Origin of the sequence: Caldimonas taiwanensis NBRC 104434 (assembly GCF_001592165.1) — a bacterium.
Taxonomy (GTDB): Bacteria; Pseudomonadota; Gammaproteobacteria; order Burkholderiales; family Burkholderiaceae_C; genus Caldimonas; species Caldimonas manganoxidans.
On record NZ_BCWK01000001.1, the window covers coordinates 1 to 54,906 of the forward strand.

The 54,906-nt window shown below is 64.9% G+C and carries 57 protein-coding genes, 2 pseudogenes and 2 riboswitches (1 of these 61 only partly in view); of the genes and pseudogenes, 36 read left to right on the forward strand and 23 right to left on the reverse strand.

Annotation, left to right across the window (positions count from 1 at the left end; translation table 11 throughout):
* The 5 genes from CTA01S_RS00005 to CTA01S_RS00025 all read right to left on the reverse strand — a co-directional run.
* Positions 1-1,409, reverse strand: a 1,409-nt coding sequence (locus tag CTA01S_RS00005; RefSeq protein WP_198150726.1) for a hypothetical protein, incomplete at its 3' end; no start/stop codon positions are given.
* A 21-nt stretch (positions 1,410-1,430) separates the two neighbouring features.
* Complete coding sequence (locus CTA01S_RS00010) at positions 1,431-3,152, reverse strand: polysaccharide biosynthesis/export family protein (protein ID WP_062190808.1); 1,722 nt, start codon at positions 3,150-3,152, stop codon at positions 1,431-1,433.
* A gap of 8 nt (positions 3,153-3,160) precedes the next feature.
* Positions 3,161-4,267 carry a KpsE/RkpR family capsule polysaccharide export protein gene (locus CTA01S_RS00015; protein WP_062190811.1) on the reverse strand — a complete coding sequence of 369 codons (1,107 nt, stop codon included), beginning with the start codon at positions 4,265-4,267 and terminating at the stop codon, positions 3,161-3,163.
* Positions 4,264-4,950 carry an ABC transporter ATP-binding protein gene (locus CTA01S_RS00020; RefSeq protein ID WP_019562180.1) on the reverse strand — a complete coding sequence of 229 codons (687 nt, stop codon included), beginning with the start codon at positions 4,948-4,950 and terminating at the stop codon, positions 4,264-4,266. The genes CTA01S_RS00015 and CTA01S_RS00020 overlap by 4 nt, the downstream gene beginning before the upstream one ends.
* 11 nt (positions 4,951-4,961) lie before the next feature.
* On the reverse strand, positions 4,962-5,762 hold the full coding sequence (locus CTA01S_RS00025) for an ABC transporter permease (RefSeq protein ID WP_062190814.1): 801 nt from the start codon (positions 5,760-5,762) through the stop codon (positions 4,962-4,964).
* A 321-nt stretch (positions 5,763-6,083) separates the two neighbouring features.
* Here CTA01S_RS00025 and CTA01S_RS00030 point away from each other — a divergent pair, with 321 nt between their 5' ends.
* The 5 genes from CTA01S_RS00030 (at position 6,084) to CTA01S_RS00050 (ending at position 9,299) form a co-directional block, all read left to right on the forward strand.
* Positions 6,084-7,130 carry a phytanoyl-CoA dioxygenase family protein gene (locus tag CTA01S_RS00030; RefSeq protein ID WP_062190817.1) on the forward strand — a complete coding sequence of 349 codons (1,047 nt, stop codon included), beginning with the start codon at positions 6,084-6,086 and terminating at the stop codon, positions 7,128-7,130.
* Between the two features lie 68 nt (positions 7,131-7,198).
* On the forward strand, positions 7,199-7,468 hold the full coding sequence (locus CTA01S_RS00035) for a type II toxin-antitoxin system Phd/YefM family antitoxin (RefSeq protein ID WP_062190820.1): 270 nt from the start codon (positions 7,199-7,201) through the stop codon (positions 7,466-7,468).
* Positions 7,455-7,871, forward strand: coding sequence for a putative toxin-antitoxin system toxin component, PIN family (locus CTA01S_RS00040; RefSeq protein ID WP_062190823.1), 417 nt, complete (start codon positions 7,455-7,457; stop codon positions 7,869-7,871). The genes CTA01S_RS00035 and CTA01S_RS00040 overlap by 14 nt, the downstream gene beginning before the upstream one ends.
* 57 nt (positions 7,872-7,928) lie before the next feature.
* Entirely contained in the window at positions 7,929-8,600 is a 672-nt protein-coding gene (gene pyrE, locus CTA01S_RS00045; RefSeq protein WP_062190826.1) for an orotate phosphoribosyltransferase, read from the forward strand.
* A gap of 6 nt (positions 8,601-8,606) precedes the next feature.
* On the forward strand, positions 8,607-9,299 hold the full coding sequence (locus CTA01S_RS00050) for a DUF4124 domain-containing protein (RefSeq protein ID WP_019562177.1): 693 nt from the start codon (positions 8,607-8,609) through the stop codon (positions 9,297-9,299).
* A 79-nt stretch (positions 9,300-9,378) separates the two neighbouring features.
* Here the strand turns inward: CTA01S_RS00050 and CTA01S_RS00055 are convergent, their stop codons facing one another.
* From CTA01S_RS00055 to CTA01S_RS00070, 4 genes are all read right to left on the reverse strand, one after another.
* On the reverse strand, positions 9,379-11,427 hold the full coding sequence (locus CTA01S_RS00055) for an acetoacetate--CoA ligase (protein ID WP_062190829.1): 2,049 nt from the start codon (positions 11,425-11,427) through the stop codon (positions 9,379-9,381).
* 206 nt (positions 11,428-11,633) lie between these two features.
* The gene (locus CTA01S_RS00060) at positions 11,634-12,056 is read right to left on the reverse strand and encodes a hypothetical protein (protein WP_019562174.1); all 423 of its coding nucleotides are present in this window, start codon (positions 12,054-12,056) and stop codon (positions 11,634-11,636) included.
* A gap of 63 nt (positions 12,057-12,119) precedes the next feature.
* Complete coding sequence (locus tag CTA01S_RS00065) at positions 12,120-13,319, reverse strand: CaiB/BaiF CoA transferase family protein (protein WP_019562173.1); 1,200 nt, start codon at positions 13,317-13,319, stop codon at positions 12,120-12,122.
* A 115-nt stretch (positions 13,320-13,434) separates the two neighbouring features.
* Complete coding sequence (locus CTA01S_RS00070; protein ID WP_062190832.1) at positions 13,435-14,616, reverse strand: acyl-CoA dehydrogenase; 1,182 nt, start codon at positions 14,614-14,616, stop codon at positions 13,435-13,437.
* 125 nt (positions 14,617-14,741) lie between these two features.
* On the opposite strand from CTA01S_RS00070, the gene CTA01S_RS00075 reads away from it, so the two are divergent.
* Positions 14,742-15,620, forward strand: coding sequence for a LysR substrate-binding domain-containing protein (locus CTA01S_RS00075; RefSeq protein WP_019562171.1), 879 nt, complete (start codon positions 14,742-14,744; stop codon positions 15,618-15,620).
* A gap of 20 nt (positions 15,621-15,640) precedes the next feature.
* On the opposite strand, the gene CTA01S_RS00080 is transcribed toward CTA01S_RS00075, so the two are convergent.
* Positions 15,641-16,072 carry a DUF1810 domain-containing protein gene (locus tag CTA01S_RS00080; RefSeq protein ID WP_062190835.1) on the reverse strand — a complete coding sequence of 144 codons (432 nt, stop codon included), beginning with the start codon at positions 16,070-16,072 and terminating at the stop codon, positions 15,641-15,643.
* Between the two features lie 479 nt (positions 16,073-16,551).
* Here CTA01S_RS00080 and CTA01S_RS00085 point away from each other — a divergent pair, with 479 nt between their 5' ends.
* The 15 genes from CTA01S_RS00085 (at position 16,552) to CTA01S_RS00150 (ending at position 27,378) form a co-directional block, all read left to right on the forward strand.
* Positions 16,552-16,941 (forward strand): hypothetical protein, encoded by a 390-nt coding sequence (locus tag CTA01S_RS00085; protein WP_062190838.1) that lies wholly within the window; start codon positions 16,552-16,554, stop codon positions 16,939-16,941.
* Positions 16,938-17,228, forward strand: coding sequence for a phosphopantetheine-binding protein (locus CTA01S_RS00090; RefSeq protein ID WP_084362231.1), 291 nt, complete (start codon positions 16,938-16,940; stop codon positions 17,226-17,228). Before CTA01S_RS00085 ends, CTA01S_RS00090 begins: the two co-directional genes overlap by 4 nt.
* 20 nt (positions 17,229-17,248) lie before the next feature.
* On the forward strand, positions 17,249-17,641 hold the full coding sequence (locus tag CTA01S_RS00095; protein ID WP_062190841.1) for a COG4648 family protein: 393 nt from the start codon (positions 17,249-17,251) through the stop codon (positions 17,639-17,641).
* Between the two features lie 7 nt (positions 17,642-17,648).
* Positions 17,649-19,031, forward strand: a complete 1,383-nt coding sequence (locus CTA01S_RS00100; RefSeq protein WP_084362232.1) for an AMP-binding protein — start codon at positions 17,649-17,651, stop codon at positions 19,029-19,031.
* Positions 19,032-19,033: 2 nt separating this feature from the next.
* Positions 19,034-19,327, forward strand: a complete 294-nt coding sequence (locus tag CTA01S_RS16985) for an ApeI family dehydratase (protein WP_084362252.1) — start codon at positions 19,034-19,036, stop codon at positions 19,325-19,327.
* On the forward strand, positions 19,324-20,211 hold the full coding sequence (locus CTA01S_RS00105; RefSeq protein WP_198150730.1) for a lysophospholipid acyltransferase family protein: 888 nt from the start codon (positions 19,324-19,326) through the stop codon (positions 20,209-20,211). The genes CTA01S_RS16985 and CTA01S_RS00105 overlap by 4 nt, the downstream gene beginning before the upstream one ends.
* Entirely contained in the window at positions 20,208-20,771 is a 564-nt protein-coding gene (locus tag CTA01S_RS00110) for a LolA-related protein (protein ID WP_157451258.1), read from the forward strand. The genes CTA01S_RS00105 and CTA01S_RS00110 overlap by 4 nt, the downstream gene beginning before the upstream one ends.
* 154 nt (positions 20,772-20,925) lie before the next feature.
* Positions 20,926-21,396, forward strand: a complete 471-nt coding sequence (locus CTA01S_RS00115; protein WP_062190853.1) for a hypothetical protein — start codon at positions 20,926-20,928, stop codon at positions 21,394-21,396.
* A 30-nt stretch (positions 21,397-21,426) separates the two neighbouring features.
* On the forward strand, positions 21,427-22,611 hold the full coding sequence (locus CTA01S_RS00120; RefSeq protein ID WP_232300957.1) for a beta-ketoacyl-[acyl-carrier-protein] synthase family protein: 1,185 nt from the start codon (positions 21,427-21,429) through the stop codon (positions 22,609-22,611).
* 1 nt (position 22,612) lies between these two features.
* Entirely contained in the window at positions 22,613-23,431 is an 819-nt protein-coding gene (locus CTA01S_RS00125; protein WP_156824615.1) for a beta-ketoacyl synthase chain length factor, read from the forward strand.
* Positions 23,428-23,862: a hotdog family protein gene (locus CTA01S_RS00130; protein ID WP_019561227.1), complete on the forward strand. Its 435-nt coding sequence runs from the start codon at positions 23,428-23,430 to the stop codon at positions 23,860-23,862. The genes CTA01S_RS00125 and CTA01S_RS00130 overlap by 4 nt, the downstream gene beginning before the upstream one ends.
* Positions 23,859-24,581 carry a 3-oxoacyl-ACP reductase FabG gene (fabG, locus tag CTA01S_RS00135; protein WP_019561228.1) on the forward strand — a complete coding sequence of 241 codons (723 nt, stop codon included), beginning with the start codon at positions 23,859-23,861 and terminating at the stop codon, positions 24,579-24,581. Before CTA01S_RS00130 ends, fabG begins: the two co-directional genes overlap by 4 nt.
* A gap of 8 nt (positions 24,582-24,589) precedes the next feature.
* Positions 24,590-25,363, forward strand: a complete 774-nt coding sequence (locus CTA01S_RS00140) for a glycosyltransferase family 2 protein (RefSeq protein WP_051090238.1) — start codon at positions 24,590-24,592, stop codon at positions 25,361-25,363.
* Positions 25,360-26,097, forward strand: coding sequence for an ABC transporter ATP-binding protein (locus CTA01S_RS00145; RefSeq protein WP_019561230.1), 738 nt, complete (start codon positions 25,360-25,362; stop codon positions 26,095-26,097). The genes CTA01S_RS00140 and CTA01S_RS00145 overlap by 4 nt, the downstream gene beginning before the upstream one ends.
* Positions 26,098-26,142: 45 nt before the next feature.
* On the forward strand, positions 26,143-27,378 hold the full coding sequence (locus tag CTA01S_RS00150) for an ABC transporter permease (protein ID WP_169452429.1): 1,236 nt from the start codon (positions 26,143-26,145) through the stop codon (positions 27,376-27,378).
* A 142-nt stretch (positions 27,379-27,520) separates the two neighbouring features.
* On the opposite strand, the gene CTA01S_RS00155 is transcribed toward CTA01S_RS00150, so the two are convergent.
* Positions 27,521-27,790: a hypothetical protein gene (locus CTA01S_RS00155; protein ID WP_062190860.1), complete on the reverse strand. Its 270-nt coding sequence runs from the start codon at positions 27,788-27,790 to the stop codon at positions 27,521-27,523.
* Between the two features lie 809 nt (positions 27,791-28,599).
* Here CTA01S_RS00155 and CTA01S_RS00165 point away from each other — a divergent pair.
* Positions 28,600-30,039 carry an NAD-dependent succinate-semialdehyde dehydrogenase gene (locus CTA01S_RS00165; protein WP_062190866.1) on the forward strand — a complete coding sequence of 480 codons (1,440 nt, stop codon included), beginning with the start codon at positions 28,600-28,602 and terminating at the stop codon, positions 30,037-30,039.
* Here the strand turns inward: CTA01S_RS00165 and CTA01S_RS00170 are convergent.
* Both CTA01S_RS00170 and CTA01S_RS00175 read right to left on the reverse strand, forming a co-directional pair.
* The gene (locus CTA01S_RS00170; RefSeq protein ID WP_062190869.1) at positions 30,000-30,590 is read right to left on the reverse strand and encodes a hypothetical protein; all 591 of its coding nucleotides are present in this window, start codon (positions 30,588-30,590) and stop codon (positions 30,000-30,002) included. The two genes, CTA01S_RS00165 and CTA01S_RS00170, sit on opposite strands and share 40 nt — an antisense overlap.
* 75 nt (positions 30,591-30,665) lie before the next feature.
* On the reverse strand, positions 30,666-31,943 hold the full coding sequence (locus tag CTA01S_RS00175; RefSeq protein WP_062190872.1) for a D-amino acid dehydrogenase: 1,278 nt from the start codon (positions 31,941-31,943) through the stop codon (positions 30,666-30,668).
* A gap of 64 nt (positions 31,944-32,007) precedes the next feature.
* Positions 32,008-32,117, reverse strand: a riboswitch (glycine riboswitch).
* Positions 32,118-32,215, reverse strand: a riboswitch (glycine riboswitch).
* Positions 32,216-32,355: 140 nt separating this feature from the next.
* Here CTA01S_RS00175 and CTA01S_RS16560 point away from each other — a divergent pair.
* Positions 32,356-33,191 (forward strand): annotated as a pseudogene (locus CTA01S_RS16560) (YihY family inner membrane protein).
* A 15-nt stretch (positions 33,192-33,206) separates the two neighbouring features.
* Here the strand turns inward: CTA01S_RS16560 and gyrB are convergent.
* The 3 genes from gyrB to dnaA all read right to left on the reverse strand — a co-directional run bounded on the left by gyrB (position 33,207) and on the right by dnaA (position 38,568).
* Positions 33,207-35,711 carry a DNA topoisomerase (ATP-hydrolyzing) subunit B gene (gene gyrB, locus CTA01S_RS00190; RefSeq protein WP_062191421.1) on the reverse strand — a complete coding sequence of 835 codons (2,505 nt, stop codon included), beginning with the start codon at positions 35,709-35,711 and terminating at the stop codon, positions 33,207-33,209.
* An 84-nt stretch (positions 35,712-35,795) separates the two neighbouring features.
* Positions 35,796-36,902 (reverse strand): DNA polymerase III subunit beta, encoded by a 1,107-nt coding sequence (dnaN, locus tag CTA01S_RS00195; protein ID WP_062190880.1) that lies wholly within the window; start codon positions 36,900-36,902, stop codon positions 35,796-35,798.
* A 265-nt stretch (positions 36,903-37,167) separates the two neighbouring features.
* The gene (gene dnaA / locus CTA01S_RS00200; protein ID WP_062190883.1) at positions 37,168-38,568 is read right to left on the reverse strand and encodes a chromosomal replication initiator protein DnaA; all 1,401 of its coding nucleotides are present in this window, start codon (positions 38,566-38,568) and stop codon (positions 37,168-37,170) included.
* 480 nt (positions 38,569-39,048) lie between these two features.
* Here dnaA and rpmH point away from each other — a divergent pair, with 480 nt between their 5' ends.
* From rpmH to CTA01S_RS00230, 6 genes are all read left to right on the forward strand, one after another.
* Positions 39,049-39,183, forward strand: coding sequence for a 50S ribosomal protein L34 (gene rpmH, locus CTA01S_RS00205; protein WP_019561239.1), 135 nt, complete (start codon positions 39,049-39,051; stop codon positions 39,181-39,183).
* A 25-nt stretch (positions 39,184-39,208) separates the two neighbouring features.
* On the forward strand, positions 39,209-39,688 hold the full coding sequence (locus tag CTA01S_RS00210) for a ribonuclease P protein component (RefSeq protein ID WP_062190886.1): 480 nt from the start codon (positions 39,209-39,211) through the stop codon (positions 39,686-39,688).
* Entirely contained in the window at positions 39,685-40,023 is a 339-nt protein-coding gene (yidD, locus tag CTA01S_RS00215) for a membrane protein insertion efficiency factor YidD (protein WP_062190889.1), read from the forward strand. The genes CTA01S_RS00210 and yidD overlap by 4 nt, the downstream gene beginning before the upstream one ends.
* Entirely contained in the window at positions 40,020-41,726 is a 1,707-nt protein-coding gene (gene yidC, locus CTA01S_RS00220) for a membrane protein insertase YidC (RefSeq protein WP_062190892.1), read from the forward strand. The genes yidD and yidC overlap by 4 nt, the downstream gene beginning before the upstream one ends.
* A gap of 79 nt (positions 41,727-41,805) precedes the next feature.
* Positions 41,806-43,182 (forward strand): tRNA uridine-5-carboxymethylaminomethyl(34) synthesis GTPase MnmE, encoded by a 1,377-nt coding sequence (mnmE, locus tag CTA01S_RS00225; protein WP_026330245.1) that lies wholly within the window; start codon positions 41,806-41,808, stop codon positions 43,180-43,182.
* Between the two features lie 183 nt (positions 43,183-43,365).
* Positions 43,366-43,833: a cyclic nucleotide-binding domain-containing protein gene (locus tag CTA01S_RS00230; protein WP_062191424.1), complete on the forward strand. Its 468-nt coding sequence runs from the start codon at positions 43,366-43,368 to the stop codon at positions 43,831-43,833.
* Positions 43,834-43,843: 10 nt separating this feature from the next.
* Here CTA01S_RS00230 and CTA01S_RS00235 read toward each other — a convergent pair whose 3' ends face one another.
* The 4 genes from CTA01S_RS00235 to CTA01S_RS00250 all read right to left on the reverse strand — a co-directional run bounded on the left by CTA01S_RS00235 (position 43,844) and on the right by CTA01S_RS00250 (position 48,203).
* Positions 43,844-44,383: an adenine phosphoribosyltransferase gene (locus CTA01S_RS00235; protein ID WP_019561245.1), complete on the reverse strand. Its 540-nt coding sequence runs from the start codon at positions 44,381-44,383 to the stop codon at positions 43,844-43,846.
* A 43-nt stretch (positions 44,384-44,426) separates the two neighbouring features.
* Positions 44,427-45,002 carry a histidine phosphatase family protein gene (locus tag CTA01S_RS00240; protein ID WP_084362236.1) on the reverse strand — a complete coding sequence of 192 codons (576 nt, stop codon included), beginning with the start codon at positions 45,000-45,002 and terminating at the stop codon, positions 44,427-44,429.
* Positions 45,003-45,029: 27 nt separating this feature from the next.
* On the reverse strand, positions 45,030-46,004 hold the full coding sequence (locus CTA01S_RS00245) for an MBL fold metallo-hydrolase (protein ID WP_062190895.1): 975 nt from the start codon (positions 46,002-46,004) through the stop codon (positions 45,030-45,032).
* Positions 46,005-46,205: 201 nt separating this feature from the next.
* Positions 46,206-48,203, reverse strand: a complete 1,998-nt coding sequence (locus CTA01S_RS00250) for a monovalent cation:proton antiporter family protein (RefSeq protein WP_019561248.1) — start codon at positions 48,201-48,203, stop codon at positions 46,206-46,208.
* A 90-nt stretch (positions 48,204-48,293) separates the two neighbouring features.
* Here CTA01S_RS00250 and CTA01S_RS00255 point away from each other — a divergent pair, with 90 nt between their 5' ends.
* Genes CTA01S_RS00255 through CTA01S_RS00270 form a run of 4 tightly spaced genes read left to right on the forward strand, consistent with a single transcriptional unit; the run spans position 48,294 to position 51,366 of the window.
* Positions 48,294-49,289 carry a KpsF/GutQ family sugar-phosphate isomerase gene (locus CTA01S_RS00255; protein WP_026330247.1) on the forward strand — a complete coding sequence of 332 codons (996 nt, stop codon included), beginning with the start codon at positions 48,294-48,296 and terminating at the stop codon, positions 49,287-49,289.
* Entirely contained in the window at positions 49,289-49,879 is a 591-nt protein-coding gene (locus CTA01S_RS00260) for a KdsC family phosphatase (protein ID WP_019561250.1), read from the forward strand. Before CTA01S_RS00255 ends, CTA01S_RS00260 begins: the two co-directional genes overlap by 1 nt.
* Positions 49,880-50,593: an LPS export ABC transporter periplasmic protein LptC gene (gene lptC / locus CTA01S_RS00265; protein WP_062190898.1), complete on the forward strand. Its 714-nt coding sequence runs from the start codon at positions 49,880-49,882 to the stop codon at positions 50,591-50,593. It begins immediately after the preceding gene.
* The gene (locus tag CTA01S_RS00270) at positions 50,590-51,366 is read left to right on the forward strand and encodes an SDR family oxidoreductase (RefSeq protein WP_062190904.1); all 777 of its coding nucleotides are present in this window, start codon (positions 50,590-50,592) and stop codon (positions 51,364-51,366) included. The genes lptC and CTA01S_RS00270 overlap by 4 nt, the downstream gene beginning before the upstream one ends.
* Positions 51,367-51,372: 6 nt before the next feature.
* Here CTA01S_RS00270 and CTA01S_RS00275 read toward each other — a convergent pair whose 3' ends face one another.
* The gene (locus CTA01S_RS00275; RefSeq protein ID WP_157451259.1) at positions 51,373-51,837 is read right to left on the reverse strand and encodes a hypothetical protein; all 465 of its coding nucleotides are present in this window, start codon (positions 51,835-51,837) and stop codon (positions 51,373-51,375) included.
* 179 nt (positions 51,838-52,016) lie between these two features.
* Between CTA01S_RS00275 and CTA01S_RS17055 the strand changes: the two are divergent.
* Positions 52,017-52,103: pseudogene (locus CTA01S_RS17055) on the forward strand (SDR family oxidoreductase); the annotation flags it as partial.
* A gap of 33 nt (positions 52,104-52,136) precedes the next feature.
* Here the strand turns inward: CTA01S_RS17055 and CTA01S_RS00285 are convergent.
* Both CTA01S_RS00285 and CTA01S_RS00290 read right to left on the reverse strand, forming a co-directional pair.
* On the reverse strand, positions 52,137-52,616 hold the full coding sequence (locus CTA01S_RS00285; RefSeq protein ID WP_062190914.1) for a hypothetical protein: 480 nt from the start codon (positions 52,614-52,616) through the stop codon (positions 52,137-52,139).
* Positions 52,613-53,116, reverse strand: coding sequence for a hypothetical protein (locus CTA01S_RS00290; RefSeq protein ID WP_062190917.1), 504 nt, complete (start codon positions 53,114-53,116; stop codon positions 52,613-52,615). Before CTA01S_RS00290 ends, CTA01S_RS00285 begins: the two co-directional genes overlap by 4 nt.
* 209 nt (positions 53,117-53,325) lie before the next feature.
* On the opposite strand from CTA01S_RS00290, the gene fumC reads away from it, so the two are divergent.
* Together fumC and CTA01S_RS00300 are read left to right on the forward strand one after the other, a co-directional pair.
* Entirely contained in the window at positions 53,326-54,720 is a 1,395-nt protein-coding gene (gene fumC, locus CTA01S_RS00295) for a class II fumarate hydratase (RefSeq protein ID WP_062190920.1), read from the forward strand.
* 43 nt (positions 54,721-54,763) lie between these two features.
* Positions 54,764-54,906 carry the 5' portion of a sodium-dependent bicarbonate transport family permease gene (locus CTA01S_RS00300; protein WP_062190923.1) on the forward strand. Its footprint extends 793 nt past the window's final position, so 143 of the gene's 936 nt are visible here — the first part of the coding sequence; the start codon lies at positions 54,764-54,766; the stop codon falls past the right edge of the window.

Sequence of the window (54,906 nt, forward strand, 5' to 3'; positions counted from 1 at the left end):
TTTTGCAGGGCCGACTCAGTAGGCCGCTTGATCAGCGTATCGAACACATCAAATGTAATGGCTTCGACATCTGGGTCGGCAACTGCCCGACGGAACTTGGCGAGCTCCGACTGTCTTGCGGCCCAACGCTCCCCCGAACGAGAGAGGTCGCGCTCCGCTCGCTCCGTGGTGAACGCCGCCAATAACCTCTGACGGTAGGTCGGATCAACTCGGTCAAAGGATGGGAACAAATCAAGGCCCTTTGCTCCTGCTCGCTTCCGTCGCAGCATTTCGCTGAGAAGCCCCGTGAGAAAACCTTGATCCGAAACGACCGCTGAGGCTAACGGTTGGTGTTTGCCGAGAATGAACGAGAGCGTATTGAGAGCTCGCTCCGACTCATCCATTCCGTCCGCAAGCTTTTCTGGAGTAGAGAACGGTGCGAGGAAGGTAGCTTGAGGCACACGAACTTGCCGCACCCAAGCGAGCGCTTGTAGCCCGAGCGATGAGGAGCACGTGATAACCTGATCAACCAAAGGCAAAAGGTACTGCGAGACGCTGCTTACACGATCAAACTCCTCCCGATAGATCAGATTCGGGTAGGCTTTCTGAAGAGCCGGCAGAACCTCCTTGTTCAGTACCGTATCGGCCACCCTTGGCGTGACATATTGCGTGACGACGACACCAACCGTCGGATCAGTGTTACGCAGAACATCAAGCAGGAACTCCATTTGATTGGCGTAAGGGGTGTCCGCCTGAAAGGAGTAATGGGCGCTTACCTGAAGAGGCAAGAGAGCCAGTGACAAGAACCTTTGCTTTGGGTCGAGAGACTTGCGATCGAACGGTTGTATAGCTGTAATTGAATCCCGAACCTTTGCTACGAAATCCCGGGCGAGCGAGAAATCGTCGCGTTCAACGCCTACTCCCTGTTGTATAGCTTCAGCGAAGTTGTACAGCGCACCTTTCTTGTAGAGACCGACCGGGTCGAATGTGACAGTGTGAGGGTATGGCGGCCGGCTGAATGCTCCAGGCATCTGATGAACGATAAGTGCATCGGGATACATTTCCTCAAGGAACGGAACAGGCGTCTCCCAAAGCAGCACAAAGTCGTAGTCTTCCCGCAAGATTGGCGCGAGATTGGCTCTAATCTTGAAAAGCTGTGTCTCGGTCGGTGCGGCGTAAAGCGTCACCGACGGATCTGAAAGATCACCGAACGCCGCTATCTGCCTTTCGATACTGAACTCAATGACTCTGATATTGTTATCTAGCAGACTTCTCTCGGAACTGAGAAACTCAGGAAGAACGAAATCAACCGACCAGCCCGCATTCAGCAGCAGATTTGCTTGTGGTGCGAGGTGTTTTCTAAGGCAGTTACGAAAGAAAATAGGGTCGCCATGCGCAGCCCAAGGCGGCAGCCAAAAGAGTACGTTCATAGTCCTGAATCCGTGTTCGTGTCAAAGCCCGAGCAGCACCTTGGCCGACACAGCAATCTGGTACAGGATCTGGGTGATGCCGCGCGTGATCTCGACGTTCTTGGTCTCGATCTTGGGCAGCACCATGATCTCGTCGCCTGGCTGCAGGGTCGTCGCCTGGTCGGCCGGCACGACGACGCCGTCTTGCCGCAGCACGATGAGGCGCGACTGGTCCGCGCCCTGGTTGTAGCCGCCGGCGCGCGCCACGTAGTCGTCGGGCTTGGAGCCCGGGCTGTACACGATGGCGTTGGGAAAGAGCACCTCGCCGCTCACCAGCACGAGGTTGCTGCTCTCGGGCACACGGATCACGTCGCCGTCTTCCAGCAAGGTGTTGGGGGCTTCTTCTCGCTGCGCGAGGATGACCTGCCCGCGCGGCTGGACGTTGCGAGCGCGGTCGATGAATTTGAGGATCTGCTCGGCCTCGCGGGTGCGCAGCGCGGCTTCCTCGCTGGTGGCGCTGCGGGCGGTGAGGGCATAGGTTTCGAGGCTGCGCAGCGAGGCGTCGAGCATCTCCTTTTGCCGTGCCGCCACAGACTTGCGGAACAACTGCACGGCGGCCACGTTGGCCTGCGGCGCGGGCTTCAGCCGCTCCAGTGCGTCCCTCAAGCGCGAGCCATAGGGCAGCACCAGCGTGCGCTCGCCCAGGTGCGCGCCCTCGATGCGGACGAGGATGGTGCCGGGGTACTTGTCGGACGTGACGTTGATCTCGTCGCCGTTCTCGATGTGCACGCGCCCGGCATCGGCCAGCGGGTGGTACTCGCTGCGGCGCTCGGCGCCGATCTTGCGCACGATGCTCATGTGGGTGGCCCCGGGCTTGGGCCGTGCCATCTCCAGCACCTGGCTGGCCGCAACGCGCGGCTCGGCGAACTCGAAGACGTAGGGGTTGAGCACCTCGCCGCCCACCTGCACGGTGTGCTTGCGCGGGTAGGCCACGATGGTGTCACCGTCCTGAAGCTGCACGTGATCGATCTGCCCGTCCAGCAAGAAGCGGTAGAGGTTGAACTTCGCACGCACCTGGCCGCCGCGCAGCAGGTCCACTTCGAGGTAGCTGCCGCGGTCGGGGTCGATGCCGCCGGCCTGGTCGAGGTAGTACAGCACCGAGTCGCTGCTCAGGCCCCCGTACAGGCCCGGCGCCCGCACGAAGCCGGTGACGTACACCTTCACGGGCTGGGCCGCTGCCAGCGAGGCATACACGCCCACGTTGGCACGGAACACGCGCTTGACCTGTGATTCGACCAGCTCGTTGAGTTCCTGGTTGCGCACGCCCAGCACGCGGATGGGCCCCACGTTGGGGATGAAGATGTTGCCCTGGGCATCCACGGGCTGGGTGGCGTCGAAGTTGAAGCCGCCCCACATGCGCACGGTCACCTGGTCGCCGATGGCGATCTGGTAGTTGGGGTTGAAGCCGGCGAAGGGCACCGCGCCAAAGCGGCCGGTGAAGATCTGCGAGCCGAACATCACCGGCTGCGCGGCGGTGAGCGGGTTGGGCGGCAGCGGGGCGGTCACGCCGGTGCCGGCGGCCGTGCCCTGGCCGGCGGCAGTGGGGGTGGCGGTGGCGGCGGCCGGGTTGGGTGTGGAGCGGCTGCTCAGCGGGGCCAGTTCGGTGGCGCCCCTCGGTCCGGTGGACACCGGGTCTCGCAGTGTCTGGGCCAGACTCACCAGCGGCAGGGCCGCCAGCACAATGATCGAAGTGTGGCGCTTCATGGCTCTCGTCAGTCTTGGTGCTCTTGGATGGTGGCCACGATCAGGCGCGTGATGCCATACAGCAGGCAGCACACGATGAACAGCGTGAACAGGTTGTACAAGCGCCGCGGATACAAGGCGTCTTCAGGGAGGTTGGGCGACTCGATCACCACCAGGCTCTTGAGCTTGCGGGTCGCATCGATGCGGGCGTTCTCCACGGCGGTCAACGCGAGTTTGTAGGCGTCTTCGGCGAAGCGCGCGCGCAACATCAGGTCTTGGAAGCGGGCGGCCTGCTCGTTCAGGCGCACGTCGCGTGGGCCCACGGTGGCGCGTGCCCGCTCGGCTTCGAGCTGCTTGCGCAGGGCCTCGACCTGGTTGCGCAGGGCCTGCACTTGAAAGGAGTCGTCATTCAGGTAACTGCGCAAGGCGCGCAGTTCGGTTTCCTGCTTGGCCAAGGCCGCTTGCAGCTCGGCCACCAGCGCGCCGCTGGCCTGGGCCTCCGCGGTGGGATCGAGCAGTTTGTGCGTGGTCTGGAATGCCAACACTTCGTTCTTGGCGGCTTGCAGTCGCTCGGCGGCACGGTCGAGCTCGCCTTGCGCAAACTGCATTTGCTCGCGAGCCATGCGCTGGGAGTAGGCGTTCACGAAGGCTTCGCTTTCCCGCAAGATCGCGGCGTTGAGCTTTTGCGCGAATTCGGGCTCGAAGCCTTGCACGCGCACGGTCAGCAAGCCGGCTACCTCATCGAACAGCACCTCGACGCGTGCGCGGTAGTACTCCAGGAACCATTCCTGGCTGACGCCGGCCCACAAGCGGAAAAAGGGGTCGAGCGTCTCGGCCTCGTAGTGGGCGCGCAGGCCCAGTTCGGCGTCGAGCTTTTTGAGCAGGTCCAGCGAATGGATGTATTGGCGCAAGTACAGGTTGTCTTCCCGCGAAGCCGGGCTGATGCCTGCCAACAGCAGCGCCGCGCCCGCGGCCCCCGCGGCGTTTTGATTGGCCTGGCGCACGGTGACGATGGATTCGCTGACGTAGCGGTCTGCCGCCAAAGCATAGTAGTACACCGCCGCCAGTAGCACGGGCAGGGCAATGAGCAGCAGTTTGAGCCGGGCAGGCGTGAGCGCGGACAGGAGCTTGTTCATGCGGCCTTGCCTTCAGCGGTGGCAGACGGTCCTTGATGGTAGGCAGCGATGCCTTCTCGCACGTCGTTGTACAAGGTGGCCCGTCCGTCACGGACCAGCACGACCACGTTGCAGTACTGCTCGATGTCTTTCATGGAGTGTGAAACCAGGATCAGGCGGGAACGCTCTAGCTTGCTGCGGAAGACTTCTTGGGACTTGCGCTTGAACTGCGCATCTCCCACGGCCATGACTTCGTCGATGAGGTAGTAGTCGAAATCGAAGGCCATGCTCAACCCAAAGGCCAGTCGTGAGCGCATGCCAGAGGAATAGGACTTGACCGGCAAATCGAAGTATTCGCCGATGTCGGCAAACTCTTGCACGTAGCGGACCTTCTCTCGCATGGCCTCACCACTGGCGCCATAGAGCCGGCAGACGAACTTCACGTTGTCGCGCCCGGTGAGCGAGCCCTGGAAGCCGCCAGACAAGCCCACCGGCCAGGAGATGCGCGCATCGGTAACGACCGCGCCGGCATCGGGCGCGTCGATGCCGCCGATCAAACGCATCAGCGTGGATTTGCCCGCCCCGTTGGGGCCGATGAGGCCGATGTTGGCCCCTTCGGGGAAAGTAAAACTCAGGTCACGGAAGACGTAGCGCCGTCCACGTGGCGTGGGATAGGACTTGGTGAGACCGCGCAACTCGATCATGGCCACCGTGTTCAGGATGCCAGCAAGCGGTGGCGGCGCACTCGGTACAAGCTCAGTCCCAGCGCCATGGTGCCGAGGGCCCAGGCCGACACATACGGCAGGCTGACCCCATGCACCACGTGATACTGTGCAAAGAAGTAGCCGCGCGAGAGTTCGATGGCGTGCAGGATCGGGTTCCACAGCAGCCAGGGCAGCACCTGCGGCGGCAGCGCACTGACCGGGAACATGATCCCGGAGAGCAGATACAGCGGCATGAAGCTGATGCGAATGAAGCTGCGCGCATTGGGCAGCTCGTCGGTGGCCACGGCAAACACCAGCCCCAACCCAAAGCCGAAGACCAGCAGCACGGCACTCACCCCCATCAGCTCCAGCGGGCGCGCCGGCAGCACGGTGAACCCCACCCAAGCCATCGCACCCAGCATGATGAGATAGACGGCGCTGTACAGCGCCACCTCGAGCAACGCACGGGCCACCAATGGGTCGATCGGCTTGACTTGGCGGTAGCCAAACAGACCACGGTTGGCGTCCACCGCCTCCATGCCGCGCAGCGTGAGATTCTTGAAAATGAAAAACGGCACCAGCCCCACCAGCAAAAACACGGCGTAATCCACCCCTGGCAAGACGTGGTGCCGCATGAAACCGAAAATCAATAACAAAATGACGATGTGGGCCAACGGCTCCAGCAGTGCCCAATACACGCCCAGCCAGTGCCCGCCGAAACGGGTTTTGAGCTCACGCAGGAACAGCGCGAACCACACCGAGCGCTGGACTTGCCAGGCGGTGCGCTGCGCAGGGCGGGGTGGAGCGGCCATTTCGTCAGATGGAGTGTCAGGAACGGCAGGGTGCAATTGTGCCCTCCCCCCACCCTGGCGCGGGAGGCGGGAGGCAAGGCAGCAAGGGCGAAACGTCGGCAGGACGCCGCGTCACGATCAGACGTGGGAATGGCACCCGTACAACCTATCTAGTATAAGAACTGGCGCCGGGCGAACCCTGGAAACAAATGCGTACGGATGCACACCCTCTTGGGGGATGGACGAAGGCCCTGCGGTGCGTCCTGATCGCGGCCGGCATCGGGCCCGTCAGGGCGCAGGACGGCCGGAATCTCTGAAACATAGTTTGCAAATACTCACTTCATGACTTGGACTGCCCGCCAGTGGCTGATGAGCCCGCTGTGGTGTGCCTCGCTGTTCACCACGGCTAAATCCTTCCGCGACAACCCGGTGATCGGCTCGCCCCGGCTGAATGCCTGGGGGTTGCATGTGGCCCGGTTGCGCGCGGCGCACGCTCTCGCGGCGATGCGCCGGCGCCGCCTGGCCGGCCTGGTGTCGGCGCAGGACCGCGCCGCCTTCGAGCGGGACGGCTTCGTTGTGAAGCACGACGTGCTGCCACCGGACGCATTTGCCGCCCTGCGCGACCGCTTGCTGGCCCACCGTGCCCCGGCGCGCGAGATGCTGCAGGGCGACACGGTCACGCGGCGCATCGCGCTCGACCCGGCCTTCCTGGCCGCCCAGCCGGCGCTGAGGAACTTCCTGCGCTCGCCGCTGTGGCATGGCCTGACCCGCTACGTGGGCAGCTTCGACCAGGAGCCGGTGGCCTACATCCAGACCATCCTGTCGCACGTGGTGCAGGCCAAGCCCGACCCGCAGACGCACCTGCACGCCGACACCTTCCATCCCACCGTGAAGGCCTGGTACTTCCTGACCGACGTGGCGGCCGATGCCGGCCCCTTCTGCTACGTGCCGGGCTCGCACCGGCTCACACCCGAGCGCCTGGCTTGGGAGCGGGCGATGAGCCTGGTGGCGGCCCAGCAGGGCGGTCTCACCGGCCGCGGGTCCTTCCGCATCCGCCCCGACGAGTTGCCGGGCCTGAACCTGCCCGAGCCCAAGCTCTTTGCCGTGCCGGCCAACACCCTGGTGGTGGCCGACACCTTCGGTTTCCATGCCCGCGGGCCCTCGCTGCAGCCGTCCACGCGCATCGAGATCTGGGGCTACGGCCGGCGCAACCCCTTCCTGCCCTGGGCCGGCGCCGACCTGCTGTCGCTGCCCGGCCTGGCCGAGCGGCGCGTGGGCTGGTACTGGCAGGCCCTGGACTGGCGCGAACGCCACTTCGGCAAGCGCAGCCCCTGGCGGGACGTGGGGCTGGTGACGCCAGGCGAGCCGGCCGTGCTGACACGGGCGTGAGACGAGCCCGACCTGTGAATGGCAGGTTTTATCTAAAATAGCTAATTCGTGATTCGCAGGAGGTTGCCATGATCACCTTCACTTCCGCCGAGGCGCAGAACCGCTTTGGAGAACTGCTCGACCGCTCTCAACGCGAACCGGTGCAGGTGACGCGCCGCGGCCGTCCAGTGGCCTATGTGGTGAGCGAACACGACATGCGAGAACTGCAAGCCCTGGACGCACGGCGCCAGGAAGCCGCGCGCTGGTATGCCCAATATCGCCAGACCCTGGCGCCCGCAGGGGCTGCCACCGATCTGAGCGACACCGACATCGACCGCCTGGTGCATGAGCTTCGGTAGACCCGTCGTGGTCGATACCGGGGTGCTGGTGTCGGCAGCGATCCGTCCGGGCTCGGTGCCGGCGCTGGCCCTTGAAAAGGCCCTGCTGCACTTCGACATCTGCTGCTCGGCCGAGACGTGGCAGGAGGTCGAGACCGTCCTGATGCGCGACAAGTTCGATCGCTACCTGTCCTTGCCGCAGCGACTGGACTTTCTGCGCGGCCTGCAAACGCACCTGACGTCCTACGAGGTGAACGAGGCCGTCACCGACTGCGTGGATCCGCAGGACAACAAGTTCCTGGCCTTGGCGTGGACGGCCCGGGCCGAACTGATCATCGCGAGCGATCCTCACCTGACCACACTCCATCCCTGGCGCGATATCCCGATCCTGCCCCCGGCGGCCTTCCTGGTGGGAGTGCGCTAGGCACGGCGGTGGTCGTGGACCCGCCTAGAATTCCCAGCCCATTCTTCGAGCCCCCACATGCAGACCCCCCCCGACCCCCTCGCCCTCGATTTCGTGAAGTTCTCGGTCGATGCCGGCGTGCTGCGCTTTGGCGAGTTCAAGACCAAGGCCGGGCGGATGAGCCCGTACTTCTTCAACGCCGGGCTGTTCAACGACGGGGCCAAGCTGGGCCGGCTGGCCGAGTTCTATGCCCGGCGGCTGATCGACAGCGGCCTGGCGTTCGACATGCTCTTCGGCCCGGCGTACAAGGGCATCACGCTGGCCGCGGCAGTGGCCATCGAGCTGGCGCGGCTGGGCCGCAACGTGCCTTATGCCTACAACCGCAAGGAAGCCAAGGACCATGGCGAAGGCGGCACCTTGGTGGGCGCGCCCGTGGCCGGACGGGTGCTGATCATCGACGACGTGATCTCGGCCGGCACCTCGGTGCGGGAGTCCATCGCGCTGATCCGTGCCTCAGGCGCCACACCATGCGGGGTGGCGATCGCCCTGGACCGACAAGAAATGGCGACGGAAAACGGCCACGATGTGCCGTATTCGGCCGTGCAATGGGTGCGCACTCAACTGGGTCTTGAGGTCTGTGCGATTGCCACCCTCACGGACTTGTTGCAGTATCTGCAAACCACGGCCGATCCGGCCTTGGGCACGCATTTCGCAAGCGTGGCGGCATATCGCGATCGCTATGGGGTCTGAACGAGGATGAAGCACGGGCTGTGGGCTTGGGCGAGCATGGCCGGCGCCGCGCTGCTGGCAAGCCTGCCTGCACTGGCGCAGGGCATTTACACCTGTACCGATGCCAAGGGCCGCAAGCACACGTCCGACCGCCCGATCCTGGAATGCCTGGACCGCGAGCAGCGCGTGCTCAACAAGGATGGTTCGGTGCGCACCGTGCTGCCGCCGAGCTTGACGGCCGATGAACGCGCCGAGCTGGAGGCGCGCGAGCGCCGGGCCAACCTGGAGCGCCTGGCGCAGCAGGACGCGATCCGCCGCGACCGCCTGCTGCTGATGCGCTATCCCAACGAAGCCGAACACCGCAAGGCCCGCGAGGCGGCGCTGGAGGATGTGTACGCCGCCATCCGCAACTCGGAAAAACGCATCGCCGAGCTGGAAGCCGAGCGCAAGCCCTTGCTGGCCGAAGCCGAGTTCTACAAGGGCAAGGCTCTGCCCACCAAGCTGAAGCAATCGCTGGAGTTCGTGGACGTGGCGGTGCAGGCCCACAAGACGCTGATTGCCAACCAGCAAGCCGAGCTGCAACGCATCAACTACCTCTTCGACCAGGAACTCGACCGCCTGCGCCGCCTGTGGGCCGGCGCTGCGCCGGGCTCCCTCCCGCTGGCCGATGCGCTGCCGCGCCGGGATGCGAGCGGGGCCAGCGGTGCGCGGGCGCAGTGAGACGACGGCATGGTGGGCGCCGCCTGTCGATGGATGTCACCGGCCGTCGGGCGGCCGAGGATCCATTGATGCGCGCCGGTCATGACCCTTGGCGTTCGCGGCGCAGCCGCGCCAGCGCGATGAACGCCTCCAGCGCCCCTGGGTTGGCCATGGCGTCGCGGTGGAGCACTTTGTCCACCGGGTGGCCCAGCAGCAGCCGCTTGATGGGCAGCTCCATCTTTTTGCCCGACAGCGTGCGCGGGATCTCGGGCACCTGGACGATGTCGTCGGGCACGTGGCGGGCCGACAGCGTCTCGCGGATGCGGGCCTTCAGGCGGGCGACCAAGTCGGCCTCGAGCGTGTGGCCTTCGCGCAGCACGACGAACAGCGGCATCCAGCTGTCGCGGCCCAGGTACTCCAGGTCGACCACCAGGCTGTCCAGCACTTCGGGAAAGGCTTCGACCACGCGGTACAGCTCAGCCGTGCCCATGCGGATGCCGTGGCGGTTGAGGGTCGCGTCGCTGCGGCCGTAGATGATCGCGCCCCCGCGCGGGGTGATTCTCACCCAATCGCCATGACGCCAGATGCCTTGGCCCTGCGGGCCGCGGTACATCTCGAAATAGCTCTCGCGCAAGCGTGAGCCATCGGCATCGCCCCAGAAGTACAGCGGCATCGACGGCATGGGGCGCGTGCAGACCAATTCGCCGACTTCATCGATCAAAGGCCGGCCCTGGCCCTGGGCGTCGGGCTCGCCGTAGGCATGCACCGCCGCGCCCAGGCAGCGGCATTGCATTTCGCCGCGGGTCACGGGCAGGCCACGGTGGCCGGCCAGGAAGGCCCCGGCGAAGTCGGTGCCGCCGGCAATCGAGGTGAGCCAAATCGGCTGGCCCCCCGGCTGAGGCAGGCGGCGCCAGATCCAGTCGTAGCACTCGTCGGACAGGGGCGAGCCGGTGGAGCCCACGGCGCGCAGCCGTGAAAGCTGCGCCACGGCCTGGGGCTGCACGTCGGCTTTCAAGCAACTGGCGTAAAAGGCCGCGCCGGCGCCGAAGAAGCTCACCCCGGCCAAGCCGGCGAAGCGCCACAGGGTGGTCCAGTCGGGCGCATCGCGGGGGCCGGCGGGGCTGCCGTCGAACAGGCAGAGGGTGGTGCCCGAGAGCAGGCCGCTGACCTGGCAGTTCCACATGATCCAGCCGGTGGAGCTGTACCAGTGGAAGCGGTCGCCGCCTTCGACGCTGGGGCCGATGTCGTTGTGCAAGACGCCGAGCTTGAGGTGTTCGAGCACGATGCCGCCATGGCCATGCACGATGGGCTTGGGCACGCCCGTGGTGCCGCTGGAATAGACGATCCACAGCGGGTGGTCGAAAGGCAGCCGCTCGGGCTCGAAGGGCTGCTCGTCGGCCACCAGATCGGCCCAGGCATGGACGCGGCGATGCGCAGCGGCCAGGGCCTGGACATCGGCCTGCGCATCGAGGTGCTGGAGCACGAGGGCATGGCGCACGGTGGGCAGTTGCGCCAGCAGCTCGGCCACCCGCGGCAGCCGTGCATGGTCCACCCCGCCGTGGCGGTAGCCGTCGCAGGCGATGAGGACCACGGGCTCGATCTGGCGGAAACGGTCGAGCACGGCCACCGGGCCCATGTCCGGCGAGCACAGCGACCACACCGCCCCCACGCTGGCCACGGCCAGGAAGGCGACCACGGTGGCCGCGGTGTTGGGCAGGTAGGCGGCCACGCGGTCGCCGCGTTGCACGCCCAGGCGCTTGAGGTGATGGGCCAACGAGGCCACCTGACGGCGCAGCTCGCTCCAGCGCATCTGCTGCAGCTCGCCGCGGGCCAGCCCGGTTTCATCGCACCACACGATGGCCGGGTGGCCGGCTCGGTCGGCCTCATCGGCATGGCGCATCACCTGCTGCGCATAGTTGAGCTGGGCCCCGCGGAACCACACGGCGCCGGGCAGGCGGTCTTCCACCAATACGCCCTCGAAGGGCGTGGGGGATTGCAGCTCGAAGTAGTCCCAGATGGAACGCCAGAAGGCGTCGAGGTCGCTCACCGACCATTGCCACAAGTCTTCGTAGCGGTCGAAGTGCAGGCCGTATCGTTGCCCGAGCCAGCGCTGGTAGCGGTGGATGTGGGGCTCGTGGGCTGGGGGCATGGCGTCTCCTTGTGTCGTTTCGACCGAGGATAGCGCCACGCATGACGTCCTGCGATGTGTCGGCGAGGGGGTAAGCGTCGCGCCAGCTCAGCAGTGCTGCACGCGCTTGCTCACGCGAGCGCCCCCGCCTTGCGCGTGAGCACCACAAACAGCTCGCCCAGTACAGTACTTGTACCGGTAGCACGACGCTTCCGGACGGCAACTGCCTATGACGCTTTTCCAGCCAGGGCGAAGGAGGAGACCCTCTCTTGCAAGGCCGGATCCAGGCACGCCAGCAAGCCCGCGCCCCCGCGCAACTCGCGCGGCAGGGCCTCGTTGAGCAGCTTGTCCTCGTCGGTGGCCAGCCAGGCGCGGGCCCGGCCGTCTTTCAGGGTGATGCCGGCAAACTCGAAGAGGGTCACGCTGTCCCAGAGTTGCATCTCCTCGCCGGCCAGCGCGGCATGCAGCGCACTGAATTCGGGCATCGTGCGCAGCAGGGCCAGCAGATCGCGCCCGGCCGGGCTGCGGTCGATCACCAGGCACAACCGTTCGAGCCGCCCAGGCGCGCCGAACTCGCCGGCGGCGATGCGCTGGCGCAGTGTTTCGCTGGTTTGTTGCGCCAGTCGTTTGCGGCGTTTGGCTTCCCCCATGAACGGCTCCTGTGTCGATGCGGCGGCCTGCACGGCGCACCAGGCGGTGATGAGGCCGTGATGTTAGGGCGATTCACCGCTCGCTTCAGGCCAGTGCCCCGCCTGCGCGGCCGCGCGCACGGCGTCGCCATCGGCATCGAGCCCAGGCGGCGGGCAGAGGGCCATGGGCCGCTGACCGTCGAAGCACATGGGCGTGAGCACGCCAGGAGGGCGGCCTGAGGCTTCGGGAGCGCGCAGGCCGCGCGCGCGCACCTGGGGGTCGTCGAAGACCTGCGCGATGTCGAGTATGGGCGAGCAAGGCACGCCGGCGGCATCGAATGCTGCCACCCAGGCCTGGGTCGGCCGGGCGAGCAGGGCGCGCTGCAGCTGCGGCACCAGCTCGGCACGGTGCTTCACGCGGCCGGCGTTGGTGGTGTAGCGCTCGTCTTGCGCCAGGGCCGCGCAGCCCATCGCCTCGCAAGCGCGGGCGAACTGCGCGTCATTGCCCACGGCCAGCACCAGGTGGCCGTCTGCGGTGGCGAACACCTGGTAGGGCACGATGTTGGGATGGGCATTGCCCATGCGCGTGGGCGGCCTGCCGCTGACGAGATAGTTCGTGGCCTGGTTGGCCAGCATGGCCACCTGCACATCGAGCAAGGCCGCGTCGATGTGGCGGCCTCGGCCGGTGTGCTGGCGCTCATGCAAAGCGGCCAGAATGGCCGTGACCGCGTAGACGCCGGTCATCAGGTCCACGACGGCCACACCCACTTTTTGTGGCTCGGCGCCCGGCTCGCCGGTGAGGCTCATCAACCCCCCCTGGGCCTGGATGGCGAAGTCATAGCCGGCGCGCTGGGCATAGGGCCCGGTCTGGCCATAGCCGGTGATAGAGCAGTAAATGAGCCCGGGGTTGAGTCTTTGTAGGCTGGCGCAGTCCAGCCCATATTTGGCCAGCTGGCCCACACGGTAGTTCTCGATCAACACGTCGGCCTCGCGTGCGAGGCTCTTGACCATCGCCTGGCCTTCGGGCGTGGCCAGATCCAGCGCCACCGAGCGCTTGCCGCGGTTGGCGCAAAGATAGTAGGCCGAGGTGCGCGCCGACTCCTTGCCCCACCACGGTGGGCCCCAGCCGCGCGTGTCGTCACCGCTGCCGGGCCGCTCGACCTTGATCACGTCGGCCCCGTAGTCGGCCAGCAACTGACCAGCCCAGGGACCTGCCAGCACGCGGGACAGGTCCAGCACTTTCACACCCGCCAATGGCCGAGGCGGGACACCGGAATCGATCATTCGACAAGCTCGTCAGGGTCAAAGGCCATCCAGCAGACACCGCGGACCCGATGTTGCCGATCCGCGGCTGCGGCCCCCTCGAGGGCGTGCGCGAAGCGCGCAGGGGGGTGGTCCATCAAAACGCCGAAATCCCGGTTTGCGCGCGGCCGAGGATGAGCGCATGGATGTCATGCGTGCCCTCGTAGGTATTGACCACCTCCAGATTGACCAGATGGCGGGCCACGCCAAACTCGTCGCTGATGCCATTGCCGCCGAGCATGTCGCGCGCCATGCGAGCGATCTCCAGGGCCTTGCCGCACGAGTTGCGCTTCATGATGGAGGTGATCTCCACCGCGGCGCTGCCTTCGTCTTTCATGCGCCCCAGGCGCAGGCAGCCTTGCAGGCCCAAGGTGATCTCGGTCTGCATGTCGGCCAGCTTTTTCTGGATGAGCTGATTGGCCGCCAGCGGCTTGCCGAACTGCTTGCGGTCCAGCACGTACTGGCGCGCGGTGTGCCAGCAAAACTCGGCCGCGCCCAAGGCCCCCCAGGCAATGCCGTAGCGTGCGCTGTTCAGACAGGTGAACGGGCCTTTGAGGCCGCGCACCTCCGGGAAGGCGTTCTCCTCGGGGCAGAAGACCTCGTCCATCACGATCTCGCCGGTGATGGACGTGCGCAGCCCCACCTTGCCATGGATGGCCGGCGCCGAAAGGCCTTTCCAGCCCTTTTCGAGAATGAAGCCACGGATGGCGCCTTCGTCGTCCTTGGCCCACACGACGAACACATCGGCGATCGGGCTGTTGGTGATCCACATCTTGCTGCCGCTGAGGCGGTAGCCGCCGTCCACCTTCTTGGCGCGCGTGACCATGCTGCCGGGGTCGGAGCCATGGTTGGGCTCGGTCAGGCCAAAGCAGCCGATCCATTCGCCGCTGGCGAGCTTGGGCAGGTACTTCTGGCGCGCCGCTTCGTTGCCGAACTCGTAGATCGGCACCATCACCAGCGAAGACTGCACGCTCATCATCGAGCGGTAGCCGGAATCGATGCGCTCCACTTCCCGGGCGATCAGGCCATAGCTCACGTAATTGAGGCCGGCGCCGCCATACGTCTCAGGAATGGTGGGGCCCAGCAAGCCCAGCTCGCCCATCTCGCGGAAGATGGCCGGGTCGGTCTTTTCATGGCGAAAGGCCTCGAGCACGCGTGGGGCCAGGCGCTCGCGGCAATAGGCCGCGGCGGCATCGCGCACGGCGCGTTCCTCGCCGCTGAGTTGTTGATCCAGCAGCAAAGGATCGTCCCAATGGAAGGCGGCTTTGGTCTGGCCCATGCGGTCTCCGGTGAGGCAAAAGCAGGAATGCGCCGATGCTAAGCCGCAGGGCAGGGGGTTTCAACCGACAATTGCGCATCGACTCGTGAGAAAAACTCACTCCGTCCGCTTTGCAGGAGCGCCCCATGCGCCGCCGAATTCCCAGCACTGCCGCGCTGTCCGCCTTCGAAGCCGCGGCTCGGCACGAGAGCTTCACCCGTGCCGCCGAGGAACTTCACATGACGCAAAGCGCGGTGTGCCGCCACATCGCCGCCCTGGAGTCCAGCCTGGGGGTGGAACTGTTCCGCCGCACGCGCCGCGGCGTGAAGCTCACCGCCGCCGGCCAGGCTTATGCGCGCCGGGTGGCCGAGCGCTTGGCGGCGCTGGAACGCGACACGCTGGAGCTGATGTCCACCCGCGGCCAGGGCGGCGTGATCGATCTGGCGGTGGTGCCCACGTTTGCCACCCATTGGCTGCTGCCGCGGCTGCCGCTTTTCCAGCGTGAGCATCCGCACATCCAAATCCACTTGCACACCCGGGTGCGGCCGTTTCTGTTCGAAGGCTCGGGCATGGACCTGGCGCTGTATGCCGGCGATGGCCATTGGCCGGGCTGCGACACACGCCTGCTGATGCCCGAGCGCTTGATCGCCGTGTGTGCGCCATCTCTGATCGCGCCGCGCCGGCGGCTGACGCCTGCGCAACTGGCAACCCTGCCGCTGCTGCAGCAAACCACCCGGCCCGAGGCCTGGCGGCGCTGGTTCGCGGCCGCCGGGGTGGACACCGAACGCAGCTTGCAAGGGCCACGCTACGAACTGTTCTCGATGTCGGTGCAGGCGGCCTTGCTGGGCCTGGGCGTGGCCCTGGTGCCGGACTTCGCCGCTCAGGCCGAACTGGCCGCCGGCCGGCTCATCGAACCGGCCACCAGCCCTTGCGAGAGCGACCGGGCCTACTATTTGGTGCTGCCACAAGCCCAGCCGGCGTCCGAGGCGGTGCGGGTGTTCGCAGACTGGGTGCTGCGGCAATGAAGCCCGCTCGGGGGCTGCGCTCACTGGCGCAGCGCCAACACGCTGCGCTCGCAGCGCCGGCCCTCGCACCATCGGTCCAACGCCAGCGAGAACAAGGAACCCGGCCCGGCCGCGGCCTCGAACAGCGTCATGCACGAGCAGAACTTGAGATCATCGGGCGAACCGAAGATCTGATGCAGCGTGCGGCCCTGCACCGACATCACGGCCTGGACGCACTCACGCAGCCTGGCGCCCAGCACCGGATGGGCCAGGTAAGCGCGCGCCTCGTCCAGATCGGCCAGGCCGAAATACCTGGCCGTGGCGCTGCGGCCCAGCACGCGCAACTGCGGGAAGACGAACCACATCCAGTGCGTGCGTTTGGCGCCGGCACGCAGTTCGGCCAGCGCGGTGTGAAACACCGGGTCCTGGGCGTCGATGAAGCGCTGAAGCTCGCGGGGGTCTTCGTCGGCCATGAATGCATTCTCGCCGGGCTCATGCGGCCCAGCCACGTGCTGCTCACCTTCCCAATGGCCAGCCTGCAGCGGGCACAGAACGTGCGCCCGAGTTCGGGCAAGCAGCGCACGAGTGGACCAGCCTAGACCGCGCTGGGCCGGCGGCTGGACAAACTCGGCAACACGGCGGCGGCGCTGATGCCACGCTCGACCCTCCAAAAAAACCGTACACGCCGCGTCGGCATGCTCACTGCAAATCATCCGACAGATCAGACAGCAAAGAATGTTGCACCATGTTCACACCCTTTTGGGGGTGCTCACTCGTTGAAGGAGTGAAAAGTTTCTCGGATTGGTTGCGCTCGACATGGCTGCTGACGACTTCCGTCTGTACGAGGCCGTATAAAATTGTGACCTCTGGCATATGTATTTTTCACCTGTTGCAAACCGCTCGGGTTTGCATGCCGTTGCCTTAGTTCAACAACTCATCGCGAGGAGGATTCATGCGTTTTCGTAGCGCAGTGAGCGTGGCTGTTTTGGCCGTTGCGTTGGCCGGCTGCTCTTCGGCTCCCATCTTGAACATCGAAGCAGCTCCGGTGTCCACCGCCTCTGGCAAAAAACCCAGTGCTCAGGAGGTTCGAGCCGCCATCATTCGTGCGGGTTCGTCGCTGGGCTGGCAAATGCGAGACGAAGGACCAAACTTGTTGGTCGGCACGCTTCATCTGCGTTCGCACACAGCGGTCGTGGAGATCCCCTACAACAGTCAAACCTATAGCATCAAATATCGTTCTAGCGTGAATCTGGATGCTCAAGGTGGTCAGATTCACAAGAACTACAACGGCTGGATCCAAAACCTCAACCGCAACATTAATGCCCAGTTGAGCGCGTCATGAGCGGCATGATCGCAAGTGACGCTGCGGTGTCGGCCAGAGACCTGGCCGTCCTAGTGGCGGAGGCCCTGAACCTGGAAGACATCGATCCCCAGCAAATGGACCTCCGCGCCCCACTGTTCGGTGACGGGCTCGGGCTGGACTCGCTGGACATGTTGGAGATTTCGCTGGTGATCCAACAGCGCTATGGCGTCAAACTCAAGGCCGGCGACCCGGCCAACGAAGCCATATTCGCTTCACTGGAAAGTCTCGCTCATCACATCAATTCAGTCAGATCTGGCCTGGCCTGAGTCGTGAAGGAACCCGCGTCATGCTCGCCTTCGACATCGAGGGCGCGGTGCGCTGGCTGCCAGTGGTCGCCGTCTTGGCGCTGGCGGGATTGTTTGCCCGTACGTTGTGGCCCGGGCAAACCCCCCTGATCGAGCGCATCGCTCGAGTCGGTTTGCCCGCAATGCCCCATGCTCTTCGACGTTACACACGCCGTCTGACAGTCGTCTGGAGCGTCTGGTTTTTGGCCGCTGCCATCGCGTTGGTGTTTTTGCAGCCTGGCTTGGGTACAGGTAGCGTTGTCGTGTGGGCAGGTACAGTGGCGTTGTTCATCGGCGAACATCTGTTGCGGCCTTTGTGGTTCCCAGACATTCGTTTTCCTGGTCTCATCCAGCAGCTGCGCGATACTTGGCGAGTCTGGCGGCGGCTTACCTGAGCCACCCATGCTTGCCCTGAAGTCTTTGCCTGTGTTTAACGATGCTGCCTGGCACGATCGCCCCGCTGTCATCGGCCGCCACGAGATTTGGACCTGGGGCGAACTTTTCGCTGCCGCCCAGGCTCTCGCCACCGAACTTTCTGCAGGTAGCACGGTATGTAATCTGTGCAATCATCGCGTGGCATTTTTGGTAGGCTGGCTTGCCGCGGTGCAGCGTGGATGCTCACAACGACTACCTCCCTCGAGCGGCCCCGCTGATGTGGCAGCACTGCTGAAAGAATGTGATTCTCCCGTCGTCTTGACGGACAAGCTGGGGCCGCTCGAACCCGCTTGGACCGAACTGGCCCGCTGTGTGGTCGTGCGCCCAGAAAAGCGGTCTTCGGGCTCAACCTTCTGGACGCCCGATGCCGAAAAGCTCCACGTGTACTTGTACACGTCGGGCAGTACCGGTCGGCCTCAGGCACATGCCAAGACTTTGGCCCAACTGATGCAAGGCGCCTGGGTACTCACTCAGCGCCTGGAAACGGAGCTACCAGGTGGTCTGGCCTCGCTGAAAGGGTTGATCTGTAGTGTGCCGCCCCAGCACATGTTCGGGCTGGAAGCCTCCGTGATGCTGGCCCTGGTGCATGGATTGCCCTGCTTGGATGAGCGACCTCTGCTGCCGGAGGATGTGCGGTGCGCTTTCGCAAGCGACGCGGTTGGTGACGGGCACTGGATTTGGATCACCACGCCGCTGCACCTGCGCGCGCTGTCGCGTGCTGACATATCGATACCACATTGTGGTTTGGCCTTGGCGTCGACCATGCCACTGGCCCCCGGCATCGCCGCGCACGCCGAGACTCTGCTCGGAGCCCCAGTGCTTGAAATCTACGGGTCGACTGAGACTGGCGCGTTGGCGTTACGTCGCAGCGCCCGCGAGACTCTATGGCGTGCTTTGCCCGGGGTGACACTGTCACCAATGCCGCAAGGCACGCAGGTGCGTGGGTTGCACTTCACTTCACCTCAAACCCTGGCCGACAGCATCGAACTCCACGGTGAGGACAGATTTCACCTGCTCGGCCGCCACGCCGACATGATCAAAGTCGCTGGGCGGCGCGCCTCGCTGGCCGGACTCAACTTGCTATTGCAGGATTTGCCTGGACTGGACGACGGCGTCTTTTACTTGCCCAATTCCGGTGAACTGGACGAGCGACTGGTACTCATCTATGCGGGTGCGCCTCTAGACCACGCCAACACGATGGCCTGGCTGCGAGATCGCCTAGATCCGGCATTCTTGCCACGTGCTTTCATCCACGTCGATGCGCTGCCCCGCAGCGGCCCGGGCAAGCTGGGACGCGCCGCGCTAGATGCACTCTATGTCCAATGGCTGGCTCGACGGAAAATGTCCTAATGATGGAAGCGCGCTTGAGTGTCCCGGCCAGCCATCCTGCGCTGCCCGGTCATTTCCCAGGCCACCCCGTGGTTCCTGGAGTACTGCTACTCGACGAAGTACGCGTTCAAGTCGAGGCCTACAGTGGTCGGCGCGTAGCACGCATCGTACAAGTCAAGTTCATCCAGTCCTTGGGGCCTGCTGAGCCGGCATGGCTGCAGGTCCAAATACAGCTCAACCGAGTGAGCTTTCGTGTGACGACCACTCGTGCTGGCGATGCGATCACGCTAGCGCAAGGCACACTGATACTGGAATGAAAACCTGGACTGAACGCAAAGAGCGCGGAAGCGAATTGCTAATTCACCTCATCGTGTGGTTGGCGCGTAAAGCTGGGCGTCCATTGTGCCGTGCACTTTTGTACCCCATCGTGCTGTATTTCATGATCACCGACGCTCCAGCTCGAAACGCCTCGGCAGAGTTCCTGTCGACCGTGCTGGGGCGCCCATCGCGCTGGTTTGAAGTCTTCGCCCATCTATACAGTTTTGCCACCACGCTACTCGACCGCGTCTACATGGCGGCCGGACAGTTCGATCGATTCGAGGTGACCATCGAGGGGTTGTCCTTGTTCGATGAGGCACTCGCGCAAGGCCGCGGCTGCGTGTTGTTGGGCTCGCATCTAGGCAGCTTCGACTTGATGATGCTGGCTCACCGGGTCATGGACAAGCGACCGGTGAGTGCCATGATGCGTATCGACCCGCATGCTCGTCTACGCCGCATCGCCGGCATCGATGACAACGCCTTCGACATCATTCCGCTCGGACAACCCGACTGTTTCCTACGCGCCATGGAGGCGCTGAACCAAGGCAGAGCGGTGGTCATACTGGCCGATCGCGTCGATGGCTCTGCGCGACGTCGTGCCACTTTCCTCGGCAGAACGGTCTGGCTGCCGATCGCACCTCATGTACTGGCAGCCCGAGCCCAAGCCCCTGTGCTGATGTGCTTCGGCCTGTACGAAGGTGACAATCGCTACCGCATCGAATTTGCCGATTTCGGACCGGCCGCACAACGAACGGCACGCGACGAAGCATTGCAAACCGTGATTGATCGTTACGCCCAGCGCCTCGAGCACTACGCGCGACGCTATCCCCTGAACTGGTTCAATTTCTACCCTTACTGGGCGACACCGTCCGACGCTTCATGAGGTTCGTGCGCACCGCTTGCTTGCTGATGGCGCTAAGCTCGATGGCGGGTTCTTCCCTTGCGTGGTCAGTAACAGAGTTGCAACATTTGCTGCTGGCTCAGCCCAAGCGCGCCATCCCCTTCGAAGAGGTGCGTGAATCGCCCTGGCTGGTCACGCCTCGCATCTCACGGGGCACGCTGCACACCAGCGCTCGAGGTCTGGAGAAACGCACGATCGAGCCTCGCTCTGAAACCTGGAGGTTGCTCGATGACCGCTTGGAATGGTCCAGCTCAGACGGCCAACCCGTGCGTCGGGTGCTTTATGCGGACGCGCCGGCCATAGCCGCTTTGGCGATAGCACTGCGACGCACCGTGATGGGCGAGCTGAAAGCCTTGCAAGGAGATTTTCACATTGAGGTGGAGGGCAACGCGTCGTTGTGGAACGCACGACTGAGGCCACGTCATCCCGACGTGGCTCGCAGCCTTGACTTGATCGAACTGCAGGGTTCTCAGAGCAGGCTGCAGGTCATCATCGTTCATGAACGCTCGGGCGAACGATCTACCATTCGCCTCCAATACTAGGATCGCGACTCTGCCATGTTCGACCGGGATCCTCTCACGTCTTCGCAGGCTGTGAGCATCGCTCGGTGGATCTGTTTTGCTCCGCTGGCTTTTCAGGCCACAGCCTCGATGCACGACCGCCGCGTGCTGGCCGCATTGGCCAAGGCTCCAGGTAGTGAAGGCTGTAATCGTCGCGGCCACGGGTCTGTCGTCCTATGCCGTACGCGTGCTGCTCGAAGCAGGACTGGGGCTGCAATTCGTGTGGCGCCGTGAGGGTGGTTACCCCTTGGGCAAGCTGGGTCGTTTCTTGCTCGAAGACGAAATGACACGTGAGACCTTCGACTTCACTCGCGACATCTGCTACCAAGCTGCGGCTTGTCTGAACCTTTCGGTCATCGAGGGGCATCCCTTTGGCCAGCAGACGCTGGGACAGTGGGCCAATCTCTACGAAGGTTCATCAGACTTTCCAGAACCCGCCCAGCGCAGTTGGCATGCGTTAGACCGCTATTCTTCAGATCGTGCTTTCCCTGTCGTTTGCAAGCGATTGGCTCATCAGCTGCCTGCTTGCAGGCTCGACATCGGCTGCAACACCGGCCAGTGGGCGGAAAGTGGATATCACACGCCCATAGAATGCCAAGCCGCCTGAACTGACCACGGATTCCTGGAGACCCCCCTCGTGCTTGCACTGACTGCTTCCACGATCGTTCATCCTGCTGGACATGGTCTGGACGAGCTATGGGCTACGGTAATCCAAGGCCGCAGCGGCCTGCGGTACAAGCCGCTCGAATGGTGTTCACTCGATGCGTGGATCGGGGCCGTACCTGGTGTAGAAGATGTTCGCCTTCCCGAGACCTGGGCTGACTGGGACTGCCGTAACCACCGCTTGGTATGGCTGTCGCTGCAAAACTCGGGCTTCGTTCAGGCCGTGCGCAAAGCTGTGGCCCGCTACGGAGGACCACGTGTGGGCTTGGTGCTGGGCACCAGCACTTCAGGCATCCGGAGTACAGAAGTCGCCTACGCGCAGCGCCGGGCTTGCGACCACTGGCCTGAAGACTTCAAATTTCGGCACACTCATACCGTCGATGCTCTGACGCGATTCACTGCCATGGTCCTTGGTCTCAACGGACCTATGACCACACTTTGCACCGCCTGTTCGTCGAGTGCGAAAGCCTTTCTCACGGCTCAGCGATGGATCCAGGTTGGCCTCATTGATGCTGCCGTCGTCGGCGGTGCCGACAGTTTGTGCTTATCAACGTTGCTTGGCTTCGATTCGCTACAGCTTCTATCACCACGACCCTGTCGTCCTTTCGACGCTGCACGAGATGGGATCTCGATTGGCGAGGCCGCCGGTTTTGCGCTGCTAGAACCCGATCAAACTCGGGGCAAAGACACGGTGTACTTCGTGGCCGGTGGCGAATCGAGTGATGCCCATCACATGTCCACACCGCATCCCAACGGGTTAGGGGCCGCCCTGGCCATGCGGGCTGCTTTGGACGCCGCCGGTCTGTCCCCCGCGGACATCGGCTATGTCAACGCACACGGAACGGCCACGCCAGCCAACGATCGCGCGGAAGCAGCCGCTCTGGCGTCTGTGTTCGGAGATCAAGGAGTGTCGGTGTCGTCCACCAAAGGCATCACTGGACACACCTTGGGGGCTTGCGGGATCGTCGAAGCGCTGATTACCGCCGAAGCACTGCGACATCAAATCTTGCCTGCAACCACCAACCTCGAACACCCCGATGCCGATTTGCCGCTCGATCTGATCGTCACTCCACGCGAAGCGAAACTGCAATATGCAATGAGCAATAATTTTGGATTTGGCGGCAGCAACTGCTCGCTAATCTTTTGCCGCAGCAACTGACGTGAGCCGCCTGAGATTCTTCCTCCATGCCGCCGGGGTTTTGGCTCCTGGCGCGATGTCGCTCGATGCGTTGCTCGAAGCCGCTCGCAACGGAACGCCGTTGACGTGGGACAACGAGGCGTTCTGCCTGCCCATGCCTTCAGCTTTGCCTGCCAATGAACGTCGCCGTGCCAGTCGCTGCGTGCGGCTGGTTTTGGCCTGCGTGGAACAAGCCTTGTCCGGCACCGGCTTCGATGCCAGCACACTGCGCTGTGTCTTCGCCACCGACGAGGGCACCGGAGAAGTCTGTCAGCAAATGCTCGAATCTTTGACCACGGTGGGGCAAGTGTCGCCGCTTGTCTTTCCGAATTCGGTGCTGAATGCCTCTGCAGGCTACTTTTCCATCGCCCATCGCAACCACCAGCCGGCCACCGTGGTGAGCTTGGGAGAGGACAGTTTTGCCAGCGGACTGCTGTGCGCCCTGACAGAAGCCCAAGCCTTCGGCCAGCCAGTGCTGCTAGTAGGTTACGACGCTGCAATCACGCCTCCCTTGGACGAACTGTTGCCCCTCAAAGAATCTCTCTGTACCTCCTGGGTGCTCAGCGTGGCCAACAAACCTGAGCACGGGCCTGTGATTGGCCATGGTGAAGTGGTTCTCACGTCGGCCGAGGGTGTGCCAGCTCCTCAGTGGCGCCCTGCTTGGCTACCCCAAGCCTGGGCCCATCACAGTGCCGCGCGGGGGTTGGCCGCACTGGGGCTGTTGGCCGCACCTGCAGGTGCTACCCTCACCCTGCCGCTGGGGGGGCTGCACCTTTTGCTTACCCTTGCTTCAGCCTCATGAAGCTCGATCGCACCGACATCGAACGCCGCGTGCCTCATGGAGGCACGATGTGTCTATTGGAAGAAGTATTGCATTGGGACAGGACGCGCATCGTGTGCCAAGCAAGCGCTCCAAGCGCCGATCATCCTCTGGCACGCGATGGCCGAGTGGCCAGTGTGATCGCTCCGGAGTACGCTGCACAAGCCACGGCCGTGCACGGCGCATTGCTCGAAGGACATGCGCAGCCTCGCGCTGGCGTCCTTGCCAAACTGGCCCAAGTCGATCTGCTGCGCCCCGATATCCCCGGCGATGCGGGCGCCCTGCGGGTGCAAGCCGAAATGCTCAGCCGCGATGTGTCTGGATGCCTCTATGGCTTCGAGGTGAGCGCTAACCATCAAACCATCTGTCGCGGCAAACTGATCGTCGCCTTCGATCGTGGGGGACGGTCGTGAGCCGTCGTGCCTTGGTCACTGGTGGCAGCGGCGGCATCGGCGCCGCCATTTGTCGCGCCCTGGCCGCACAGGGGCTGCAGGTCTTGGTTCATACCCATCGTGGTCAGGACCGCGCCCAAACTCTGGTCGAAGAAATCAGGGCCTCGGGTGGCCACGCCCACGTCGTGACTTTCGACCTCGACGACGCCCAAGCGGTGGCACGCGCCATCGAAGCAATCCTGGCCACGGGGCCGGTACAGGTTCTCGTGAACAACGCTGGCGTGCATCGCGATGCACCCATGGCTGGCATGGATGCACATACCTGGCACTCGGTGATCGATACCAATCTGCACGGCTTTTATCGAGTGACTCAACCTTTGCTGTTGCCGATGATGCGCACACGCTGGGGCCGCATCGTCAACATCAGCTCGGTCGCAGCGCAGGCAGGTAACCGCGGCCAAACCAACTATGCTGCGGCCAAGGCCGCGCTGCTCGGCGCGACCAAGTCGCTGGCATTGGAACTCGCTTCGCGCGGTATCACGGTCAATGCCGTTGCACCTGGCATCATTGACACGGCCATGACCGAATCGGCGTTTCCACCCGATCGCATTCGAGCTCTCGTGCCTGCCGGACGCGCAGGTCGGCCTGAGGAGGTGGCTGCCCTGGTCGCCTTCCTGGCGTCTGATGCCGCAAGCTACATCACCGGTCAGATCATCGGTGTCAATGGCGGGATGTATTGATGCAATCCATGGATTGGACGGACGTCTGGATTGCCATCCCGGCATACAACGAAGAACGAACCATCCGCGCTTTGGCCGAAGGAGCGCTGCGGCAATGTCCACGTGTGATCGTGGTCGATGACGGCTCGTCGGACGGCACAGCCGCTGCCATGAAGGGTCTGCCCGTGTGCCTGTTGCGTCATGAGATCAACCGTGGGAAGGCGGCCAGTCTGCGCACTGCTTTTGCCTATGCACTGGATCGCGGAGCACGCTGCTTGATCGCCTTCGACGGCGACGGACAACATGACCCCGAAGATGCCCCGGTGCTGTTGGCCGCCTGGGAGCAAGCCCCTGAGCGCATCGTCATTGGGTCGCGGCTGCACGACCGCTCGCAGTTCCCGTCCGCCCGTTACCACGCCAACCGCTTTGCGAGCTTCTGGATCTCCTGGGCCGCCGGTCATCCGATCGCGGACTCGCAATCGGGCTATCGTGTCTATCCGCGTGAGGTCATGCGCATTGCTTTGAGCCCCCGAGTTCACAGCTCTCGCTTTACCTTCGAGAGCGAAATCTTGATTGAGGCCGCTCAGCAAGGCCACCAGACCTTGTCCGTGGCCATCGCCGGGCGATATCCCCCCAACGCTCGGCCAAGCCATTTTCGGCCTGTAGTCGATATCGCCAAGATCGTCATCATGGTTGGCAGTCGGCTGTTGCGGCGCGGCATGGCTCCGCTGTCTTTGTGGCGCAGCCTAGGACCAGCACCCGTGCTGCCCGGCCGCATGCCTTCGAGGTCTTGGCGACGATGAACAGCTCTGCTGTCCTGATCGCCGAGCAGCTGGTCTATCGCTACCCGGGGCAACCGGATGATACGCTGCGCGGAGTCAATCTGCGTCTGCATCGTGGCATAGCCGTGGGGCTGCTGGGGCCCAACGGCTCTGGCAAGTCCACGCTTATCAACTTGCTCATCGGTTTGCGCACCCCCAAAAGCGGACACCTCATCTATCCAGATGACAAACAGCCTTGCATCGCTTGGGTCCCGCAAGAGTACGCCTTCTATCCCGAATTGAGCTGCCTGGAAAATCTTCAGCTCTTTGCCAGCCTGCTTGACATCGACGCTCATGATCGACAGCGGCGTATTGCTTCTGCCATGGCCAATTGCCAGCTGCAGGAGTTTGCCAAACGTCGCGCACGCCATTGCTCGGGAGGGGTACGGCGGCGTCTGAACCTTGCCATTGCTTTGCTACAACAGCCAGATGTGCTGCTCCTGGACGAGCCCACGGTCGGCGTTGATCCCCAATCGCGCGCGTTTCTGCTTGAGCGTGTTCGGGAGCTGGTGCAAGGCGGCACAGCTGTGCTTTACGCCTCCCACTACATGGAAGAGATCAGCGCAGTGTGCTCGAACATCGTGTTACTCGATCGTGGCCAAGTGATCGCTCACGGTGAGCTCTCCACTCTACTGCAGGGGCCCGCAGGCGGTCCTTCTTTTGCTGATCTCGATGCCCTGTTCATGCACTACACCCACCGGTCCTTGCGTGACTGAAGCCCGCCCCTCATGACCAGAGCCGCTCATCGTCTCCATCAGATCGTGAACCTGGCCCTCAAGGAGTGGCGGCTGCTGGCACGCAATCCGCATGGCTTGGCGGTGCTTTTCTTCATGCCTGCGATGTTCATCTTGGTGATGTCTTTCACGCTGAAAAACACCCTGGTGACGCATGTCGACCTCCCTGTCACCGGCTGGGTCGTCGAAGACACCCATCCTGCTGCGCAGGCCTGGTGCCAGCAATGGCTCAACCACCATGGAGGGCAGCGTTACGCAAGCCGCGAAGCCTTGCAAACAGCCTTGCGCGAGCGCACCATTGACGCTGCCGTAGTGGTACGGTCACCATGGCTGGACAAGAACGGACGACCTCAGGCCAACCAAGTCGAGCTTTGGTTAGGAAACAGAGTACAACCCGCGGCAGCAGCTAGGCTACGCACCGAGCTGAGCTTTTCCATGCTGCAAGTGCGTTTGCGCATCGCCGCCGCTGAGGCGGGACCCTTGGCCAGCATGCTGCTCGACAGTACCTCCGCACCCGAACTGATGGGGCAGGATCATGGTCCGCGAATCCGCTATCTTTATGAAATCGAGTCGGGCCGTGCCATGACTGCCGTCCAGCAAAGCGTTCCTGCTTGGCTGGTGTTTGGAATGTTCTTTGTCGTGATTCCTATGGCCGGCGTGCTCATCCAGGAACGTAATGAAGGCACGCTCTTGCGGTTGGCCAGCTTTGGTGTAACACCGGGGACCGTGCTGGGCAGTAAGCTGGCGGCCTTCATGTTGCTGAACTGGATACAGCTGTCGTTCATGATCTTGGTGGGACGCTGGCTGGTACCGCTGTTGGGCGGCCCGGCCCTGCAATTGGACATCGAGCTCGGGTGGTTTGCACTCATGGTGCTGTCCACCAGTGCGGCTGCTGTGGGACTGGCCTTGCTAGTGGCGGCCTACAGCCGCAGCTTTGATCAGGCCGCTGCACTCGGTGGCGGCCTCAACGTGCTGCTCGGCGCCATTGCCGGCGTAATGGTGCCGCGCATGTTGATGCCCCCAATTCTGCAAACGGTCTCGGAATGGTCTCCCATGGGCTGGGCACTCGACGGCATGCAGGTCGTCTTCGTCGGCAATCCTCAGGCTGAGGATCTCTTGCTGCGTGCTGGATTGCTATGGGTCTTTGCGCTGTCGTGTCTGGCAGCTGCCTGGAATACCATTCGGCACTGGGGATCGATTGTCCCTCGATCCAGCAATTCGCCCTCGCCGGTCGCTTGCCAAGGAAGCAAGGACTCAACTTAGCCGGAGCTTGGCATGCTCCCCTGATAAGGGGTCTCGCAATCGACCTAAGCATGAGGTGGCCTGGCAATCAAGCCGCCTGGACTGCCTGCAGCGGCACGGCCGCAGCATGCAGCCAAAGCATCGTGATCTCACGATGCGTGACTCACCCCAGATCCTCCCCGCCGGCACCCACCACCCGTGTGTTGCCCAAGCCCAGCAGCTCGCGGGCTTCGCGCAGCAGCGGCATCACCTCGTGCAGCTTGCGCTGGCGACGTGAGCGCAGCAAATAGCGCTCGATGTCGAACACCAAGTCCCCCAACTCACCCAGGGTCTCGCAGCGCTCCAGGCGCGCCGGCACACGCGAGGTGAAAGGCGGCGGCTCGCGTTGGATCACGGTGCGCAGCAAGGCCCGCACCTGCTCGTGCAAGGCCATCTCCGACGGCGTGGGCCCCCCTCGGGCGCCTTTTCGATCTCGGTGAGCACCGGCAGCTCGAGCGGCGCATCCAGCCGGACCGGGGGGGGAAGCGGCGCAGCCCCCCGGCGCGATGACCGCAGCGCCCCGACCGGCCCACGACCACGCGCTGGCGCCAAAGCCTTTGGCGCCGGTGGGAGCGACGGTGGAAGCGACGGTGGAGCCTCGGACATGAAACCGGCCGTCTCGGCCAGGGCACGGGCCAAAGGGCCTTGGGGACATGGCGGCGCTGCCGGTGCAGCTGCAGACCCGCCCTGTGTCTGTGGCGCTGGCGCAGATGCGGGTGCCGGTGCGGGCACACTCACCGCTTGCGGCATGCCCTCGGGCTCGGGCGCCTCCGGCGCTGGTGCCGCCGCCGGCGGGCTGGACAGCTCCACCAGACCCAGCCGCAGCAAGTCGTCGAAATGCTGCGGGCTGGCCCCGGCCTTCTGTGCCATGCTCAGCACCTCGGCCAAAGACCGCGTCCCATCGACCAGCCACAACACCGTGCGGTGGCGTTGGCTGAGCCGATGCACACGATGACGCAACTCCTCGTGGCCGAGGGCGGTCTTGAGGGGTATGGCCGGTGAGCTCATCGCCGAAACGAAGCGCGGGCTCACATTGTGGCGCAGCCAGCCGCATCGTGCCGAGCAACGACACGACTTGCGCCCCCAGCCTCGGTGGAAAGTCACGGTCGTGGTCGCAAGGGGCCTTCGGGGTTACAGTCGGCCCTGAGCCGATGCCTTGCATTCGTCGCGCCTCACCTGTCCCATCCGATCCCAAGACCTGCCATGACCTACCCGCACACCCAACTCTTCATCGCCGGCCAGTGGTGCGATGCGGCCGACGGCCGCACGCTGCCGGTCTACAACCCGGCCACGGGCCAGGAAATCGGCCGCGTGGCCCATGCCTCGGTGGCCGATCTGGACCGCGCCCTGCAGGCCGCCCAGGCCGGCTTCGAGGTCTGGCGCGACATGGCGCCGGCCGAGCGGGCGAAGATCATGCGCCGCGCCGCCGCGCTGATCCGCGAGCGCGCCAACGAGATCGCCCCGTTGATCACCCAAGAGCAAGGCAAGCCTCTGGCCGAAGCCAAGGCCGAGACCTTGGCCGCGGCCGATCTCACCGAATGGTTCGCCGACGAGGGCTTGCGGGTCTATGGCCGCCTCGTGCCCTCGCGCGGCAAGCCGGAGCTGCGCCAAATGGTGCTCAAGGACCCGGTGGGCCCGGTGGCGGCCTTCACGCCGTGGAATTTCCCGATCAACCAGGTCGTGCGCAAAGTCGGCCCGGCGTTGGCTGCCGGCTGCTCGATGCTGGTGAAAGCCGCCGAGGAAACTCCCGCCGGCCCGGCCGCCTACATCCGCGCCTTCGCCGACGCCGGCCTGCCGCCAGGGGTCTTGGGCCTGGTCTATGGCCAGCCGGCCGAGATTTCGAGCCATTTGATCCCGCACCCGATCATCCGCAAGATCACTTTCACCGGCTCGACGCCGGTGGGCAAGCAACTGGCCGCCCTGGCCGGTCAGCACATGAAGCGCGTGACCATGGAGTTGGGCGGACATGCGCCGGTGATCGTCTGCGAAGACGCCGACCTGGAACTGGCCGTGCGCGTCAGTGCGGCAGCCAAGTTCCGCAATGCTGGCCAAGTGTGCATCTCGCCCACGCGCTTTTTGGTGCATGAGCGCCTGCGCGACGACTTTGCGCAGGCGCTGGCGCAACATGCGCAAAGTCTCAAGGTGGGCGACGGCCTGGCCGAAGGCACGCAGATGGGCCCGCTGGCCAACCCGCGACGCCTGGCCGCCATGGCCGAGCTCACGCAAGACGCCGTGCGCAAGGGAGCCACCGTGCTGGCCGGGGGCGAGCGCATCGGCCACAGCGGCAATTTCTGGCAGCCCACCATCCTGGCCGATGTGCCTGTCGATGCGCGCGTCTTCAACGACGAGCCCTTCGGGCCGGTGGCGGCGATCCGCTCGTTCAAGACGCTGGACGAAGCCATTGCCGAGGCCAACCGCCTGCCCTATGGTCTGGCCGCCTATGCCTTCACGCGCTCGCTGAAGAACGCGGACTTGCTCGCGCGCCGCATCGAGGTCGGCATGCTGTGGATCAACATGCCGGCCATGCCCTCGGCGGAAATGCCCTTCGGCGGGGTCAAGGACTCGGGCTATGGCTCCGAGGGCGGCCCCGAGGCGTTGGAAGCCTACCTCAACGTGCGTTCCGTGGCCGTGATGAACGTCTGAGAAACCTGCTCGGCACCGGACGGAGGCCGGGCGTCTTGCGTGCTGCAGCCGTCCGGCGCACGCAGGCCTTCGGGCAACTGGGCTTGCACCTGAGACCAAAAGAGGGCGGCGCGCGCCTCGCCCGCTTGGCGGGCGACGCACGCCCGGGCCAGCTGCATCCAGGACCACAGCGAGGGCTCGTCATGCACCGCGCGCACCGCATCGCGCAGGCTGGGCTCGTGATCGGGCGCCATCAGTATGGCCAACTCCAGCGCATAGATCTTGGCCAGGTGCAAGGAGCGCGGTCGTGGCCGAGGAGCGCCGGGTTTTTTCGGCACGGGCGGAGGTGCGACCACCCATTCGGCCAGCCCCAGGGCGACCAAGTCGCGCACCTGGTCCTCTTTGAGCCCCAGGCTCTCGATGATCGGCGCCAAGGCCGCCAGGCTTCGGCGGCCGTCGAGCATGACCAACAACTGCCGTTGCGCCCAAGTCCCGGGAAACGATGTGCCCTGCAAGACGGCGCGTCCCCGAGCCGTCTTGCGCAGGATGCCATGTGTCGGCCCACCCGACATGCTTTGCCTCCAGCCATGTGATGCGTGTGGTGATGCCTGCGCCCCCACGCCATCGCGGCGCAGTGTGCCCAGGGCTTACGACAAGGACGTGACAGGCCCGCAGCGCCGCGCCGACACCGGCACGGCGACGGGATCGGGCCATGCTCGTCGAACCAGGTCGGCCACGCACTGCGCCGTGGCGGCCGACAGCGTCCAGCCCAGGTGGCCATGGCCGGTGTTGTAGAACACGCGCGGATGCCGGCCGCGGCCCACGCGGGGCATCATGTCGGGCATCATCGGTCGCAGTCCGGCCCAGGGCACCACGCTGCGAGTGGACACCCCCGGAAAACAGCGCTGCACCCAGTCCACCAACGGTCGGATGCGATCGGCGCGGATGTCGCGGTTCTCACCGTCGAACTCGGCCGTGCCAGCCACGCGCAAGCGGTCCGCGCCCAATCGGCTGGTCACGATCTTGGTCTCGTCGTCGAGCAGGCTGACCGTGGGCGCAGCGGCCTGGCTGGCCTCGTCGAGCAGGTTGACGGTGATCGAATAGCCCTTCACCGGATAGACATTGACCCGGTCGCCCAGCTGCGCGGCCAAGGCCCGGCTGGCCACGCCGGCACACACCACCACGCCATCGAAGCGCAGCGTCTGCTCGCCCTCGGGACCGGCCAGCCTCATGTGCACGCCATCGTCGCGGGCGTGCAGCCGCCGCACCTCCCATCCGTACAGGCCGCGCACGCCGCGGCGCTGCGCGGCTTCGGCCAGGCCGTGGGTGAACTTGTGGATGTCGCCGGTGGTGTCGCTGTCGGTATACCAACCGCCAAAGTATCGGCCGGCCAGGGTCGGGACGATGGCCCGGATTTCCTCGGGCGTGACTGCGCGGCGCTGCAGACCGCCGGCGGCCAGCAAGGCCGAAACCCGCCGCGCATGCTCGAAGCCCGCCCGATCACGATAGATGTGCAGAATGCCCTCGCGTCGGTGATCGAATTCGATGCCCTCTTCATCGGCCCAGGCATACAGAGGCTCCCGTGCGGCAATCGCCAGGCGCACCGTCTCGATCGTGTGACGACGGTAATGCGCCATGCTGGCCAGGAATTGCACAAACCAGCTCAGCTGGTGCCAGCTCGGCCGCGGATGCACCAGCAAGGGCGCGTCGGCCTTCAGCATCCATTTCAGGCCTTTCCACACCGTGGAGGCATGGTTCCACACTTCGGCATTGGAGGCAGACAACTGCCCGCCGTTGGCATAAGAGGTTTCCATCGCGGCATAGCGATGCCGCTCGACCAAGGTCACGGACAAGCCGCGGCGGGCCAGGGCATAGGCGGTGGTGACGCCGGTGATGCCGGCGCCGATGATGGCAATCGAAGGCATGAGAGCTCCTCTCAGGCAAAGCCACGCGTCGAGGCGGGAAGCCCAGGCCACGTGCCGCAGCCTGGACGCCCCCTCTGTTGCGGACCTGAGAGATTCACGGAGGCGCGCGAGGCTCCCGCTTGCTCCTTCGGTGCTGGCCGGCGACGCGAACGGCCGGCAGCTCTTCAGAGTCGGTGGGCGATGCCGGTCCTGGGGCCTGAGAGTTTCCGGGGCGGTTGCTCCTTCGGCGCCGCCTGGGCATGTGCACAGGCAGGCTCTCCCGACATCACCATGGCTGCCTTCGGGCGGCCACCCTTGGATTGTGCCCGAAACCTTGGGTTGGGCTGCGGGCATCGGAGCGTCCGGACATTCACCGGGCTTCGATTCTCGGACAATCCGCCGCGCGCCCGACGAAGACTTCCCGAGGAATGCCATGCGTTTGCCACGCTCCAGACTGTTCGAGCGGCTGCAGGACGCCCAGCTCGCCCAGGCGGCCGCCAGCCTGAGTTTCACCACCTTGCTGTCGCTGGTGCCACTGCTGGCCGTGGGATTTGCGCTGTTCACGCTGGTGCCTGCCTTGCGTCCGTTTCGGCGTACGCTCGAAGGGCTGTGGTTGCCGCATCTGCTGCCAGCGGACCTTGCGCAGCCCGTGCTGAGATACCTCGGCCGCTTTGCCGACAATGCCCATGGGCTGAGCTGGAGCGGCGCGGCCTTGCTGCTGGTGGCCGCGCTGGCCATGATGTTCACGGTGGAGACCGCGCTGAACCGGATCTGGCAGGTGCGCCAAGGCCGCCCCTGGCGCTGTACCTGCCCCTGCTGGCCGCCGGCCCGCTGGTGCTGGGGTGGAGTCTGTGGGCCACCTCGCGGGCCTTGGCCCTGTCTCAAGGCCTGCTGAGCCCGTGGCCGCCGGCGGTCGAGGTGTTGTGGACCTTGGGTCCGGCTGCGCTCAGCCTGGCGATGCTGTTCTTGCTGTTCTACCTGGTGCCCCATGCCCCGGTGCGCTGGCACGAGGCGCTGCTGGGCGGCTTGCTCGGCGCCGCCGGGCTCGAAGCCGGCAAACAGGCTTTCGCGACCTACGTGCTGGCGCTTCCCACGTACCGCACCTTGTACGGCAGCTTTGCCGTGTTCCCGGTGTTCCTGCTGTGGATCTATTACTCCTGGGCCGTCACCTTGGCCGCCGCGGTGGTGACCGCGCATCTGGGGTCCCTGCGCGCGGCACGCGGCCGGGGCAGCGGCCGCGCCGCAAGGCCTGAGCGATCTCGGGCTTAGGGCCTTGCCGCCGTCTCACACGTCGATGTTCGCCGCCCGCAACGCATTGCTTTCGATGAACTCGCGCCGCGGCTCCACCTCATCGCCCATCAGCATCGTGAACACTCGGTCGGCTTCGATCGCGTCTTCGATCTGCACGCGCAACAAGCGGCGCACCTTGGGGTCCATCGTGGTTTCCCAGAGCTGTTCGGGGTTCATCTCGCCCAGGCCCTTGTAGCGCTGGCGTGTGACGCTGTTTTCAGCCTGCTGCATCAGCCAAGCCATGGCCTGGCGGAAGTCGCTGACCTGGGCTTCTTTCTGCTTGTCGCCTTCGCCCTTGCGCACGATGGCATTGGGGCCCACCAAGCCTTTGAACATGCGGCCGGCAGTGCTCAACGCTTCGTAGTCGGCGCCATGCACGAAGTCGGCACTGATGACCGTGGTCTTGAGATTGCCATGGTGTCGCCGGCTGATGCGCAACATCTGCTTGTCGGTGCGTTCGTCGTACACGGCCTCGACCTCGGCATCGTGCAATGCGGCCTTCAGTGCCGCTGCCGAGGCGTGCGCCTGCTCGGCCGTGTCCAGTTGCAGCTCCAAGCCATCGGCCAGCGCGCGCAAGGCTTCCACATCCATCCAATTGGCCAGACGGTCGATCACGTTGTTGGCCAGCACGTACTGACGCGCCAAGGCTTCGAGCGCCTCGCCTTCGAGCACCGTGCCATCGATGCCCGTTTCCAAGCGGGCATCCTTCAGCGCCACGCGCAGCAAGTAGGCGTCGAGCTCGTGGGCATCCTTGAGGTACTGCTCTTCCTTGCCCGACTTGACTTTGTACAGCGGCGGCTGGGCGATGTAGATGTGGCCACGCTCGACCAGCTCGGGCATCTGGCGGTAGAAGAAGGTCAGCAACAGGGTGCGGATATGGGCCCCGTCCACGTCCGCGTCGGTCATGATGATGATGCGGTGATAGCGCAGCTTGTCGGGATTGAAATCGTCTTTGCCGATCCCGGTGCCCAAGGCGGTGATCAAGGTGATGATTTCGTTGCTGGACAACAGCTTTTCGTAGCGCGCCTTCTCCACGTTCAGGATCTTGCCGCGCAGCGGCAAGATGGCCTGGAACTTTCGATCGCGCCCTTGCTTGGCGCTGCCGCCGGCCGAATCCCCCTCGACGATGTAGATCTCGCTGAGCGCGGGGTCTTTTTCCTGGCAGTCGGCCAGCTTGCCCGGCAGACCGAGTCCATCGAGCACGCCCTTGCGGCGGGTCATTTCACGCGCCTTGCGCGCGGCTTCGCGGGCGCGAGCGGCCTCGACGATCTTGCCGCAGATGATCTTGGCATCGGTGGGGTTCTCCAGCAACCAATCGGTGAGTTTGCTGGAGACGATTTCTTCCACCGGCCCACGCACTTCGCTGGAGACCAGCTTGTCTTTGGTTTGGCTGGAAAACTTCGGCTCGGGCACTTTGACACTGATCACGCAGGCCAGGCCTTCGCGCATGTCGTCGCCGGTGATTTCGACTTTGGCCTTCTTGGCCAGTTCGTTGTCTTCGATGTACTTGTTGATCACCCGCGTCATCGCCGCACGCAAGCCGGTGAGGTGGGTACCGCCATCACGCTGCGGGATGTTGTTGGTGAAGCACAGGACGTTTTCGCTGTAGCCATCGTTCCACTGCATGGCCACTTCGACACCGATGGTGGTGCCTTGCTCGCTGAGCTTCTCCCCCACGGCATGGAAGACATTGGGGTGCAAGACCCTCTTGCCCTGATTGATGAAGTCGACGAAGCCCTTGACCCCGCCAGAAAACGCAAAGTTGTCCTCCTTGTTGTGGCGTTCGTCGACCAGACGGATCTTCACGCCGTTGTTCAGGAAGGACAGCTCGCGCAATCGCTTGGCCAGAATGTCGTAGTGGAAATCGTTGTTCTGCTGAAAGATCTCGTCATCGGGCAGAAAGTGCACTTCGGTGCCGCGCTTGTCGGTCTCGCCAATGATCTTCATGGGACTGACGGCCACACCGTCGCGCATCTCGATCAGGCGGTCTTGGGGCACGCCCTTGCGAAACTCCATGAAGTGCACCTTGCCGTCGCGCCGTACCGTCAGGCGCAGCCATTTGGACAAGGCGTTCACGCAGGAGACACCCACGCCATGCAGCCCCCCCGAGACCTTGTAGCTGTTCTGGTTGAACTTGCCACCGGCATGCAGCTCGGTCAAGGCAATCTCGGCAGCCGAGCGCTTGGGCTCGTGCTTGTCGTCCATCTTCACGCCAGTGGGAATGCCACGGCCATTGTCGATCACGGAGATCGAGTTGTCGGTGTGGATGGTGACGACGATGTCATCGCAATGCCCTGCCAAGGCTTCGTCGATGGAGTTGTCCACCACTTCGAACACCAGGTGGTGCAAGCCCGTGCCATCGGAGGTGTCGCCAATGTACATGCCAGGGCGTTTGCGCACGGCCTCCAGGCCTTCGAGGATCTGGATGCTGTTTTCGCCATAGCCGCCTGCGTCCACAGGCGTGGAGGAAGGTTCTTGGCTCGAGGTCGGGTCAGACATGAGGAAACTCTTTTCAAACATGCATGCCCGCTCATGGCGGGCATTGGGAGATAAGGGTCCAACGAGGAATGGGCCGATCGGGCCTCAGATCCTCATGGGCATCACGACGTACTTGAAGCCGTCGTCGTCAGGGATGGTGATCAACGCGCTGGAGTTGGCGTCCTGCAGATCGACTCTCACCATGTCTTGGCTCATGTTGGCCAGGACATCGACCAGGTAAGTCACATTGAAGCCGATTTCGATGGTGTCGCCACCGTAGTCGATTTCGATGTCCTCCTTGGCTTCTTCCTGCTCGGCATTGCTTGCGGCAATGCGCAGCAGGCCCGGCTCGATGTTCAGGCGCACGCCCTTGAACTTCTCGCTGGTGAGGATGGCCGCTCGTTGCAGGCTGGCCAGCAGCGCGGCGCGACCCAGCACGACGCTGTTCTTGTGGTTTTTGGGAATGACGCGGTTGTAGTCGGGGAACTTGCCTTCAACCAGCTTGGTGACGAATTCCATGCCCGAGAAAAGGAACTTGGCCTGGTTGCCGGCAAAGCGCATCTCGATGGGCGTGTCTTCGTCTTTGAGCAGGCGTTGCAATTCCAGCACGGTCTTGCGCGGCAGGATGACTTCCTGACGCGGCATCTCCACCTCCAGCGTGGCCTGGGCCAGGGCCAGGCGGTGACCGTCGGTGGCCACGAGCGTGAGCTGCCGGCCTTCGGCCACGAACAGGATGCCATTGAGGTAGTAGCGGATGTCGTGCACCGCCATGGCGAAGTGCACCCGCCCGATCAGGGTTTTGAGTGTTTTCTGCGGCACGCTGAAGCTGGGGCCGAAATCGGCGGCTTCTTGCACCAGCGGAAAGTCTTCGGCCGGCAGCGTTTGCAGCGTGAAGCGGCTCTTACCGCCGGTCAAGGTGAGCTTGTTCTGTTGGGCTGACAGCGACACCACTTGCTCGGCCGGCAAGGAGCGCAGGATGTCGATCAACTTGCGCGCCCCCACCGAGGTGCTGAAGTCGCCCGCATCGCCCTGCAGTTCGGCCGTGGTGCGCACCTGGATTTCCAGGTCACTGGTGGTGAACTCGACCAGCGCCCCGGTCTTGCGAATCAGCACATTGGCCAGGATGGGCAGGGTGTGGCGACGCTCCACGATGCCGGCCACGGCCTGCAAAGCGCTGAGCACTTGGTCCTGGGGTGCTTTCAACACAATCATGTGAACCTCTTGAGGTGGTAGCCGTAGTAGGGGGCCGGTTTTTTTGTGGAAAACGCTATTTTGTCTTGTTCGATCAAGGCTTTGGAGCGGGGACAAGCCTGTGGCTTGCCGTCGGGGAACGACGCGGGCGAAGTGACAACAACTTCGCGCAGACACGCCAGCCTGTGGACAACACAGGGCTTGTTCGAAACTTGTCCCCAGCTTTGTGCTTTGACAACAGTGTTCCCCTTGTGGCAGTCGAACGGAAAAAAAGGAGGGTGGGCGCTCAGCCCTTGAGGGTCTGCTCCAGCACGTGCAACTGCTGGTTCAGTTCGGTGTTCTTGCTGCGCTCGCTGCCGATCTTGCGCACGGCATGCAGCACGGTGGTGTGGTCGCGCCCGCCAAAGAGCTCGCCGATCTCGGGCAGGCTCTTTTGCGTGAGTTCCTTGGCCAGGTACATCGCGATCTGGCGGGGCCGGGCGATGGAGGCCGGCCGTTTCTTGGAATACATGTCGGCGACCTTGATCTTGTAGAAATCGGCCACCGTCTTTTGGATGTTTTCCACCGAGATCTGCCGGTTTTGGATCGACAGCAGATCCTTGAGGGCTTCACGGGCCAGCGCGATGTTGATTTCTTTGTGGGAAAACCGTGAATAAGCCAGGATCTTGCGCAGTGCGCCTTCGAGTTCACGCACGTTGGCGCGCACGTTCTTGGCCACGAAGAAGGCCACGTCCTCGGGCATTTGCGCGCCTTCCATTTCGGCCTTCTTGATCAGAATGGCCACGCGCATTTCCAACTCGGGAGGCTCGATGGCCACGGTCAGGCCCGAGTCGAAGCGGCTGGTCAGCCGCTCGTCGATGTCCACCAACCCCTTGGGGTAGGTGTCGCTGGTCATGATGATGTGGGCACGCTTGGCCAGCAGCGCCTCGAAGGCGTTGAAGAATTCCTCCTGGGTGCGGTCCTTGCCGGCGAAGAACTGCACGTCGTCGATCAGCAGCAGATCGAGCTGGTGGTACTTGGCCTTGAGCTCGTCGAAGGTCTTGCGCTGGTAGTTCTTCACCACGTCCGAGATGAATTGCTCGGCGTGCAGGTACAGCACCTTGGCGTCGGGCCGGTCGGCCAGCAAGGCATTGCCCACGGCATTCATCAAATGGGTCTTGCCCAGGCCCACGCCGCCGTAGATGAAAAGCGGGTTGTACATCTGGCCCGGGGCGCCGGCCACGTGCAGCGCGGCGGTGCGGGCCATCTGGTTGGCCCGGCCAGGCACCAAGGTGTCGAAGGTCAGGTTGGGGTTGAGCCGGTGGCGCGAGGGCTGGGGCGGCGGCGGGGCGGCAACGGCCGGACTGGCGGCCACCGCGCCGTTCATCGCCGGGGCGGCTGGGGTCGCGGTCGGGGCCGATGCGGCCGCCACCGGCCGCGTCGGCATCGGGTCCCGGGGGGCCAGCGACAGCTCCAAGCGCACCGGCTGGCCATGCAATTCGGTCAGCAGGGCTTGGATGCGGGCGGCGTACTGGGCCCGGATCCAATCCAGCTTGAAGCGGTTGGGCACGCGCACGGACAGCACTGGCCCGGCCTCGCCCTGTGTCAGCAGGGCTGGAGGCAGAGGCCGGATCCAGGTGTTGAATTGCTGTTCGGGCAGTTCGGCGGCGAGTCGTTCGCAGCAGCGCTGCCACAAGTCGGAGCTCATGGAATTGTGGAAAACTTTCTTCTAGAGCCGCCGGATTCTAGCCTTGCACGGCCGTGCACGGACGACTTATCCACAGAAAATGACTTCGAATCCACCCCTCGGTCCTTCAGGGTCGGTGCGCAGGGTCCATTGACCGACGAACTTGCATTTGGTGTAATTGAGGGTTTCCCGCACTTTCGTTGGCCTGCTTGAGACGCGTGTGAGACGCTTCGCGCAGACGCGTCGTGTGAGACGCTTCGCGCTTACAGAGTCCACAGGAGGGGCTCAGAGCGTTCTCAGAGCGCTTCTTGGGAGCGTTTCTGGGGCTTGATCGGGGGGCTTGATCGGTCTATCCCGGGTCGGTTGGGCGTTTCGTGAAGCTGCCGCAGGCCTGTCCGGTGCCGGGAAACCCCAAGCCCTGGCTGGGCCTGGGCTCTGCAGAGGTGTTGATGTGTCGCCAGGCTGTTCGGCCCGGGCGGAATTCTCCGAGAGGATCCGATCATGAAACGTACTTATCAGCCTTCCAAGGTTCGCCGCGCACGCACGCACGGCTTCCTGGTGCGCATGAAGACCAAGGGCGGCCGCAAGGTCATCAATGCCCGCCGCGCCAAGGGCCGCAAGCGCCTGGCCGTCTGATCCCGGCGGCGCGGCGAACGCCGGCTTGGTCCTGCCTGCAGCCTCGACCCGTCTGGTGCGGCTGTCGCGCCGTGCCGATTTCGAGCGGGTGCTGGGGGCGGGTGCCTCGGCCATCGCAGCGCGCAGCCCACATTTCGTGCTGCATCACCTGCCGAACACGGACGAGTTGTCGGACGAGTTGTCAACAGGAGGGCATCCCGAGGGGGCGCTGCCTGTGGATGTCTTCCGACCAGCGGCCCGCGAGCTGCTCGTCGGCGTGGTGATTCCGAAGCGATGGGCCCGCCGTGCGGTCACGCGCAACCTGTTGAAGCGGCAGATGTACGCGGCTTTCGCGCGCCATGCCCCTGCCTTGCCCGGCGGGATGTGGGTGGTGCGTCTGCGCGCCGCCTTCGATCGCGAACGATTCCCCAGTGCCGACTCCAAAGCGCTGCGCCGGGTGGTGCGCAGCGAGGTCGATGCCCTGATGCAGGCGGCGGTGCGACAGCGGGCCGGGAGGGCGGGATGATTGCGGCCCTCCTGAAGGCCTTGGTGCGTGCCTACCAGGTGTTGTTCAGCCCCTGGATCGGGGGCGACTGCCGTTTCGAGCCCAGCTGCTCGGCATACGCCTGGCAAGCCTTGGACCGCCATGGCGCGGTAAAGGGCAGCTACTTGGCCGCACGCCGCGTGTTGCGCTGCCATCCTGGGTGCGCGGGCGGGCACGACCCCGTGCCCGAACGTCCAGCGGCAGGACCGGCACGGTCGGCCCCCTGGTTCACCCGCCTCGTCGAGGCTGGCCGTGCCCCGGACGTGCCGTCTCGTTCCTCCCCTTGCTCCTCTTCCAACAGCGAGTCGTCTCCATGACCGATATGCGCCGCACCATCCTGTGGGTGGTGTTCTCGATGTCCCTCATCCTGCTGTGGGATGCTTGGAACAAGCACACCGGCCGGCCGTCGATGTTCTCGCCGACGCCGGTGGCCCAACAAAAGGCCGCCTCGGCGCCGCCCCCGTCGGGCGCCGCGTCTGCCGCCGCATTGCCTGCGCCAGCGCAAGCGGGCGCCTCCGGCAGCATCGCCACCCAGGCGCCAGCGGCCAGCAGCGCCGCGTCGCAGCAGCTGGAGATCGTCACCGACGTGGTCAAGGCGCGCATCGATACCCAGGGCGGCACGCTGAGTTACCTGGAGTTGTTGCACTACGCCGACCAGGAGGACCGCCGCCGCAACGTGGTGTTGATGGACCAGTCGGCCCAGCGGGTCTATCTGGCGCAGACGGGCTTGATCCAGGCCGGTCGCAGCTTCCCGAACCACTTCACGGCTTTTTCGGTGGATGATGCAACGCCGCGTCGCTTGGCCGATGGGCAAGACCGTGTGGAGGTGAAGCTGAGCTCGCCGGTGGTCGGTGGGCTGCAGTATGTCAAGACCTACACCTTCCAGCGGGGGCAGTACACCATCGGCGTGCGCCATGAAATCATCAACCGCGCCGATGAAACCTTGGAGCCGCAGCTGTATCTGCAGCTGGTGCGCGATGGCAACCCGCCCCCGGGCGAGTCGTCCTTCTACTTCACCTTCACCGGTCCGGCGCTCTACACCGAGCAGAAGAAGTTCCACAAGGTGGAGTTCAAGGACATCGAGCGCGGCAAGGCCAGCACGGCCGAGCCGGCCGACAATGGCTGGGTGGCGATGGTGCAGCACTATTTCGCCTCGGCCTGGCTGCTCAATGTGCCGGGACACGACCGCATGATGCGGGAGTTCCGCGCCGCCAAGGTGAGCGACAACCTGTACTCGATTGCCATGGTGGTGCCGCTGCCGCCGATGGCCGCCGGCCAGAGCCACCGTGTCGAGTCCACGCTGTTCGTCGGCCCGCAAGAGGAGAAGAAGCTCGCCGCGCTGGCGCCCGGGCTGGAATTGGTGAAGGACTACGGCTGGTTCACCATCCTGGCCAAGCCCTTGTTCTGGCTGCTGGACAAGCTCCACGCCCTGCTGGGCAACTGGGGCTGGTCCATCGTGGCCTTGGTGGTGCTGCTCAAGGCCGCTTTCTATGGCCTCAATGCCAGCGCCTATCGCTCGATGGCCAAGATGAAGGCCGTGGCCCCGCGGATCACGGAGCTGCGTGAGCGCTACAAGGACAAGCCGCAGCAGATGCAGCAGGAGATGATGCGCATCTATCGCGAGGAAAAGGTCAACCCCATGGGGGGATGTTTGCCGATCTTGATCCAGATCCCGGTGTTCATCGCGTTGTACTGGGTGTTGCTGTCGTCGGTGGAAATGCGCAACGCGCCGTGGATCTTGTGGATCCAGGATCTTTCGGCCAAGGACCCGTATTACATCCTGCCGCTGCTGATGACGGCCTCCACGCTCTTGCAGACGTGGTTGAACCCCACGCCGCCGGACCCGATCCAGGCCAAGATGATGTGGATCATGCCGCTGATGTTCTCGGTGATGTTCTTCTTCTTCCCGGCCGGTCTGGTGCTGTACTGGTTGACGAACAACCTGCTGTCCATCGCGCAACAGTGGTACATCAACAAGAAGCTCGGCGTGCTGGAACTGAAGTTCCCGTCCAAGGACTGAAGCCGCTGACGGTGTGAAGCCAACGCCCCGGGGTCTGCGCCGCGGGGCGTTGGCGTTTGTTGGGCTCACAATGGGGGCCATGCTGTCTCGTCATCAAGACCCGATCTTGGCGATCGCCACGGCTCCCGGACGCGGGGCGGTGGGCATCGTGCGCGTGTCCGGGCGCGATCTTTCGAGCTTCGTGCCGGCCTTGCTGGGCCGCTCGCTCGTGCCACGCCATGCGCACTATCTGCCCTTCACCGATGCGCAGGGTCAGCCCATCGACCATGGCTTGGCGCTGTATTTCCCGGCGCCGCATTCCTACACCGGCGAGGACGTGTTGGAGCTGCAGGCCCATGGCGGCCCGGTGGTGTTGCAGTTGCTGGTGGCCCGTTGTCTGGATGTCGCAGCGCAGGTCTTGCCCCGCCTGCGCTTGGCCGAGCCCGGCGAGTTCACCGAGCGGGCTTTTTTGAATGACAAGCTCGATCTGGCCCAAGCCGAGGCGGTGAGCGACTTGATCGAAGCCAGCACCGAGGCGGCCGCGCGTTCGGCCGGCCGCTCGCTGGCCGGTGCGTTTTCGCAGCAGGTCGAAGGTTTGCGCGAGCGCTTGGTGCGTTTGCGCTTGCTGGTGGAGGCCACGTTGGACTTTCCCGAGGAGGAGATCGACTTCCTCGAGAAAGCCGATGCGCGTGGCCAGCTCGAAGGCATTCGCAGCGCGCTCCAGACCTTGCTGGATCAGGCGCACCAAGGGGCTTTGCTGCGCGAAGGCATGCGGCTGGTGCTGGCCGGCCAACCCAATGTGGGCAAGAGCTCGCTGCTCAATGCCCTGGCTGGCGCGGAGCTGGCCATCGTCACGCCGATTCCGGGGACCACTCGCGACAAGGTCAGTCAGACGATCCAGATCGAGGGCGTGCCGGTGCATGTGGTCGATACCGCAGGCCTGCGCGAAGCCACCGACGAGGTCGAGCGCATCGGCATTGCGCGCAGTTGGAGCGAGATCGCCCAGGCCGACGTGGTGCTTTTTTTGCACGACCTCACGCGCCTGGGGCAAGCGGACTATGACGCCGGCGACATCGAGATCGGCCAGCGCTTGCCTCCGGGGGCAAGGGTGGTGCATGTCTACAACAAGCTCGATGCTCAGCGCTTGCCTGCAGGGCTGCCGCAGCCCCATGTGGCGGTGTCGGCCAAGACCGGCGAGGGCCTGCAGGCGCTGCGCCGCTTGCTGTTGGAGCAAGTGGGTTGGCAGGCACAGCCCGAAGGGGTGTTCATCGCGCGCGAACGCCACCTGCGCGCCTTGCGCCGCACGGCCGAGCACCTGGAGCAGGCGCAGGCCCATGCGCTGGCTGCCGATGCCGCCTTGGATTTGCTGGCCGAGGAGCTGCGCTTGGCCCACGACGCGCTGGGCGACATCACCGGGCGCATGACGCCCGACGAGCTGCTGGGAGAAATCTTCCGTCAGTTCTGCATCGGCAAGTAGCGAAGATTCCGGCGGCGTCCAAATTGTGTCAGGTCGCGCCGCTACGCCGCCGTCCACCCTGCCTGCGGGGGGCGGCATTGTGAGCCCTGGGGCTGCGGCCCATAATGGGATGCTTCAAGCCGCGATGCCGCGCGTGTGGGCGCGGCATCGTCGGCACAGCCGACCCAGGAAGGACAAAAGAAGATGGAAGCCCAGGAGCTGATCCAGGCGGTGCAATCGCTCAATGCCGAGGACGCCTTCCGGCCGCGTCTCGATGCTCATCAATGGCGCACGCTGACGCAATTTCTCTCGCGCCACGAGGTGCGCATGGGCGATCAAGTGATTCGGCAAGGCGATCGCGACCGCGCCATGTATTTCCTGGCCCAGGGCACGATGCAAGTGTTCGTGGCCAATACGGCGCCAGGAGCCAACAAGGTGGCCATCTTGCGTCCCGGCGCGGTGATGGGCGAGCCCTCGCTGTTTGCCGAGGGCCCGCGCATGGCCACGGTCGAGGCCATGACGCCAGGGGTGATCTATGCCTTGCGCTTGCCACGCCTGGAGGAACTGGCCGCGCGCATGCCGGTGGTGGCCTTGGAAGTCTTGCGCGCAGCCGGTGCGGTGATGGCCATTCGCATGCGCGCCAATCTGGCGCATCGCATTCCGATGACCTGAGCCACCGCGCTCAATGCCCCTCGAAGCTGACGAGGGTATACACCGGCAGGCCCGAGGCGCGCAGCTTGTCCCCACCACCCAATTCGGGCAGCTCGACGATGGCCGCGCCCTCGATCACGTTGGCGCCCAGGCGCTCGAGCAGACGTTTGCCCGCCATCATGGTGCCGCCGGTGGCGATCAGGTCGTCGATCAGCACGACCCGATCTCCGGGTTTGACCGCGTCGGTGTGCAATTCCACCGTGGCCGAGCCGTATTCCAGCTCGTAAGTTTCTTCCACCGTCGTGAAGGGCAGCTTGCCTTTTTTACGGATCGGCACGAAGCCCACGTTGAGCTCGTAGGCCAGCACCGAGCCGATGATGAAGCCGCGCGCATCCAGTCCGGCCACCACATCGACGGTGGTGTCGAAATAGCGGTGCACGAATTGATCGATCAGCACCCGAAAGACCTTGGGGTTTTGCAGCAGCGGGGTGATGTCGCGGAACTGCACCCCGGGGCTGGGCCAGTCGGGGACGGTGCGGATGTGGCGCTGGATGTATTGGGCGGTATCCATGGGGAGTACGGCAAGAAGTAGGCCAAAGGCCGAGCTGCTGCGCTCAGGCGTCCAGGCGCAGCCGGCCCAGCATTGTGCCGCCATCGGGGCCGCCACGGATCACCACGGCTTCGCCCATGTCCACCCAGGTGCCCGTCAATGCCGTGATGTTGACTTGGTGGCTGACCCAGGCCTCGAAGCCTTCGGCAGGCAGCTGTGCCAAGGCTTCGTGCAGCGCGGCGGTTTGGGCGCGGCGCTGCGCGTCGTGTTCGGTGAAGAACGAATGCAACGCCGGCCAGACTTCATGACGGCCGAAGGCCAGCTCGGCCGTCTCGATGCAGCGGCACCAGCCGCTGCTGCGCACGAGACGGGGTTGCAAGCCATGCGCGGCCAGGGTCTGCCCGATGCGCCGGGCTTGGGCGCGGCCTGCGGCCGACAGATTGCGTTGCGTGGCGCAGTCACCCAACCGAAAGTCGGGGGGATCGCCCACACCGGGCACGGTGCGGGCATGGCGCAGCATCAGCACCACGCCGCCACCACGCAAGGCGCTCAGCAGTGCGGCGGCTTCGGCCCGCAAGTCTGCGGGGCCCATGCCGAAGCCCAGGCCCATCAGGCTGCCAAGCAGCAAGCGGCGCTTCATGGGCGGCCGGTGCGCTTGGGCTGCGCATCAGGTCCGCGCAGGCTTGAAGTCATAGCCCTGGGCCTGCCGTTGGATCTGGCCAAAGGCCGGGAAGGGGAAGTGGTAGCCGCCCACGGTCACGCCTTCTTGGGCGGCCATTGACAGGATCTTGTGTCGCACGGCGCGTGCGGCCTGCGGGTCCATGTCGAAGGTGACCGCCCAGTCCGGTTGGCGCACGAACAGGGCGGGGAGGTTGGACAGATCGGCCAGGTTGAGGAAGCGCTGGCCACGCGACTCGACCTGGAACATCGACATGCCCGGGGTGTGGCCATGGGCGGCGATGGCGCGCAGGCCGGGCATCAGCACCGCATCCGGCGCGAAGCGACGCACTTGAGTGGCGATGGGGCCGAAGACGCGACGCACGTTCTGAAAGGCGCCGCGCATGGCGTCTGGGGCGGCGTTCATGCGGGCGTCGTCCATCCAGAAGGCCCATTCGGCCTCGGGCACCCATACCTCGGCCTTGGGGAAAGGCGTGCTGCCGTCGCGGTTGCGCAGGCCGTTGATGTGGTCGCCATGGAAGTGCGTGATGAGCACCGTGTCGATTTGATCCGGCGGGAGGCCGGCGGCCTGCAGGTGGGCCAGCAGCCGGCCGGTGGTGGGGGCGCCGAACTGGCCGTTGCCGGTGTCCATCAGGATGCGGCGCTCGCCCAGGATCGCCACGAAGGCCGTGAAGCCGATGTCCACATGGGTGGTGGGCAGGCCGGCGTCGCGCAAGGCGGCCTGGACCTGCGCCAAGGGCACCTCGCGCACGAAGCCCTCGGCCAAGGGACGCCGGGCCACGCCATCGTTGATGGCCAGGATCTCGACCTCTCCAAGACGGAGGCGGGCAAAGCCGGGATTGGGCAGCTCGGGCAGGCCCAAGTCGGGCGCGTTCTGTGCCCAGACCGGTGCCCAACCCAGGCCCCCAAGGGCCCCGAGGGTGACGACGGCCGATCCGGCGAGAAACTGGCGACGCTGCAGCATGGGAACTCTCCTGTACACAGACACTCACGGGGCTGATCCGCAGGCCGGATGGCGTCGGCCTGATGGCCACCGACGGGCATGGCGCACGGCGATGATGGTCGTGCCATCCGGGCGCTGCCGCCAGCGGCGCGGATAAATCCACGAGCGGCTGCGGGCTTTGCGCGCCCTGCGCGCGCACCGGCCCACGGGTCAGACCGCGCATCAGACCGCGAGCAAGCGCTCCTCGGCCCGGGCGAGGGCTTCGGGCAGGCCCGACAGCACCAGGGTGTCTTCGCTGTGCAACACCAGCTGTGCCTCTGGCCGCACCACCGCCCCCTGCAGGCGGCGCACCGACACCACCTGCACGTCCAGGGCTTCGAGTCCCAGGCGGTGCAGGGGCTGGCCGCTCCAGGGCGAGCCGGCGGGCAGGGTGACCGACTGCAGACGCTGGGTGTGCAAATCATCGGCACCGCTGTCGTCGGCGCCATGGAAGTAGCCGCGCAGCAGGCTGTAGCGGGCTTCGCGCTGCTCTTGCACGCGACGCAGCACCCGCCGCATCGGCACCCCGACCAAGGCCATCGCATGTGAAGCCAGCATCAAGGAGCCTTCGATCGCTTCGGGCACCACCTCGGCAGCACCGGCGGCGCGCAGGCGCTCGAGGTCCGCATCGTCGATGGTGCGCACGATCACCGGCACCTTGGGGGCGTGCTGGCGCACCAGCTGCAGGATCTTCAGCGCCGAGGGCGTGTCGTGGTACGTCACCACCACGGCGCTGGCGCGCGACAGGCCGGCGGCCACCAGGCTTTGCAAGCGGGCTGCGTCGCCGAAGACCACGCTTTGACCGGCCGCTGCGGCTTGGCGCACGCGGTCGGGGTCCAGGTCCAGTGCCATGTACGCAATGCCCTCGGCTTCCAGCAGCCGGGCCAGGTTCTGGCCGCTGCGCCCATAGCCGCAAATGATCACGTGGGCTTCGGAGCGGATGGACTTTTTCGCAATGCTGGTGAGTTGCACCGATTGCAGCATCCAATCGTTGGCCGACAAACGCATGACGATGCGGTCGGCATGCTGGATGATGAAGGGGGTTGCCAACATCGACAGCACCATCGCGGCCAAGACCGCGCTGCGCAGATCCAGCGACACCAGTCCGCGCTCGGTGGCCAGGTTGAGCAGCACCAGACCGAACTCGCCAGCCTGGGCAAGGTACAGCCCGGTGCGCAGCGCCACCCCGGGGGGCGCGCCGAACAGCTTGGCCAATGCAGCCACGAAAGCGAACTTGAACAGCAGCGGCACGGTCAGCAGCAGCAACACCAGCGGCCATTGCTCCCAGACCACCCGCCAGTCCAGCAACATGCCGATGGTGATGAAGAACAGGCCCAGCAGCACGTCATGGAAAGGCCGGATGTCGGCCTCGACCTGGTGCTTGTACTCGGTCTCGGCAATCAGCATGCCGGCCACGAATGCGCCCAGGGCCAGCGACAAGCCGGCATGTTCGGTCAGCCAAGCCAACCCGAGCGTGATCCACAGCACGTTGAGGATGAAGAGCTCCTCGCTCTTGCGCCGCGCCACCAGAGTCAGCCACCAGCGCATCACACGCTGGCCGCCGGCCAGCAGCACGATGAGCAGCGCCGCGGCCTTCAGCAAAGCCAGGCCCAGGTCGCGCGCCAGTGCGTCGGCCGCCGCCCCCAGTGAAGGAATGAGCACCAGGAAAGGCACCACCGCCAGATCCTGGAACAGCAACACGCCGATCACACGCCGGCCATGCTCGCTGTCGAGCTCCAAGCGCTCGGCCATGAGCTTGACCACGATGGCGGTGGACGACATGGCCAGCGCTGCGCCCAAGGCCAGCGCCGTGGGCCAGGCCAGAGGCCAGGGTCGACCCAGCAGCCCCAGCCCGAAGGCCAGCACGGCATTGCCGGCCACGGCCAGCACCACCGTGCCCAGCACCTGGCTGAGGCCCAGTCCGAAGACCAGGCGGCGCATGCTCTTGAGCTTGGGCAGGTTGAACTCCAGCCCGATCACGAACATCAAGAACACCACGCCGAACTCGGCCAGGTAGCGGATGCCGGCCGTATCCTTGGCCAAGGCCATCGCGTTGGGGCCGATCAGCACCCCGACGGCCAGGTAGCCGAGCATGGGCGGCAGCTTCAGGCTGCGGCACACCCCCACGCCGAGCACGGCGGCCAACAAATACAGCAAGACGAGATCGAGAGTGGAGGCCATGGTGAGTGTGCACAAGGGTCGGCGCGGGACAGGCCCAGCGCCTAGAATCTGCCCATCGTAAACGAGCCATGCCCTCGACGGCCCGTCCCCATGCCTAGCCCGTCTGCTCCCGGATACAACGCTGATCGAGCCATTGCGTTGGCGCGCCAAACCCTTCAGATCGAAGCGCAGGCCCTGCTGGCCCTGCGCGACCGCCAAGGCCCAGCCTTCGCGCAGGCCGTGCAGACCATTCTCGGCTGCAGCGGCCGTGTGGTCGTCATGGGCATGGGCAAGAGCGGCCATGTGGGCCGCAAGATCGCCGCCACGCTGGCCTCCACGGGCACGCCGGCCATGTTCGTGCACCCAGCGGAGGCCAGCCATGGCGACCTGGGCATGGTCACCTCCGCCGACGTGGTGATCGCGATTTCCAATTCTGGCGAAAGCGATGAGCTCACCGCCATCTTGCCCTTGCTCAAGCGCTTGGGTGTGCGACTGATCGGCATGACCGGGCGGCTGGCCTCCACACTGGCCCGGCACAGCGACGTGGTGCTGGACACCTCGGTCGCGCAAGAAGCGTGTCCGCTCAATCTCGCGCCCACGGCCAGCACCACCGCGCAGATCGCCATGGGCGACGCCTTGGCGGTGGCCTTGTTGGATGCGCGGGGCTTTCGTGAGGAGGACTTCGCGCGCTCGCACCCGGGCGGCGCCTTGGGCCGCAAGCTGCTCACGCATGTGCGAGATGTGATGCGCCAAGGCTCAGCCGTGCCGCGCGTGCGGCCCGACACCGGCTTTTCGGCCATGATGCGCGAGATGTCGGCCAAGGGCTTGGGAGCCACGGCCATCGTCGACGATGACGACCGGGTGCTGGGCATCTTCACCGACGGCGACTTGCGCCGCCAGATCGAGCAAGGCCGCGACCTGCGCGGCCTGACCGCCGGCGAGCTGATGACCCGTCAGCCCCGCACGGTGCGTGCCGATGCCTTGGCGGTGGAGGCGGCCGACCTGATGGAGCGGGCTCGCATCACCTCGGTGTTGGTGGTCGATGAAGACGGCCGCCTGGTGGGTGCGCTCAACAGCAACGACCTGATGCGTGCCAAGGTGATCTGATGCGGCGCGAGCTACGACCGGCTTTGTCGGCACCGCCTGAGCTGCTGCTGCAAGCCCAAGGCCTTCGCGCGGCCATCTTCGACGTGGACGGCGTGCTCACCGACGGACGGCTGTACATCGGCGAGGACGGGGAAGCCTTCAAGGCCTTCCACGTGCTCGATGGCCATGGCATCAAGCTGCTGGCGCGCGTTGGCATCGAGCCGGTGGTCATCACCGGCCGCGATTCTCCGGCGGTGCGTCGCCGGCTGGGCGACTTGGGCATCGTCGAAGCCCGCTTCGGCGTGGCCGACAAGCTCGCGGTGGCGCAGGCGCTGCTGGACGAACGTGGCTGGGGTTGGCATGAGGTGGCCGTCATGGGCGACGACTGGCCCGACCTGCCGCTGATGGTGCGCGCTGGCTGGGCCTGCGCGCCGGCCAATGCACATGCCGAGGCCAAGGCCGTGGCGGACCATGTGTGTGCCTTGCGCGGCGGCGAAGGCGCCGCCCGTGAGTTCTGTGACCTGTTGCTGATGGCCAGTGGACACTACGCCCGGCTCTTGGAGGGCCATTTGCACACCCTGGACGACGGCCGAGCGGCCGCCGGCGCGTGAATGAGCCGCGCCGCCGGTCCGACCGAGCCGCATGCCACCGGCTTGGGCCGCCTCAAAGTCCCGGCCTCGGGAGGGGTGCCGCCGCGGTCGCGCTGGATCCAGGCGGTGGACCAGCTCATGACCTCGCTGCCGCTGGTGCTGATGGCCGTACTGGCCGGCCTGACGTACTGGTTGGTGCGCAGCACCCCCGTGCCCGAGACCCCGAGCCCGGACGCCCCGCCGCGCCGTGATCCCGACTACGTGATGGAACGATTTTCCGTGCAGCTGTACCGCGGGGTCGGTCTGCCGGAGCTGCGCCTGGAAGGCCGCACCTTGCGTCACTACCCCGACACCGACCGGCTCGAAATCGACGAGGTGCGCTTGCGCCACACCGATGCGCAGGGCCGTGTCACGGTGGCCACGGCAAGCCAGGCCCAGGCCGAAGGAGACGGCAGCCAAGTGCGCCTGCTCGGCGGGGCTCGTGTGCTGCGCCAGCCTGGGGCCGACCCGGCAGGCCCACCTTGGGACCAAGCCACCGAGCTGCGCGGCGAGGAATTGCTGTTCTTCGTCGAGGCGCAGCGTGTGGTCTCCGATCGTCCCGTCACCTTGGTGCAAGGAGGCATGCAGTTGTCTGGACAAAGCTTGATCTACGACCATCCCCGGCGCGTGCTCGAGCTGCGCGGCGGGGTGCAAGGCGTGTTGCCGCCCACACGGCGTGCGGGGGCGGCTTCATGAGCCGGCCGCTGGCCTACATCACGGGCGCATCCAGCGGCATTGGCCAGGCACTGGCGCTGCGCTACCACCGAGCGGGCTGGCGCCTGGCTTTGGTGGCGCGCCGTGCGGCCGACACCGAAGCCTGGGCGCGCTCGCAGGGCTGGACGGCCGAAGACTGTGTGGTCCATGCCGCCGACGTGCGGGACGTGCAGGCCATCGTCGCGGCAGGCCGGCAGTGCCTCGAGCGCCAGGGCTTGCCGGAGGTGGTGATCGCCAATGCGGGCATCAGCGTGGGCATGGACACGGCCATCTTCGACGATTTGGAGGTGATGCGAGCCACCCTCGAGACCAATGTGCTGGGGCTGGCGGCCACCTTTCATCCCTTCATCGAGGGCCTGCGCCAGCGCCGCAGCGGCCGCCTGGTGGGCATCGCCAGTGTGGCGGCCATCCGGGGCCTGCCCGGCCACGGCGCCTACTGCGCCAGCAAGGCGGCGGTGGTGAACTATTGCGAAAGCCTGCGCGGCGAGATGCGGCCCTATGGCGTGCCGGTGGTGACGCTGCTGCCGGGCTACATCGACACGCCGCTGACGCGCGAGAACCGCTACGCCATGCCGTTCTTGATGAGCGCCGAGGACTTTGCCGATCGCGCCTACGCGGCCATCGAGGCCGGGGTGAGCTACCGCGTCATTCCCTGGCAGATGGGCCTGGTGGCCAAGCTGCTGCGCATCTTGCCCAACGCCCTGTTCGACCGGGCCTTGGCCGGGCGGCCGCGGAAGAAGCGACAAGGGGAGTGAGGATCGTCACAAGCACAGCAGGCTGCCTGGCACCAGGCGCCATCGTTCCTTGGTGAAGTGGCCGCGGACGAAGGCGTTGGCGACGAAGCCTTCGGTGATGTCCTCCTGCACCATGTTGAGCGAGCAGGCCCAGGCATCGATCACACGGCCATCGGGCGTTTGCACCGGATCCGACGTGCAAGTCCCTTTGAGCACCGCGCGGTGATGCTCGGGATGGTCCAGCGCATCGCCCAGCACCTGCGCCAGCCGGTCCCGCAGCGTGAGGCGGGCGTCGAGGGCCTCATCGGACATGCAGCCCGAACCGCGCAAGGGCGTGTCGCCCTGGCTCAGGAAGAGTTGCATCATTTGCGCCCCCTTGGGGGGTTGGCTGGGATCGATGACCACTCGTTCCCCTGTCCAGGGGTCGATGGGGGCGTGGGCGCAGCCCACCAGCATCAAGGCTCCCCCGAGGCGCCACAGTTGCGTTCTCAAATGAACTCTCCGAAGTAGAACTCCACAGTCTGGCCAGACATTTGATAGGCCCGACCAAAGCGTTCATTGAAGACCGAGACGGCTTCACTCACCACCCGGCGCTGCGTATTGCTGTAGTGCCAGACGGTTCCTCCAAGATGAATGCCGATGTGCTTCCAGCGGGAGTCGCGCATCTGCAGCTGGTGGCCAAGCTGCTGCGCGTCTTGCCCAACGCCCTGTTCGACCGGGCCTTGGCCGGGCGGCCGCGGAAGAAGCGACAAGGGGAGTGGGGCGACAGCCGCCCTTGTCAGCTCATGGCTTTACGAGCAGAAGAGCGTATGGGGCAGCAATTCCCAGGCGGACCGCGTGAACGAACCCATGATCAAGCCACCCCCCTGAGGGCGCCTCTGAGCATTGGTCGTCTCGACATGGAACGAACAAACCCACACATCTACCGGTGAACCGTCGGTCCGTTGGGCCTGGCCGGGTTCGCAGATCGTTCGCATCGCGATGAAGTGGTCGGCCGACATTCTGACGCCGTAGCCCAAGAGCAGGGACAACTCCTCGCGCAGCGTTCGGCGCTTGGCATCCGCAGAGTTGTCGCAAGGGGTGTTCGCACTGGGCAGGTGAGCGTTCTCGAGGAACAACTGGATGACCTGGGTGCTCTCGGGGGGGACAGCGGGGTCGATCGTGGCCGGACGCCCCGACCTGGGCTCAATGGGGGAGGACAGCAGCCCTGCTGGCAGCGCGAGGCTGCCCAGCAGCAGCACGACCCTGGATGCAGCCAGAAGGAACCTCATGAAAGACTCCCAAAGTAGAACTCGACGGGGTCTCCGGCGAGCTGATATTGACGACGAAACTTCGTGCAAAAGTCGGCCAAGCGTTCACTGACGACTTGATCGCTGCGGTTGCTGTAGTGCCAAACGGTGTCTGCGACATGGATACCGACATGCTTCGCGGGGGATGAATCCATACGGAGCCGATGGCCCAGGCGCTGCATGTTGCTGCGTCTGCATACGAAGATCAGGCAGGCCTGCAGATGTGCGGGCCGTTCGTCCCAGGGGCCGGTTTCGCGCAGGCGATTGAAGATCTCGTCGACACGGATGCAGGCGCCTTTTTCGGGACGTCTTTTCTCCGCCAGCGTGGTGTTCTTGCAGGTGGCAGCGAATTCATAGCCCATCAGGTGACTGACCAGGTGGGCGCAGTGATTGGCCCTGTCGTTCTTGCCGAGGTCGAAAGCGCAGAAGTGGCTGATGTGCTTGCCAACGGCCTCGGCCAGTGGCACGGTGGTGTGCAGCATGGAAGCTCCTCTCTGAATCTTGTGGTGTGGGCTGCTGCGAAGCAGCCCAAGGCATTGTGGCCTCGAGCCGGGCGAGCAACTGTGTCCGGTGGTAAGCAGCCGTGACGAGCCCCGGTGCCGGGGGAGGGCGTGACCGCAAGACAGCGCCGGACGCCGGCGCTATCGTTATGCTGCAAGCGCTTGCATGGCGCGCAGGCAGGGAGACGCACATGCCAACTCGCATCGAAACCGATTCCATGGGCCCCATCGAGGTGCCGGCGGACCGCTATTGGGGCGCGCAGACGCAGCGCTCGATCCAGCATTTCAAGATCGGCGGGCCGCGCTTCGTGTGGGGCCGCCCGATCATCCGCGCGCTGGGTCTGCTCAAGCTGGCCGCTGCGCGCGCCAATCGCGAGCTGGGCGAGCTGCCGGCGGAGCTGGCGGCCTTGATCGAGCCGGCAGCGCAAGAGGTGGCCGACGGCCGCCTGGACGATCATTTTCCCTTGGTGGTGTTCCAAACCGGCTCGGGCACGCAGTCGAACATGAATGCCAACGAGGTGATCGCCAACCGAGCGATCGAGTTGGCCGGCGGCGTGTTGGGCAGCAAGCAGCCGGTGCACCCCAACGACCATGTGAATCGCGGGCAATCATCGAACGACACCTTTCCCACCGCGATGCACATGGCGGTGGTGGAGCAGCTGCACGAGCGGCTGTTCCCGGCGGTGCAGGCGCTGCGCCAGACCTTGGCGGCCAAGGCCAAGGCGTATGAGCATCTGGTCAAAACGGGCCGCACCCACCTGCAAGATGCCACGCCCATCACCTTGGGCCAGGAGATCGGGGCCTGGGTGTCGCAGATCGACTTCGGGGTGCAAGCGGTGCGCCAGACCTTGGACGGCTTGTACGATCTGGCCATCGGCGGCACGGCCGTGGGCACGGGGCTCAATGCGCACCCGCGCTTTGGTGAGCGCGCGGCTTGGCATCTGGCGCAACTGACCGGCCACCCGTTTCGCAGCGCGCCGGACAAGTTTTTCGCGCTGGCCGCGCACGATGCGCTGGTGCAATGCTCGGCGGCCTTGCGCACCTTGGCCGGCGGGCTGATGAAGATGGCCAATGACGTGCGTTGGCTGGCCAGCGGGCCGCGTTGTGGCATCGGCGAGCTGCGCATCCCCGAGAACGAGCCGGGCTCGTCGATCATGCCGGGCAAGGTCAATCCCACCCAGTGCGAGGCCCTGACCATGGTGTGCGTGCAGGTGTTCGGCAACGATGCGACCGTGGCGTTTGCCGGCTCGCAAGGCAACTTCCAGCTCAATGTGTACAAGCCGGTGATGGCGCACAACGTGTTGGAAAGCATCGCCTTGTTGGCCGACGCCTGCGAAAGCTTCGAGCAGCACTGCGCGCGTGGGCTCGAGCCCAACGAGGCGGTGATCGACGAACACCTGGAGCGCAATCTGATGCTGGTGACGGCGCTGAACCGACACATCGGCTATGACCGCGCCGCGCAGATCGCCAAGGCGGCGCATGCGCATGGGCTGAGCTTGCGCGAGGCGGCCATCGAAAGCGGCTATGTCAGCGCCGAGGAGTACGACCGCTGGATCGATCCGCTGGCCATGACGCGGCCAGGCTGAGCCGCGCCGGGTGTGGGCGGTTTCTGTGGCACCATGCCGGGCCATGATCGATGTCGTCGTGTTTTTCTTTCTGCTGGGCGTGTTTGCCCGTCTGGTGCGTTCGGACCTGCGCTTGCCCGAGGCCTTGTACGAAACCCTGTCCATTTACTTGTTGCTGGCCATCGGTCTCAAAGGCGGCATCGAGTT

Coding starts and splice junctions, on each gene's coding strand:
- CTA01S_RS00010 (WP_062190808.1), bottom strand. CDS start 3,152: ATGAAGCGCCACACTTCGATCATTGTGCTGGCGGCCCTGCCGCTGGTG.
- CTA01S_RS00015 (WP_062190811.1), bottom strand. CDS start 4,267: ATGAACAAGCTCCTGTCCGCGCTCACGCCTGCCCGGCTCAAACTGCTG.
- CTA01S_RS00020 (WP_019562180.1), bottom strand. CDS start 4,950: ATGATCGAGTTGCGCGGTCTCACCAAGTCCTATCCCACGCCACGTGGA.
- CTA01S_RS00025 (WP_062190814.1), bottom strand. CDS start 5,762: ATGGCCGCTCCACCCCGCCCTGCGCAGCGCACCGCCTGGCAAGTCCAG.
- CTA01S_RS00030 (WP_062190817.1), top strand. CDS start 6,084: ATGACTTGGACTGCCCGCCAGTGGCTGATGAGCCCGCTGTGGTGTGCC.
- CTA01S_RS00035 (WP_062190820.1), top strand. CDS start 7,199: ATGATCACCTTCACTTCCGCCGAGGCGCAGAACCGCTTTGGAGAACTG.
- CTA01S_RS00040 (WP_062190823.1), top strand. CDS start 7,455: ATGAGCTTCGGTAGACCCGTCGTGGTCGATACCGGGGTGCTGGTGTCG.
- pyrE (WP_062190826.1), top strand. CDS start 7,929: ATGCAGACCCCCCCCGACCCCCTCGCCCTCGATTTCGTGAAGTTCTCG.
- CTA01S_RS00050 (WP_019562177.1), top strand. CDS start 8,607: ATGAAGCACGGGCTGTGGGCTTGGGCGAGCATGGCCGGCGCCGCGCTG.
- CTA01S_RS00055 (WP_062190829.1), bottom strand. CDS start 11,427: ATGCCCCCAGCCCACGAGCCCCACATCCACCGCTACCAGCGCTGGCTC.
- CTA01S_RS00060 (WP_019562174.1), bottom strand. CDS start 12,056: ATGGGGGAAGCCAAACGCCGCAAACGACTGGCGCAACAAACCAGCGAA.
- CTA01S_RS00065 (WP_019562173.1), bottom strand. CDS start 13,319: ATGATCGATTCCGGTGTCCCGCCTCGGCCATTGGCGGGTGTGAAAGTG.
- CTA01S_RS00070 (WP_062190832.1), bottom strand. CDS start 14,616: ATGGGCCAGACCAAAGCCGCCTTCCATTGGGACGATCCTTTGCTGCTG.
- CTA01S_RS00075 (WP_019562171.1), top strand. CDS start 14,742: ATGCGCCGCCGAATTCCCAGCACTGCCGCGCTGTCCGCCTTCGAAGCC.
- CTA01S_RS00080 (WP_062190835.1), bottom strand. CDS start 16,072: ATGGCCGACGAAGACCCCCGCGAGCTTCAGCGCTTCATCGACGCCCAG.
- CTA01S_RS00085 (WP_062190838.1), top strand. CDS start 16,552: ATGCGTTTTCGTAGCGCAGTGAGCGTGGCTGTTTTGGCCGTTGCGTTG.
- CTA01S_RS00090 (WP_084362231.1), top strand. CDS start 16,938: ATGAGCGGCATGATCGCAAGTGACGCTGCGGTGTCGGCCAGAGACCTG.
- CTA01S_RS00095 (WP_062190841.1), top strand. CDS start 17,249: ATGCTCGCCTTCGACATCGAGGGCGCGGTGCGCTGGCTGCCAGTGGTC.
- CTA01S_RS00100 (WP_084362232.1), top strand. CDS start 17,649: ATGCTTGCCCTGAAGTCTTTGCCTGTGTTTAACGATGCTGCCTGGCAC.
- CTA01S_RS16985 (WP_084362252.1), top strand. CDS start 19,034: ATGGAAGCGCGCTTGAGTGTCCCGGCCAGCCATCCTGCGCTGCCCGGT.
- CTA01S_RS00105 (WP_198150730.1), top strand. CDS start 19,324: ATGAAAACCTGGACTGAACGCAAAGAGCGCGGAAGCGAATTGCTAATT.
- CTA01S_RS00110 (WP_157451258.1), top strand. CDS start 20,208: ATGAGGTTCGTGCGCACCGCTTGCTTGCTGATGGCGCTAAGCTCGATG.
- CTA01S_RS00130 (WP_019561227.1), top strand. CDS start 23,428: ATGAAGCTCGATCGCACCGACATCGAACGCCGCGTGCCTCATGGAGGC.
- CTA01S_RS00140 (WP_051090238.1), top strand. CDS start 24,590: ATGGATTGGACGGACGTCTGGATTGCCATCCCGGCATACAACGAAGAA.
- CTA01S_RS00145 (WP_019561230.1), top strand. CDS start 25,360: ATGAACAGCTCTGCTGTCCTGATCGCCGAGCAGCTGGTCTATCGCTAC.
- CTA01S_RS00155 (WP_062190860.1), bottom strand. CDS start 27,790: ATGGCCTTGCACGAGCAGGTGCGGGCCTTGCTGCGCACCGTGATCCAA.
- CTA01S_RS00165 (WP_062190866.1), top strand. CDS start 28,600: ATGACCTACCCGCACACCCAACTCTTCATCGCCGGCCAGTGGTGCGAT.
- CTA01S_RS00170 (WP_062190869.1), bottom strand. CDS start 30,590: ATGTCGGGTGGGCCGACACATGGCATCCTGCGCAAGACGGCTCGGGGA.
- CTA01S_RS00175 (WP_062190872.1), bottom strand. CDS start 31,943: ATGCCTTCGATTGCCATCATCGGCGCCGGCATCACCGGCGTCACCACC.
- gyrB (WP_062191421.1), bottom strand. CDS start 35,711: ATGTCTGACCCGACCTCGAGCCAAGAACCTTCCTCCACGCCTGTGGAC.
- dnaN (WP_062190880.1), bottom strand. CDS start 36,902: ATGATTGTGTTGAAAGCACCCCAGGACCAAGTGCTCAGCGCTTTGCAG.
- dnaA (WP_062190883.1), bottom strand. CDS start 38,568: ATGAGCTCCGACTTGTGGCAGCGCTGCTGCGAACGACTCGCCGCCGAA.
- rpmH (WP_019561239.1), top strand. CDS start 39,049: ATGAAACGTACTTATCAGCCTTCCAAGGTTCGCCGCGCACGCACGCAC.
- yidD (WP_062190889.1), top strand. CDS start 39,685: ATGATTGCGGCCCTCCTGAAGGCCTTGGTGCGTGCCTACCAGGTGTTG.
- yidC (WP_062190892.1), top strand. CDS start 40,020: ATGACCGATATGCGCCGCACCATCCTGTGGGTGGTGTTCTCGATGTCC.
- mnmE (WP_026330245.1), top strand. CDS start 41,806: ATGCTGTCTCGTCATCAAGACCCGATCTTGGCGATCGCCACGGCTCCC.
- CTA01S_RS00230 (WP_062191424.1), top strand. CDS start 43,366: ATGGAAGCCCAGGAGCTGATCCAGGCGGTGCAATCGCTCAATGCCGAG.
- CTA01S_RS00235 (WP_019561245.1), bottom strand. CDS start 44,383: ATGGATACCGCCCAATACATCCAGCGCCACATCCGCACCGTCCCCGAC.
- CTA01S_RS00240 (WP_084362236.1), bottom strand. CDS start 45,002: ATGAAGCGCCGCTTGCTGCTTGGCAGCCTGATGGGCCTGGGCTTCGGC.
- CTA01S_RS00245 (WP_062190895.1), bottom strand. CDS start 46,004: ATGCTGCAGCGTCGCCAGTTTCTCGCCGGATCGGCCGTCGTCACCCTC.
- CTA01S_RS00250 (WP_019561248.1), bottom strand. CDS start 48,203: ATGGCCTCCACTCTCGATCTCGTCTTGCTGTATTTGTTGGCCGCCGTG.
- CTA01S_RS00255 (WP_026330247.1), top strand. CDS start 48,294: ATGCCTAGCCCGTCTGCTCCCGGATACAACGCTGATCGAGCCATTGCG.
- CTA01S_RS00260 (WP_019561250.1), top strand. CDS start 49,289: ATGCGGCGCGAGCTACGACCGGCTTTGTCGGCACCGCCTGAGCTGCTG.
- lptC (WP_062190898.1), top strand. CDS start 49,880: ATGAGCCGCGCCGCCGGTCCGACCGAGCCGCATGCCACCGGCTTGGGC.
- CTA01S_RS00270 (WP_062190904.1), top strand. CDS start 50,590: ATGAGCCGGCCGCTGGCCTACATCACGGGCGCATCCAGCGGCATTGGC.
- CTA01S_RS00285 (WP_062190914.1), bottom strand. CDS start 52,616: ATGAGGTTCCTTCTGGCTGCATCCAGGGTCGTGCTGCTGCTGGGCAGC.
- CTA01S_RS00290 (WP_062190917.1), bottom strand. CDS start 53,116: ATGCTGCACACCACCGTGCCACTGGCCGAGGCCGTTGGCAAGCACATC.
- fumC (WP_062190920.1), top strand. CDS start 53,326: ATGCCAACTCGCATCGAAACCGATTCCATGGGCCCCATCGAGGTGCCG.